Genomic DNA, 55,976 nt, shown 5'->3' with positions numbered 1-55,976 from the left:
CACCGGCACGGTGGCCAGGTCGGCGAGCAGCAGCGACCGGGCCGACTCCGGCAGCACCACCACGGTCCGGCCGAGCGCGATGAGCTGGAACAACTGGGCGTGGTCCCGGACCTCGGGGCCGGGCCCGTCCGGATACGACCCGTCGGCCCGGGGCCAGCGCGGCATGGGCAGGCCCGGCAGCGCCTCCACCTCGGCCATCAGCAGGTGCGGTCGCCGGGCCAGCGGATGCCCGGCCGGCAGGATCGCCACCTGCGGCTCGGTGATCAGCTCTTCGGTGTCCAGCCCGGTCGTCGAGTCGTACGGCAGGTGCAGCAGCGCCACGTCGGCCCGCCCGTCGCGCAGCAGCCGTTCCTGCTCGCCGATGCCGCACAGCAGAACCTCGACCGGGACCGCGTCCGGCTCGGCGGCGTACGCGCCGAGCAGTTTCGGCAGCAGCTCGCTCGACGCCCCGGTCTTGGTCGCCAGCACCAGCCCGGGGCCACCGGTAGCGGCCTGCCCGGCGCGTCGGGTGCGGCGGTCGGCGGCGGCCACGGCGTCGAGTGCGGCCCGGCCCTCCCGCAGCAGCACCGACCCGGCCGCGGTGAGCGCGACGCTGCGGCTGTCCCGCTCCAGCAGAGTCACGCCGAGACGGCGTTCGAGCTGCCGGATCGCTCGCGACAGCGGCGGCTGGGCGATGCCCAGGCGGCGCGCGGCGCGGCCGAAGTGCAGCTCCTCGGCGACCGCCACGAAGTAGCGAAGCTCCCGCGTCTCCATCTCGCCACCGTACCGCCGCATCGATACCTTCCGGGTATCGCGCGCCACCGAAGCGGTGTTGGAGGCCCGCGCGGCCCGCGGACAGGATCGAGGGCATGAGCGAACGGACGATCGCGCTGGTGACCGGCGCGAACAAGGGAATCGGGTACGAGATCGCGGCCGGCCTGGGCGCGCTCGGCTGGCGGGTGGGCGTCGGCGCCCGGGACGAGCGGCGGCTCGCCGAGGCGGTGGCGAAGCTGCGCGCGGGCGGCGTGGACGCGTTCGGCGTACCGCTGGACGTCACCGACGACGCGAGCGTTTCCGCCGCCGCCCGGCTGCTGGAGACGGAGGCCGGCGGTCTGGACGTGCTCGTCAACAACGCGGGCGTGACAGGTGGCGTGCCGCAGCACCCGGGCGACGTCGACCTCGCGACCATCCGGACCGCCGTCGAGGTGAACGTGATCGGGGTGGTCCGGGTGACCGAGGCGATGCTGCCGCTGCTGCGCCGCTCGGCGTCGCCCCGGATCGTCAACATGTCCAGCGGTGTCGGCTCGCTGACCCGGCAGAGCGCCTCCACCGGAGAGGACCAGACCGGGCCGCTGTCGGTGGCTTACTCACCGTCGAAGAGCATGCTCAACGCGGTGACCATCCAGTACGCGCGGGCGCTGGCGGACACCGGCATCCTGATCAACGCCGCCTGCCCGGGCTTCACCGCCACCGACCTCAACAGCTTCCGCGGTGTGCGGACCCCGCAGCAGGGCGCGGCGATCGCGATCCGGCTCGCGACGCTGCCCGACGACGGGCCGACCGGCGGCTACTTCGAGGACGCGGGCACGATCCCGTGGTGACTCCGGTCAGCGTCTAGACGTGACTGAGCGTGACGCTCACGGCGGGACATGTTGCTGTTGAGCGGTATACCTCAGAGTCATAACTATGACTCTGAGGTATACCGCTCTCAGGTGACGTCATCTTTCCCCAGACGACACGCCCGGACATGCGGTGGTCCATCAGAGCGCGGTGCGGACCGGCTGTCGAGGGTGGCCCGTCAGAACCACATCACCGGGTTGCCGGTGGCCACCGACGCCGCGCACAGCCGGCGCAGCGGCTCCACGATGTAGGCGAAGTCGTTGCCCGACCGGCTCCGGGTCCGCACCGCGAGCCGTTCGGGCGGCGGCTCGCCGTGCTCGCCCACGGGTCGCATCGCCAGCACCGTCCGTGTCCCGCCGGCGGTGAGCTCCACCCGGTCGCCGGGCAGCGGCCGCTGGCCGAACCGGACGGCCCGGAACAGCGTGGCGGGCGGGTCGGCGGTGTCGACGACGAAGAAGCCGTCCGGGTCGACCCCGGCCCGGAAGTCCGGGCCGAGCATGAACACCCCGTGGTAGCTCTCGACGTACTGCATCAGCACCCGGCCGGTCGCCTCGTCGATCAGTTCGACCCCGTCGGTGATCCGATCGGTGCGCGCGAACGCGTCCAGCTCGGCGAGCGCCACCGCCGCCCGGTCGGCCGGCAGCGAGCCGCCGTTGAGGTTCGGCAGCGCGGTGGCGAGCGTCGGGAAGCGCTCCGGGCCGGCGGCGCGTAGCGCCTGCTGGAACAGCCGTACGCCGGCCCAGTTGGAAACGTGCTCGCTCGCCTGCTCCATGGCCTTGTGCGGGCACGCCTCCGCCAGCCAGGCGTCGAACGTGCGGTGCGCGGCCTCGTTGCCCTCCCACTGCCGCAACAGCGCGAGACAGCCGTCCTCGTCGATGCCGACCGGTTCGACCGGGCACGGCGTGGTGAGGCCGTCCTGCCAGCACCGGCAGTACACGAACGCGTCGAGTCCCACGCCGGCACGCTACCGGCGCCCGATCGTCGGCGCGTACCCGCTTTCCCCCGGTTCGTTTCCGGCGGCCCACTTCGGGCGCGGGTCACGTGATGGCGAGCAGCATGCCGTCCCCCTGTTCGGCCGCGGCGCGGTAGAAGTCACGCAGCGCGGTGAAGTTCGGCAGCAGGTAGGCGTCGAACTCGTCGGCGCCGTCGTCCCAGATGTGCGGGTAGATCTCGGCCTCCGACAAGGCTGCCGGGTCGAAGCGGGCCCGCAGCGTCGCCTCGTCGATCGCGTCGAGCCCGCCGGCCACAGCGCGGACGGCGTCGGGCATCAGCAGCCGGGCCGGGCCCATCCCCAGGTCCGGCCCGATCGGGTCACCACCCAGGACGGCCGGCCCGGCGTCGCCCCGGATCTCGTACGTGTCGCCGGTCAGTAGGTAGTGCAGCCCGTGCCACGCCTTGTCGAGGTCGAGCTCGTCCGGGCCACCCTGGAACAGGGTGTCGACCTTCTCCGGGTCGGCGAGGACCGCCGCCAGCTCCTCGGCGGACAGCCGGCGTGCGTTGAAGATCATGCCCACGGGGTGCCTCTCGGGGGTGCCGGTCGGAATCGGCGGCAGCGTAGCGTGCGCTTGCGACAGGCATGGCACCATCGGCTCATGGCCACTGACACCCGCCACCTCGCCGTCCACATCGACCGTCCGGTCGCGGAGGTCTACGCCTTCGCCGCCGATCCGGCGAACCTGCCCCGCTGGGCGCCGGGCCTCGGCGGTTCGGTGAACCTCGTCGACGGCCAGTGGTTCGTGGACACACCCGAAGGGCGGGCGCGGCTCACGTTCGCCCCGGCCAACGAGTACGGCGTGCTCGACCACGAGGTGCGGACGCCGTCGGGCGAGACGGTGTACGTGCCGTTGCGCGCCATCGCCGACGGCAACGCCACCGAGGTGGTGTTCAGCCTGCGCCGGATGCCCGGCATGAGCGACACGGACTTCGACCGGGACACCGCGCTGGTCGAGGCGGACCTGGCCCGGCTCAAGGCCGTGCTGGAGAGCGCCGCCGGCTGAGAGGCGCGCGTGGTCAGTCGGCAGTCCGGCCCCGACAGTGGCAAGGAGGGCGCGTCATGCCCCTGCTGCGGATCCACCTCGACAGCGACCCGACCACCGCCCGCCGCGTCCTGCAGACGCATCGCGAGGGCGGCGTGCATCACGAGTCGCGGGAAGCGGCCCGGGAGCAGGTGTGGCGCCAGGGCCGCACCCCGGCCGGTGACCCGGTCTTCGTCGGCATCACCAACGGACGCCGCAACGTGCAACTGCTCTACGACGTCGAGGTCTACTCCGATACCGTCCCGTGAACGCACGCGGCACTCGCGCCCTGAAATGGGAATTGCGCGCCGGGCTCGGCCGGTGATCGTGAGCGGGACGAAATTCGACGCACCTGGGCGCCGAATGCAATTCTTGATTCAGTCGCCGATCGCGTCCCGCATGCGTTCCCTCGTCCAGTATTCGGACGGGTCGGTGGCACCCGGGCTCGGATTGTGGGTCGCGACCACCGGGCCGGGCTGCGCCGGCCGCGCCGCGCCGCCGTCGCGCGCCGCGACGACCACGACGGCCACAGCCACGGCGAGCGCCGCGACGGCGGCCGCGCCGAGCAGTACACGATGTGACATGTCGCCTCCTCCGGACCGGTCGACCGGTGCCGGTCCGCCTGGTGCGCCGGCGGCACACCAGGCGGACCGTCGTTCACCAGGTGTCGTTCGCGTACGTGTTGTAGAGCGTCCCCACCACCGCGGCGGAGAAGTACGGCGAGCCGTTCGTGTTCGTGCCGCTCGAGTAGCTCATCACCCCGTGCACGTCACCGCGCCTGGTGGTGTTGTCATAGCTGTAGTACCACGGGCCGCCGCTCGAACCGCCCCCGAAGCCGCAGTTCATCTCGATCCGGTTGCTGCCCGCGTCCCGCGACGTGCCCGAGCAGACCCACTGGATCTCGCCGCTGTCCTTGTTGCTCGGGTAGCCGAAGACGTCGTAGTGGTACGCGCGCCCACCGCCGGTGAGCAGGCCGTTCGCGCCGACCGCGTCCACGATCGACCGGCTGCCGTAGACGAGCGCGACCGCCACGTCGTACTGCCGCTCGCGGGTGCTGATCCAGCCGCTGGGCACCGCGAGCGTGGACCAGTCCCAGGTGCCGTACGGCTGCGCGCCGTTGCGGTAGGACGGCACGAACATCCAGTTCGCGGTGTGCCAGTCCCGGCCCGGCCCGTCGTGCACGCAGTGTGCGGCGGTGAAGACCATGTTGCGCGCCGGGCTGTTCACCACGCTCGCCGAGCAGTAATGGCCCAGGCCGTCGGTCGAGCTGGTGTAGAAGATCTTCCCCACCGTGATCGACTCGTTGAGCTGGGCGCCGAAGCCGCTGCCGTCCTTCGGCGCCACCGCCTCCGCGAAGCGCCGTACCCGCTCCGCCGTGGGGCTCTGGGTGACCGGGCCGGCGGCCTTCTCCACCTCGTCGGCGGGAGTGGCCGCCGCCATCCGCTCGGCCGTCCAGTATGCCCTGGCCTGCCCGGCCGACGACCCCACCTTGCGCTCGATCGAGGTCACCGCGGCCGGAGCAGCGGTGCCGGAGGTGGTGCCGGTGGTGGCCTGAGCCGGAGTGCCGGCGAGGATCGTCGGCAGGATCAGGATCGGCAATACCAGAAGTCTCATCGACGTTTTCATGAATTCCTTCCCAGTGTTTCGATTCCCGTATCGAAAACTGGAGCGCCCCCGTGGTTCGTCGCGACAACCGAAACGTATCGACGGGCTTCGGCGCATGTCAATGAATCATGGATGTCGATTCTGTGCATTGTCGGATGTGCGATCGGTCGCTGCGGGAATTCCATCCAGTCGCAATTTTTCGGGGTGGATGAGGTACGCAAAAGGGCCGCCCCCCGCCGGAGCGGGAAGCGGCCCTCGGTGAGCCGTACGGGATCAGCTGGCGATCATGCGGCGCAGCACGTACTGCAGGATGCCGCCGTGCCGGTAGTAGTCCGCCTCACCCGGGGTGTCGATGCGGACCACGGCGTCGAACTCCACACCGGTGTCGGTGGTGACCTTGACCGTACGCGGGGTGTCGCCGTCGTTCAGCGCGGTCACGCCGCTGATCGAGAACGTCTCCGTGCCGGTCAGGCCCAGCGACTCGGCGGTCTCCCCGCCCGGGAACTGCAGCGGCAGCACGCCCATGCCGATCAGGTTCGAGCGGTGGATTCGCTCGTACGACTCGGCGATGACCGCCTTCACGCCCAGCAGCATCGTGCCCTTGGCGGCCCAGTCACGCGACGAGCCGGAGCCGTACTCCTTGCCGGCCAGGATGACCAGCGGGACGCCCGCCTCCTGGTACGCCATCGAGGCGTCGTAGATCGAGGTCTGCTCACCGGTCAGGTGGTTGACGGTGAAGCCGCCCTCGACACCCGGGACGAGCTGGTTGCGCAGCCGGATGTTGGCGAACGTGCCCCGGATCATCACCTCGTGGTTGCCTCGGCGGGAGCCGTACGAGTTGAACTCGTGCCGGGCCACGCCGTGCTCGGCCAGGTACTTGCCGGCGGGGGAGTCCGCCTTGATCGAGCCGGCCGGGGAGATGTGGTCGGTGGTCACCGAGTCGCCCAGCTTCGCCAGCACCCGCGCGTCGGCGATGTCCTGCACCGGGGCCGGCTCCTGCTGCATGCCCTCGAAGTACGGGGGCTTGCGCACGTACGTCGACTCGCCGTCCCAGGAGAACGTGTCGCCGGTCGGGGTCGGCAGCGACTGCCAGCGCTCGTCACCGGCGAACACGTCGGCGTACGCGGCGCTGAAGCCGGTCGCGCCGATCGCGGAGGCGATGACGTCCTGGATCTCGGCGCTGTTCGGCCAGATCTCCCGCAGGTACACCGGGTTGCCCTGGGCGTCCTCACCGATCGGCTCGTTGGCCAGGTCGATGTCCATGGTGCCGGCGAGCGCGTACGCGACCACCAGCGGCGGGGACGCCAGGTAGTTCATCTTGACGTCCGGGTTGATCCGGCCCTCGAAGTTGCGGTTGCCGGACAGCACCGACACGACGGCGAGGTCGCCCTCGTTGACGGCGGCGGAGACCTCCTCCGGCAGCGGGCCGGAGTTGCCGATGCAGGTGGTGCAGCCGTAGCCGACCAGGTTGAAGCCGAGCTTCTCCAGGTACGGGGTGAGGCCGGCGCGGTCGTAGTAGTCCATGACGACCTTCGAGCCCGGCGCCAGGGTGGTCTTCACCCACGGCTTGCGGGCCAGGCCCTTCTCCACCGCGTTGCGGGCCAGCAGCGCGGCGCCGATCATGACCTGCGGGTTCGAGGTGTTGGTGCAGGAGGTGATCGCGGCGATCACCACGGCGCCGTGGTCCAGCTCGTACTCGACGCCGTCGGCGCCGGTCACGCGTACCGGATTGCTGGCCCGGCCGCCCGCGCCCACCGCGGCGGTCTCCAGGTCGCGCGGCGCGTCCGCCGGGTCGTTCACGCCGTTGGCGGGGGAGTCGCTGGCCGGGAAGGACTCGGCGGACGCCTCGTCGGCCGGGCCGTCGGCGCCGAACGGCTTCTCCTGCTGCGGCACGCCCGGCTTGCGGCCCGGGTCGCCACCGGTCTCGTCGGCGGCCACGTAGTCGCTGAGCGCGGAGCGGAACAGCGTCTTGGCGCTACCCAGCGGCACCCGGTCCTGCGGGCGCTTCGGGCCGGCCAGCGACGGCTCGATGGTGCTCAGGTCCAGCTCGAGGCGCTCGGAGTACTCCGGCTCGCGCTCCGGGTCGTGCCAGAGGCCCTGCTCCTTGGCGTACGCCTCGACCAGCGCCACCTGCTGTGCGTCGCGGCCGGTCAGCTCCAGGTAGCGGACGGTCTCGGCGTCGATCGGGAAGATCGCCACGGTCGAGCCGTACTCCGGCGACATGTTGCCGATGGTGGCGCGGTTGGCCAGCGGCACGGCGCTGACGCCGGGGCCGTAGAACTCGACGAACTTGCCGACCACGCCGTGCTTGCGCAGCATCTCGGTGATGGTCAGCACCAGGTCGGTGGCGGTGGTGCCGGCCGGCATCTCGCCGGAGAGCTTGAAGCCGACGACGCGGGGGATCAGCATGCTGACCGGCTGGCCGAGCATCGCGGCCTCGGCCTCGATGCCGCCGACGCCCCAGCCCAGCACGCCCAGGCCGTTGACCATGGTGGTGTGCGAGTCGGTGCCGACGACCGTGTCCGGGTACGCCTGGCCGTTGCGCTCCATGATCGTACGGGCCAGGTACTCGATGTTGACCTGGTGCACGATGCCGGTGCCCGGCGGGACGACCTTGAACTCGTTGAACGCGGTCTGACCCCAGCGCAGGAACTGGTAGCGCTCCTTGTTGCGCTCGTACTCCAGCTCGACGTTGCGCTCGAAGGCGTCCTCGCGGCCGAACAGGTCGGCGATGACCGAGTGGTCGATGACCAGCTCGGCCGGAGCGAGGGGGTTGACCTTCGTGGCGTCGCCGCCCAGGTCGCGTACCGCCTCGCGCATGGTGGCCAGGTCGACCACGCAGGGCACGCCGGTGAAGTCCTGCATCAGCACCCGCGCCGGGGTGAACTGGATCTCCACGCTCGGGTCGGCGGTGGCGTCCCACGCGCCGAGCTGCTGGATGTGGTCGGCGGTGATGTTCGCGCCGTCCTCGGTCCGCAGCAGGTTCTCCAGCAGGATCTTCAAGCTGTAGGGCAGTCGCTCGTGGCCCTCCACCTTGTCGATCTTGAAAATCTCGTAGCTCGCGTCTCCGACGCGTAGCTGGGTCTTCGCACCGAAGGTGTCGAGGCTCGCCACGTCGTACTCCTTCATACCAGCGACCGTGAGTAGTCCTGAGCAGTTTGTCGCACCGACCGGAGCGCCGCCGTGCTTAGGCAACACTTACCTGCGTCGGTCTCTACAAAACCGTACGTCCGTCTTGCTATTCACGCAACCTCGTGCCACGCTGCGGGACGAGGAGGTGCCACCATGATCCATCACGTCCTGCTCGCCTGCCCCCGCGGCTCCGAGGATCTCTCCCGCTCCTTCTACGTCGGCCTGCTCGGCCTCACCGAGAAGCCCAAACCCCCGGCCCTCGCCGCCCGCGGTGGTTGCTGGTTCACCGGGTACGACGCCGAGCTGCACCTGGGCGTCGAGGACGACTTCCGCCCCGCCCGCAAGGCCCACCCGGCCCTGATGCGGCCCGACCTGGACGAGCTGGCCGCCCGCCTGGTCGCCGCCGGCCACGCCGTGACCTGGGGCGACGAGGAGATTCCCGGCATGCGGCGGTTCCACACGCACGACCCGCACGGCAACCGGCTGGAGTTCTTGGCCCCCGCCGGGTGACCGGGCGCGGGTAGGGTCGGCGGGGTGGTCGACGTACAGCACTGGCTCGCCGCCCTCCCACCGGGCCTGATCTGCCTGCTCGTGGGCGTGGTGATCGGCGTCGAGAGCATGGGCATCCCGCTGCCCGGCGAGATCGTGCTGGTCAGCGCCGCCCTGCTCGCCGCCACCGGCGCCGTCGGGCCCGAGTGGGTGGCCGCCGCCGCAGCCACCGGCGCGATCCTCGGCGACTCCGTCGGGTACGCCGTCGGCCGCCGCGGTGGCCGTCCCCTCTTGGAGCGGCTCGGTCGGCGCTTCCCGAAACACCTCGGCCCCGCGCACCTGGCCCGCGCCGAGTTGAGCTTCGCCCGGCACGGTGTCTGGGCGGTGTTCTTCGGGCGGTTCGTCGCGCTGCTGCGCATCCTCGCCGGGCCGCTCGCCGGAGCGCTGCGCGTGCCGTACCGCCGGTTCCTGATCGCCAACGCCGCGGGCGGGCTGGTCTGGGCGTTCGGCACCACCTACCTGTTGTTCTATCTGGGGCAGGCCGCCGAGCACTGGCTCAAGGACATCTCCTGGGCCGGGCTGGTGCTGGCCGTGCTGGCCGGCGTGGTGAGCACCGCGTGGCTGCGCCGCCGAGCCAAGCGCCTGCAGCCCCTGGACAGCCCCGACACCCCCGACCCGGTCCCCGCAGCCGACCGCTGACCCACCCCGCCCGCACTCCGGTCCCCGCCCTGGGCCATGGCCCCTGCTCCGGTCCCCGGCCCTGCTCCCGTCTCCGCCTCGCCTAGCTGCCTCCCCCGGGCGCCGCCGCCGAGGTGATCAAGGAGTTTGTGTACGGATTCGGCCCGCCAGAGGACCAAAACTCCTTGATCGTCCGGCGTGGGCGCTGGCTGGTGGGCTGTAGGCCGGGAAAGCGAGAACGGGCGGGGCGAGCGGGGACGGGTGCTCAAGCGCGGGTGCGGGATTCCGGTGCGCCGCCCGCCCCGTTGATCATGAGGTTGGCGGCAGTTTGTGTCTGTTTTGTCCCGGCCAACCTCATGATCAACGAGACGGGGTGAGGGCGTGGGGAGATCTGGTGGTGCGATGGCCGGTGGTCAGGGGGCGGTCAGCAGGTCGAGCAGGGTGTCTCGGGCGGTGCGTACGGCGGCCCGGGACTCCTCGGTGTGGTCCAGCGCGTCGAATCCGTGCTGACCGTTCGGCACGTCCACCACGTGCAGCGGGATGCCGCGCCGCCGGGCGACCACCGTGAACGCCTCGATGGTGGGTGCGACCTCGGGCCGTTCCCGGCCCGCCCTGGTCAGCACCAGCGTCGGCCGAGCCGGCTCGCCCGGCCGCGCGGCGTCGATGCCCGTGTCGCCGGAATCCACGCTGCCCGGCGTCGTGGTGTCGTCCGGCAGCGCCGGGGTGGCGGTGGCGTCGCCGGTGGGGGCGGGCAGGCCGAGCGCGTCGATCGGGCGGAAGCGCGGATCCACCGGGGGCCACCCGGGCAGCGGGGCCAGCAGCGGATAGGTCGCGGCCAGGCCGCGCAGCCAGCGGGGCGGGTCGCGGAGCCAGTCGCCGAGCAGCAGGCCGGCGCCGGAGAAGAACCAGAGGCCGAGCCGGTCGGCGTCGACGCGAGAATCGGCGCGGAGCAGTTCGGCGGCGGCGGCGACCCGCGCGGCGACGGCGTACAGGTCGTCGGGGCCGGCCACGGTGAGCTGGGGAATCGCGGCCAGCACGCCCCGCTCGGCGAGCAGCGCGCCGTAACCGCGGTAGAGCGGCCAGTCGCGCGCGTCCGGCGCGTCGGGCGGGCCCGGCACGCCGTGCACGATCACGACTGCGGGATGCCGGCCGTCGCCGGTGGGGACGTGCAGGTCGACGTCGCCGTGCCGCTCCACCGCGGCGGGCCGGGGGTCGAGGACGAACGGGCTTTCCCAGAAACTGGTTCCCATCACGCCGATGCTAGGAGAACCCGCCCGGCCCCGCCGCCCCGTGACTGTCCGTTCAGGAGGACGACGACGCCTTCGCATGCCGCTCGCGCAGCCGGTCCCGGATCTCCTCCGGGGTGTACGCGCGGCGTCGCCGTTCCGCGCGCGCCACGACCACTCCGGTCGCCGCGACGCCGGCGAGACCCGCGAGTCCGAGTACCTTCCACCACCGCATCCGTTGCCGCATCCGCTTAGGGTAGTCCTCCATGAGCATCAGCCTGGACGAGGCCGTGGAGCTGACCCGCACCGGCGATCTGTGGGTGTTCCGCGGGCGCAGCGTGCCGGACCGCGCCATTCAGCTCACCACCAACAGCCCGGTCAACCATGTGGGCATGGCGGTGGTGCTCGACGACATGCCGCCGCTGATGTGGCACGCCGAGCTGGGCCGTTCGCTGCCGGACATGTGGACCGGCACGCACCAGCGTGGCGTGCAGCTGCACGACCTGCGCGACGCGGTCTGCGTCTGGGCCAACCGGTACGGCCAACGGGGCTGGCTGCGTCAGCTCGAACCGCCGGCCGACCCGGCGATGGAGGAGGCGGTGTTGCGTACCGTGGCCCGTCTCGACGGCACGCCGTTCCCGTCCACCGCGCAACTCGCCTGGCGGTGGGCCCGGGGCCGGGTGCCGCACCCGCGCCGCCTGAGCCTCGACGGCATCAAGGGCCGGATCGGCGGCCGGGGCCGGACCAGGAGCGGAGACGAAAGCACGGACGGCGGGCAGAGCAGCGACAACGCGTTGGAGACGGCGTACTGCGCCGAGGTGGTGGCGGTGACGTACGAGGCGATGGGTCTGCTGCCCGCCGGGCGGCGGCCCAACTGGTACGACCCTGGACGGTTCTGGAGCGGCGACGACCTGGCCCTCAGCGGCGGCGCGCGCCTCGGAGCCGAGATCGAGGTGCGGATCCCGCCGCGCTGAGGAAGGTTTGCCGCCGCGCCGGGCCGGTAATGAGGAGCGTCGTGACGGCTTCCACCGACCTCGACACGCTCACCGACTTCTTCGACCGGTACGGCGTGGCGCTGACCACCGCCGACGTGCCGGCCATCGCCGGCTGCTACGCCCTGCCCGGGCTGGTGGTCGCCGACACCTACAGCTTCTCGTTCACCTCGCCGGCGGCGGTGGCGCTCAGCTTCGTCGGCGCCGCCCCCGACTACCAGGAGCGGGAACTGGTGGCCGCGAACGCGCAGATCGAGGACGTGCAACAGGTCTCGGCGTTGCTCACCGAGGTGGCGGTGCGCTGGGAGTTCCTGGACAGCCAGGGCGGCGCGGTGCCCGGCGAGCGTTACCGCTACCTGCTGCGTACCACCGAGGACGGTCCGGTCATCTGCACTGTCATCCGTACCGCCTGATCGTGGTGGTGCGGCGGCCGGCCACGCGGGCCGGCCGCCGCACCGACGGACGTCAGCGGTGGTGGGCGCCGGCCCAGCGGTCGGCCTCGGGGGCCGGGTGCAGGCCGGGCTCGTGCAGGCCCTCCTCGGTGACCTGGCCGATCCGGCGGTACGTCTCGGGCCGGCTGGTGCGCAGCACCGCGCCCCAGATCAGGCCGAGCACGCCCGCCGCCACCGGAATCGCCGGCAGCAGCCACTTCAGGTAGCTCGCGGTGTCGGGCGCGAGCAGCGCGTCGAAGTTGAACAGCAGCACCAGCAGCACGGCGGTGAGCAGGATCGTGCCGAGCCCCGGGGCGATCGCCCGCTGCCACGCGCTCTCCGGGCCGGGACGGCCCCGGAAGAAGCCCACGACGGAGGCCGAGGTGAGCGTCATCAGCAGCACGACGCCGACCGCCGCCGCGCCGGACAGCCAGGTGAACAGGTCGATGACCGGGTCACGGCCGGTCATCGCGAACGCCAGGAACACCACTACGGCGAGGATGCTCTGCACCAGCGAGCCCGCCACCGGGGCGCCGCTGCGGCTGGAGGTCGCGCCGAGGAAGCCCGGCAGGACCCGCTCGCGGCCCAGCGCGAACAGGTACCGCGCCACGCCGTTGTGGAACGACAGCAGGGCGGCGAGCACGCTGGTGATGAACAGGACGTTGGCGATGTCCGCGACGACCGCGCCGGTGTACTGGTCGAGCGCGCCGAAGATGACGCCGGGCCCCGCCTCGGCGCTGGCCGCCGGCGCGTTCTCCGGGCCGGTCAGCACGGTCAGCGCCCACGCGGAGAAGGCGTAGAACAGGCCGGTGAACGCGACGGCGATGTAGGTGGCCCGGGCCACCGTGCGCCGCGGGTCCTTGACCTCCTCGCTGTAGATGGCGCCGCTCTCGAAGCCGGTGAAGGAGGCGATGGTGAACGCGAGCACCGCGCCGAAGCCGGCGCCGAACAGGTGGCCGGGGCTGATGCCGGCGGTGGTGACGGCGCCGCCGGCCGGGTTCGCGAAGGCGACCAGGTCGAAGATCAGCACGGCGATGCACTCGAGGATGAGCAGCACCGCCAGCACCGTGGCGTTCAGGTCGATGCGCAGGACGCCGAGCGCGCCGATGAAGACCCAGGCCAGCAGCGCCCAGACCCACCAGTCGAGGCTGATGCCGGTCTTGGCGTCCATGAAGTCGCCGAGGATCGCGCCGAGCAGGCCGTAGAGACCGATCTGAATGGCGTTGTACGCGGCCAGCGCGACGGCCGAGCCGGCCACCCCGCCGGCTCGACCGAGGCCGTTGGCGATGTACGCGTAGAACGCGCCCGCGTTGGCGACGTACCGGCTCATCGCGGCGTAGCCGGTGGCGAAGACGGCGAGCACTGCCGCGAGGAGGACGTATCCGAGCGCGGCGCCGATGTTGCCGCTGACCGCGTACATGGTGGTGACGCCACCGCCGAGAACGGTCAGCGGGGCCGACGCGGCGACGGTGAAGAAGACGAGGTGAGCGGTGCCGAGACGACCGCGGCGCAGCCCACCGTCAGAGAAAAACGGATCGGAGGACAAGGCTTCTCCAGGGGAGGGAAGTGAGGGGGTTCAGCTGTCTACTTCGGAACAACCTGAAGCAGGGTATTGGTGATCACTGATCGTCACAACCCCGTCTCGATATCGATTTGGGGGGCTCCTGATCGACCGGAATTGAGCTGTGCGTGGTCATGCCGTACCGTCCCGTGTCGACGTTCACGGCCACCGTTCGAGGATGGACCATGACCTACCCCGGGGCGCAGGCCACCTACCGGCTTGCGGATGCGCTGTTCCTTATCGGACACGACGAGTTCACCGGCAAGCCGCATGTCGCCGTCGACCGGCTTGAGTGCGGGCTGGCCGGCGCCGCGCTCGCCGAATTGATGTTCGAGGGCCGGATCGCCCTCGACGGCGGCGGAATCGCCGCTGTCGATCCGCGACTGTGGCAGGAGCCGCTCACCGATCTGCTCATTACCGAGATTCTGCGTCGGGAGGGCGCGCACCCGGCCCGGCTGTGGATCCGTTATCTGCGGACCCAGCTCAACATCAACGAGCGTGTCGGCACCCGGCTGGTCACCGCCGGCGTGCTCCGCCGGGAGCAGGGCAAGCTGATCGGCCGGACGGTGCGCTGGCCGGCCAACGACCCGAACCAGGCGGCCTCGCCGCGGGTACGGCTGACCGCCATGCTGATGCACTCGTCCCCGGCCGAACTGGACCCGGGCACGCTGCTGCTGGCCAGCCTCGCCGAGGCGGTCGGGCTGGCCGCGAACATCTTCGACCCGCAGGTCGGCGTCCGGATGCGGGACTGCCGGCGGTTCCTGCCGGGGCAGCTCGACGGACTGCTCGCCGCCGTCGTGGGCGCGCTCGACGTCAGCACCACAACGGTACGGCGATGACGTCCCGCCCCGGGTGAGGCCGGGGCGGGACGATCCCGGTCAGGCCGGGTCGCGCCACATCGGGTAGAGGCTGGGCCCGTCCGGCAGGTCGAGCGTGACCGGGCGGCGCCGGAATCCGAGGCGCTCGTAGAGCGCGGCGTTGCGCGGCGAGCTGGCTTCCAGGTACGCGGCGGAGCCGGCCTGATCCAGCTCGGCCAGCTTGTTACGCAGCAGCGCCGACCCGACGCCCTTGCCGTGATGGTCCGGGTGTACCGCGATGAAGGGCAGGTACCAGTGCGGCTCGCTCGGGTGGCGGGCGCCCATCATCTCGTCGAGCATGCCGAACCGCTTCATGGCCTCGGCGCCGATCGCGGCCTCCATCCCGGCGAACTCGTCGCCCTCCTCGGCCTCGTGGCCGTCGCCGGTGGGCAGCCAGAGCGTGGCGCCCAGGCCGTCGCCCGCGAGGTGGACCTCGCCGGTGCGCAGCGCCAGCGCGACGAACGGCCCGAAGAAGGCGGGATGGACCCGCGCGCGGTGGTCGTCGGCCGGGAAGACCCAGCCGCTCACCGGATCCTGCATGAACGCCTCGGCGAGAATCGCGGTCACGACGGCGGCGTCCGCCGTGGACGCCCGCCGGATGTTGCCCTGCCACTCAGTCACTGGCCATCCGTCCTACCGGCTCGACGAGCCATTGTGGTCATTGATCGGCGTGCAAGGTATCAGGAGTCCGCGCCGTGCGGCAGGCCCGATTCCGGCCGCTCGCCGCGGCCCGGTCCCGGTGGCTACGCTGGCCCGGACCCCGACAGGAGGACCATGTCCCACACGCGTCGCTCCGGCCCGCAGCCCGGGGCCGCCATGACCTCGTCCCCCTGGATCCTCGTCGCCGCCGGCGTGGTCGTGATGGTGGTCCTGTTGGCGGTGGCGCTCGGTTCGGTGCGGGGACGGAGCACGTTCCCGGCGGCCGATCCGCCCGATCCGCTGATGCCGCTGCCGCACGTGCCGCCGACCCCCACGGCGGTCAGCGCCAGCGGTCCGTCGCCGGTCTCCGCCACCGCTCCGGTGTTGCCGGGCCTGTCGCCCCGCTCCACGGAGCTGCCCGCCCGGCCGACGCCGGCCGCGTCGACGCCCAGCCCCCGGGGCGTCGCCCGGCCGGTGCCGCCCCCGTCGTCTCCGCCGCCGGTGGCGCCGCCGTCCGCGGTGACCGGCAGGTACAGCGTGCAGAGCGCCTTCGACGGCGGCTTCATCGGCGAGGTGCTGCTCGTCAACACCGCGCGTTCGCACCGGGGCTGGACGGTGCGCGCGGTCTTCCCCGGCGGAAGGCTGGTCACCGCCTGGGTCGAGGGCGCCGAGCAGGGCGTGTTCCGTTTCGACGACGGCGTCTTCACCTACCGCAGCGGATTCGACCTGGCCCCCGGGCAGTCCCTGGCGGTGCGGTTCCACATCGAGCGGGCGGGCACCCGGCCGGCGAGCTGCACCGTCGACGGCACGCCCTGCGTCGCTCGGTAGAACCCGCGCCCCGGGATCGGGGCGACACGCGTGCACTCTCTTGCAAGGTAACTGCTTTGTTGCAGCATGGTTTGCAAGGTATTGCAGAATGTTTCGGCAAGGGCTAGCGTGCGGGCGAATCAGCGACCAGAGAAAGGCCGTCGATGAAACCGCCGCCGATATCCCCCAAGGCGCTGCTCGCCCTGGTCACCTCTCTCGTGCTCGCCGTCGTCGGCGTTCCGGTGGCCCTCCATCAGCTCGGCGACGACGCTCCCGAGCGCGCCGCCACCCCCGACGTCCTCGCCGCCGGCAACGCTCCCCAGTGGAACCACGAGCCCTCGCCCGACGCGCTGCTCGCGGCGAGCCGCAACACCGCCAAGGCCGAGCAGTTCTACTTCGTCCTGCCGGACCGCTTCGCCAACGGCGACAAGCGCAACGACAACGGCGGCCTCACCGGCGGCCGGCTCACCACCGGCCACGACCCGACCGACAAGGGCTTCTACCACGGCGGCGACCTCAAGGGCCTGATCGACCGGATGGACTACATCCAAGGGCTCGGCACCACCGCCATCTGGCTCGCCCCGATCTTCAAGAACCGGCCCGTGCAGGGCACCGGCGCCGACGTCTCGGCCGGCTACCACGGCTACTGGATCACCGACTTCACCCAGGTCGACCCGCACTTCGGCACGAACGCGGAGCTGAAGAAGCTGGTCGACCTCGCCCACCGGCGGGGCATCAAGGTCTACCTCGACATCATCGTGAACCACACCGCCGACGTCATCCGGTACGCCGAGGACAAGTACGGCTACGTGGACAAGAAGACCGCCCCCTACCGCGACGCGCAGGGACGACCCTTCGAGGACCGGAACTACGCCGACGGCACCCGGAAGTTCCCCGCCGTCAACGAGAAGTCGTTCCCGTACACCCCGGTGTTCGCCACCCCCGCCGACGCGAAGGTCAAGGTACCGGCCTGGCTGAACGACCCGACCATGTACCACAACCGCGGTGACTCCACCTTCGCCGGGGAGAACAGCGAGTACGGCGACTTCTCCCGCCTGGACGACCTGTGGACCGAGCGGCCCGAAGTGGTGCGCGGCATGACCGACATCTACGCCGAGTGGATCGGCAAGGCCGGCGTGGACGGGTTCCGCCTCGACACCGTCAAGCACTCGAACCTCGAGTTCTGGCCGCAGTTCGCCCGCGGCATCGACGCCGCCGCGGCGAAGGCCGGCAAGAAGGACTTCTTCATGTTCGGCGAGGTCTACAGCGCCGAACAGGAGATCCAGTCCACCTACGTGCGGCGCGGCGGCCTCCCCGCCACGCTCGACTTCTCGTTCCAGGAGGCGGCACGTGGCTACGCCGCCGCCGACGGCTCGGCCAAGGCGCTCGCCGACGTGTACGCCAAGGACGACCTCTACACCGCGCGGGACACGAACGCCAACCGGCTCACCACGTTCCTCGGCAACCACGACATGGGCCGGATCGGCTCGTTCGTCGCCGCCGGCGGCGGGGACGACGCCGCCCAGCTGACGCGCAGCCGGCTCGCCCACCAGCTCATGTTCCTCACCCGTGGCCAGCCGGTCGTCTACTCCGGCGACGAGCAGGGCTTCACCGGCCCGGGCGGGGACAAGGACGCCCGGCAGGACATGTTCGCCTCCCGGACCGCCGACTACCTCGACGACGACCTGATCGGCACCACCCGCACCCACGCCGTCGACCAGTACGACACCCGCCACCCGCTCTACCGGACCATCGCCGAGCTGGGCGGCCTGCGGGCCGCGCACCCGGCGCTGCGCGACGGCGTCCAGGTCACCCGGCACGCCGCCGACGGTCCCGGCGTCTTCGCGTTCTCCCGCGTCCTGCCCGCCGACCGGATCGAGTACGTGGCGGCGGTGAACAACGCCGCCACCCCGCAAACTGTCACGGTGGACACCTGGTCGGCCGGCGCCCGCTTCACCGGCGTGTACGGCGGCGCCGCAGACGTGACGGCCGCCGCCGACGGCAAGCTGAGCCTCACCGTGCCGGCCATGTCGGCGGTGGTGCTCAAGGCCGACCGGGCCATCCCGCACCCCGGGGCCGCTCCGAAGATCACGATCACCGAGCCGGGTGACGAGCCCGCCCCCGGCAAGGCCACCGTCACCGCCCAGGTCACCGGCGACCCGCTCGCCACCGTCACGTTCGCCGCCCGGGTCGACGGCGGGAAGTGGACGCTGCTGGGCAGCGCGCACCGCGCCCCGTACACCGTGCACCACGACCTCACCGGCCTGCCCGGCGGCACCACTGTCGAGTACAAGGCAGTGGTCCGCGACGGCAAGGGCCGCACCGCCACCGCCCGCGCCACCGGCACCGTCGGCACCCCGGACCGGGGCGAGTCGCGGGACTGGGCGATCGTGCACTACAAGCGCCCGGCCGGCGGGTACGACGACTGGCGGCTCTACGCCTGGGGTGACATCGACCCGGCGTACGTCACCGAGTGGCCCGCCGGGCAGCCGTTCGCCGGCGAGGACTCGTACGGCCGGTTCGCCTGGGTGAAGCTCAAGCCGGGCGCGAAGTCGGTCGGCTTCGTCGTGGTCGACTCCGGCGGCAACAAGGACGTCGCGGCCGACCGCTTCATCGACGTGACCCGGACCGGGGAGGTCTGGGTCAAGCAGGGCGACGCCGAGGTGTACCCGACGCGGCAGGCCGCCACCGGCGAGCCCGACCCGCCGGTGGCGCCGGACACGGCGCTGATCCACTGGCGCAAGGCCGACGGCAACTACGACGGCTGGGGCCTGCACCTGTGGGACGGCGCCGCCAGCCCGACCGACTGGGCCACGCCGCTCAAGCCGGAGAAGATCGACGCCTACGGCGCGGTGTTCCGCGTGCCGCTGAGCGCCGGCGCGACCGGGCTGAGCTACATCGTGCACTCCGGCGACCAGAAGGACCACCCCGAGGACCAGCGGCTCGACTTCGCCACCGCCGGGCGCGAGGTGTGGCTGCTCGCCGGCGTCAAGGGCCGGCTGCTGCCGACCACCACGTCCGGCGCCGCGACCGACATCGACATCACCAGGCAGAAGGCGAACTGGATCGACAGGTCCACAGTCGCCTGGGCCACCGGCCCGACCGACGGCAGGCGGTACGCGCTCGCGGTCGCCCCGGCCGGTGGAATCGGCGTCGCCGACGGCGAGCTGACCGGCACGTACACCGAGTTGCCGCTGCGGGCGCAGCGCAACGGGCTGACCGAGGCGCAACGACAGGCGTACCCCCATCTCTGGGACCGTCGCGCCTTCACGCTCGCGCGCGGCGACCTGGCCAAGGTGCCGGCGGCGCTGCGCGGGCAGCTCGTGGTGACCGAGCGGGACGCCGAGGGCGCCCTGCTCGCCGCCACCGGCGTGCAGATCCCCGGCGTGCTCGACGACGTCTACGCGGCCGCGACCGGCGCGAAACTCGGCCCGACGTTCGCCGGGCGGGTACCCACGCTGGCCGTGTGGGCGCCCACCGCGCAGAAGGTGGCGCTGGAGCTGTTCGACTCGCCCACGGCCGAGCCGACCACTGTGGCGATGCGACGCGACGACCGCACCGGTGTCTGGTCGGTGCGCGGGACGAAGGCGTGGACCGGCCGCTACTACCGCTACCAGGTGCAGGCGTGGCAGCCGGCGACACAGAAGGTGGTCACCGCGTCGGTGACCGACCCGTACTCGGTGGCGCTCGCGCCGAACTCCACGCACAGCCAGATCGTCGACCTGACCGACCCGGCGCTCGCGCCGGCCGGCTGGGCGAACCTGCGCAAGCCGGCCGCCCCGCCGGCGTCGAAGGCCCAGATCACCGAGCTGTCGGTGCGGGACTTCTCCATCGCCGACAACACGGTTCCGGCCGAGCGGCGCGGCACCTACCTGGCGTTCACCGACCCGCAGACGGCGGGCATGAAGCACCTGCGGGCGCTCGGCGACGCCGGGGTCAACTACCTGCACCTGCTGCCCGCGTTCGACTTCGCCACCATCCCGGAGAAGCGGGCCGACCAGGCCCAGCCGGCCTGCGACCTGGCCGCGCTGCCGCCGGACTCCGACCAGCAGCAGAAGTGCGTCGCGGCGGTCGCCGACACCGACGGCTACAACTGGGGGTACGACCCGCTGCACTACACGGTGCCGGAGGGCGGGTACGCCACCGACCCGAACGGCGCCAAGCGCACCACCGAGTTCCGGCAGATGGTCGCCGGGGTGAACAAGGCCGGCCTGCGGGTGGTCATGGACGTGGTCTACAACCACACCTCGGCCGCCGGCGCCGACCCGAAGTCGGTGCTCGACCAGGTGGTGCCGGGCTACTACCACCGGCTGCTCGACGACGGGTCGGTGGCCAACTCGACCTGCTGCGCCAACACCGCCCCGGAGCACGCCATGATGGGCAAGCTCGTGGTGGAGTCGATCGTCACCTGGGCCAAGGCGTACAAGGTCGACGGCTTCCGGTTCGACCTGATGGGTCACCACCCGAAGGCGAACATCCTGGCCGTACGGGCCGCGCTGGACAAGCTCACGCTCGCCCGCGACGGCGTCGACGGCCGGAAGATCCTGCTCTACGGCGAGGGCTGGAACTTCGGCGAGGTCGCCGACGACGCCCGGTTCACCCAGGCCACCCAGATCAACATGGCCGGCACCGGCATCGGCACGTTCAACGACCGGCTCCGCGACGCGGTGCGCGGCGGCGGCCCGTTCGACGCGAACCCGCGCGCGCAGGGCTTCGCCTCCGGCCTCTACACCGACCCGAACGGCGACGAGGTCAACGGCACGGCGGCCGAGCAGCGGGCCCGGCTGCTGCACCAGCACGACCTGATCAAGGTGGGCCTGACCGGTAACCTGCGCGACTACCGGTTCACCGACTCCTCCGGGAAGCGGGTCACCGGCGCGCAGGTCGACTACAAGGGCGCGCCGGCCGGATACACGGCCGCGCCGGGCGAGTCGGTCACCTACGTCGACGCGCACGACAACGAGATCCTGTACGACGCGCTGGCGTACAAGCTGCCGCAGGGGACCTCGGCGCAGGACCGGGCCCGGATGCAGGTGCTCGCGCTGGCGACCACAGCGCTCGGGCAGGGCGCCGGGTTCGTCACCACCGGCTCGGAGCGGCTGCGCTCGAAGTCGCTGGACCGCAACTCGTACAACTCGGGGGACTGGTTCAACCAGATCCGCTGGGACTGCGCCCAGGGCAACGGGTTCGGCGCCGGCCTGCCGCCGGAGGCCGACAACCGCGACAAGTGGTCGTACGCGAAGCCGCTGCTGGCCGACCCGTTGCTGGTGCCGGACTGCGCGGCGGTCGAACTGGCCGACGCCCGGTACGCGGAGCTGCTGCGCGTCCGCCGATCCTCGCCGGTGTTCGGGCTCAGCAGCGCCGAGCAGGTGCAGAAGCGGGTGGCGTTCCCGCTGTCCGGGACGAAGGAGACGCCGGGCGTGCTCACCATGACCCTCGACGCGCGCGGGCTGGACGGGACGTGGAAGTCGGTGACCGTCGTCTTCAACGCCACGCCGGAGACGGCGAAGCAGACGGTCACCGGGCTGCGCGGGGCGAACGTGGCGCTGCATCCGGTGCTGCGGAACTCGGCCGACCCGGCGCTGCGTACCGCCTCGTTCGACCGGGCCGCCGGCACGTTCAACGTGCCCGCGCGCAGCGTGGCGGTGTTCGTCCAGAGCTGACCGGCACGGCCGACCGGCCCCCTGCCACGTCACGTGGCAGGGGGCCGGTCGCGTACCCCGGGACCGTCAGGTCAGTTGAAGCAGTCCTCGACGGTGTTGGCGCAGTTGGTGGGGTCGTTGTTGCTGATGAGGGACTTGTCGTCGAGCTTGACGCGTCCTTCGTTGTTGAGGACGCCGCCGGCGACCCGGTGGAGCTTGCTGGAGTCGGTGGCGGTGTTCTTGGTGACGTGGGTCTTGGTGAGGGTGATCTTGGCCTTGTTGTTGAAGATGCCGCCGCCGTTGAGGGCGGTGTTGGCCTTGATCTCGGTGTCGCGGATGGTGAGGGTGGCGTTGTCGTCCTTGTCGTGCTCGCGGGTGAGGAAGCCGTCCTCGATCTTGATGAGCCACTCACCGTTGTAGATGCCGCCGCCGAAGCGGTTGGCGGTGTTGTCGACGATCTTGCTGTCGGCGATCGTGGCGCTGGCGTGCTCCTTGTCGTTCGGGTAGCCCCAGTGCTTGCCGCCGGTGACCACCACGCCGCCGCCGTTGCCGTCGGCGTGGTTCTTGGCCACGTGCACCTTGTCCAGGTCCAGGTCCGTGTTCTCGGCGTAGACGCCGCCACCGTTCTCGCAGGCGGTGTTGCCCGTGATCGCGGTGAAGGAGACCGTGACGGTGCCGCCGCTGCTGAACAGACCGCCGCCGTTCTTGCCGGCGCGGTTGTCCGACAGGCTGGACTTGATGCCGTCCTTGCCGTGGTCGGAACCGAAGATCTCGACGATCCCGGCCTCGTGGTGCTTCTCCTTCTTGTCGTAGCCCTTCGGCGCGGCCGAGGCCGCCGGGCCGTGCTCGCCGGAGAAGCCGCCACCGTTGGCGATGCCGCCGCCGTTGCCGCCGGCGGTGTTGTCGTCGACGTGGGTTTCCTCGACCTTGAGGATGCCCTCGTTGAAGATGCCGCCGCCGTCGCCCTGGGCGTGGTTGTTGACGACCTTGCTCTCCTTGAGCCAGGTGCGGCCGTAGTTGGCGACGGCGCCACCGTCGCCCTCGGCGTTGTTGTCGACGAGCTTCACATTGTCCAGGTAGGCGCTGCCGCCGCGCTCGACCAGCAGCGCGCCGCCGTCACCCTCGACCCGCTTGTCGTCGTCCTTGCCGTCGTTCATGCCGTCGGCGACGGGCGTGACAGCGGCGGCCGTGGTCGCCGCGGCCGGAGCCGCGACAGCCGGAGCGGCCGGGGCCGCCACCGCCGGGGCGGCCGCCGGAGCAGCGGCCGGCGGCTGGCCGCCGCCACCCGGGTACTTGAACTCGTTGGCGTTGCCGCCCTTGATTGTGAGGTCCTTGAGGGTGAGGTCGCCGCCGTCGCGGACGCGGAAGATGCGGAAGGTGTCTTCGGCGTCGCGCTTGATGGTGGAGCCGTTGCCCTTGATGGTGACGTCCTGCTTGATCTCGGGCAGGGCGGAGCCGAACTTGCGGTCCTTGACGCCGAGTTCGTAGGTGCAGTTCTCGGCGAGCTTGAGGGTGCCGCCGTGGTCGCGGTTGGCGAGTTCGAGGGCGTCGATCAGGGCGTCGTCGTCGCAGGCGACCTCGCGGGTCTTGCCGTGGTCGTCCTTGCCGTCCTTGCCCCAGTCGCCCTTGTCCGGGCCCCACTCGCCGCGGTCGCGGCCTTCCTGGCCACGGTCCTTGCCGTCCTTGCCGTCCTTGTCGTACCCGTCCCGGCCGTACTCGCCCTCGTCGCCGTGGTCGTCGTCGCTGAGCTGCTGCGTGGTCGACCACTTGACGTCGGCGAGCCGGTGCGGGCCGGTGGCCCCGGTGGTCGCGTAGGCCACGCCGGCGAGGCTGACCGCTCCGGTCAGGCCCACGACGCCCGTGGCGAGCCACATCCGGCGACGCCGGAGCGGGGAGATGGTCTTGCTGGTGGCGTCATTGTTATTGCGAAGGTAGTTGGACATCGGAGCTCTCTGCCCTCTCCTTGTACCTGACAAGGTCGCTTCGCCCTGGCGAGGCGGCCTTCGCTACAAATCGGTTGTAGCTGCTGAGAACGACCGTATGAGAACCTTCTTCGCCTCGTGGCCATATACGAAAAAAACCCGCATAAGGGTGCGGGTGGGATGGGCGGGCGCAGTGCGGTCCGGACGCCCCGGTGGGGGACACCACGGCCAGCCGGGCCGCTCCGAGGTCGGGTGCCCTCCTCCCGCCGTCGCGGCGGAAGGAGGGCACCCCGGGTTATGTGGTGGAGCGAATCAGTTGAAGCAGTCCTCGACGGTGTTGGCGCAGTTGGTGGGGTCGTTGTTGCTGATGAGGGACTTGTCGTCGAGCTTGACGCGTCCTTCGTTGTTGAGGACGCCGCCGGCGACCCGGTGGAGCTTGCTGGAGTCGGTGGCGGTGTTCTTGGTGACGTGGGTCTTGGTGAGGGTGATCTTGGCCTTGTTGTTGAAGATGCCGCCGCCGTTGAGGGCGGTGTTGGCCTTGATCTCGGTGTCGCGGATGGTGAGGGTGGCGTTGTCGTCCTTGTCGTGCTCGCGGGTGAGGAAGCCGTCCTCGATCTTGATGAGCCACTCACCGTTGTAGATGCCGCCGCCGAAGCGGCCGGCCGTGTTGTCCACGACCGCGCTGTCGGCGATCGTGGCGCTGCCCGCGAGGCCGTCCTTCTCGGCGCCGTTGCCGGCCCAGTCGCGCCCGCCGGTCGTCACCACGCCGCCGCCGTTGCCGTCGGCGTGGTTACCCGCCACGTGGACCTTCTCCAGGAGCAGGTCGGTGTTCTCGGCGTAGACGCCGCCACCGTTGTCGCAGGCGACGTTGCCGCCGATCGCGGTGAACGAGACGGTGACCCAGCCGCCGCTGCTGAACAGGCCGCCACCGTTGTGGCCCGCCCGGTTGCGGCTCAGGGTGCTCAACGAGGCGTCCTTGCCCTCGTACGCCCCGGTGATCTCGACCGTGCCGGCGCGGTGCTTGCCGTGCTCACCCTTGTCGGCCTTCGCCGCCGAGGCCAGGTCGACCGGCCCGTCGTGGTGCTCACCGCTGCCGTTGGCGATGCCGCCGCCGTTGCCGCCGGCGGTGTTGTCGTCGACGTGGGTTTCCTCGACCTTGAGGATGCCCTCGTTGAAGATGCCGCCGCCGTCGCCCTGGGCGTGGTTGTTGACGACCTTGCTCTCCTTGAGCCAGGTGCGGCCGTAGTTGGCGATGGCGCCGCCGTCGCCCTCGGCGTTGTTGTCGGTCAGCTTCACGTTGTCCAGGTGCGCGCTGCCGCCGCGCTCGACCAGGAGCGCGCCGCCGTCACCCTCGACCCGCTTGGCATCCAGCTCGGCCGGGTCGGCCGCCTTCGGCACGGACGGCCCGGGGTACTTGAACTCGTTGGCGTTGCCGCCCTTGATTGTGAGGTCCTTGAGGGTGAGGTCGCCGCCGTCGCGGACGCGGAAGATGCGGAAGGTGTCTTCGGCGTCGCGCTTGATGGTGGAGCCGTTGCCCTTGATGGTGACGTCCTGCTTGATCTCGGGCAGGGCGGAGCCGAACTTGCGGTCCTTGACGCCGAGTTCGTAGGTGCAGTTCTCGGCGAGCTTGAGGGTGCCGCCGTGGTCGCGGTTGGCGAGTTCGAGGGCGTCGATCAGGGCGTCGTCGTCGCAGGCGACCTCGCGGGTCTTGCCGTGGTCGTCCTTGCCGTCCTTGCCCCAGTCGCCCTTGTCCGGGCCCCACTCGCCGCGGTCACGGCCTTCCTGGCCACGGTCCTTGCCGTCCTTGCCGTCCTTGTCGTACCCGCCGTCGGAGTCGTTGCCGGCGTTCTGGGGAGCGGCGGCGTGGTTGTCCGCCACCGGCTCGGTGCCGGACTTGTCGTCGCGGGCGGCGAGACCGCCCAGCGCCGCCAGCCCGACGACGCCGGTCAGCCCGGCCACGCCGGTGGCGACCCAGAGCGCCCGCCGCTTGCTCGTCCGCGGGGCAGGCGCCATCGGCGCTCCACCGTCGGGTGTCGTTACATCGTTCGACATGAGATGAGAGCCCTTTCGGTTCTTCCCAAACGGGTCGCACCGCCCCAGGCCGGGCGACCAGCTACAAACCGGTTGTAGCCTCTGATCAGCACCGTATGAGAAGGTTCCTCGCGAGGAAGACGTATCCGAAAAAAGCCCGCATTCCTCCCACGATCGGCGGTCGGTGACCAACCACGTGAGCGGACCGCAACTCCCCCAGACGGCGGCGGGCCCCACCACCTGCCGTGAAGGCGCGGTGGTGGGGCCCGCCGGAAGATCGCGGCCCGCAGGACTCAGCCGGGCAGGCGGGGGCCCGCCTCACGCTGCTCGGCCAGCCAGGTCTCCACCTCGTCGGAGCGCCGCGGCAGACCGGCCGACAGGTTCACCGGACCGTCCGCGGTGACCAGGATGTCGTCCTCGATCCGCACGCCGATGCCCCGCAGCTCCTCGGGGACCATCTCGTCCTCCGGCTGGAAGTAGAGCCCCGGCTCGACGGTCAGCACGTACCCCTCGCCGAGCGGACCCTCCCGGTAGTTCTCCTTGCGCGCGTTGGCGCAGTCGTGCACGTCGATGCCGAGCATGTGGCTGGTGCCGTGCAGCGTCCACCGCCGGTAGACCGTGGAGGCCGGGTCCATCGCCTCGTCCACGCTCACCGGCAGCAGCCCGAGATCCTTCAGCGCCTCGGCCAGCACCCGCATCGAGGCCAGGTGCACGTCCCGGAACGCCACGCCCGGCCGGCACATCTCGATGCCGGCCTGCTGGGCGGCGTACACGGCGTCGTAGACCTGGCGCTGCAGCGGCGTGAACCGGCCGTCGACCGGCAGCACCCGGGTGACGTCGGCGGTGTAGAGGTTGCGGTTCTCCACGCCCATGTCCATCAGCAGCAGGTCACCCGGACGGGTGGCGCCGTGGTTGTGCACCCAGTGCAGGACAGTGGCGTGCTCGCCGGCCCCGACGATCGAGCCGTACCCGACGTCGTTGCCGTCGTGCCGGGCACGCAGCGCGAAGACGCCCTCCAGCAGCCGCTCGGAGACGCCGCGGTCGGCCGGCAGCGCCCGTGCCACGTCCTCGAAGCCGCGCACCGTGGCGTCGCACGCCTCCTGGAGCTGCGCGATCTCCCACTCGTCCTTGACCAGCTTCAGCTCGGCGATCGCGATGGCCAGCTCCCGGTCGCGGCCGGGCTGACCGTCGGCGCGCGCGCCGTCGTACTGACGCACCGCCGCGTCCACCCGGGCGTCGAAGCCGCGCAGCACCCGGGTACGCCCCGGCGCCAGCTCGGCCAGCGTCGCGTCCAGCTCGCTCAGGTCGGCCGTCGGCAGGCCCAGCTCGGTGGACTTCTCCCGCAGCGTCGGCCGGCGGCCCACCCACAGCTCACCGTGCCGGCTGCGGAAGAACTCGTCGGTCACCCGCGACGACCGGGGCCGCATGAACAGCGTGGACTCGCCACCCGGGCGCAGCACGAGGACGCTGTCCGGCTCCAGGTCGCCGGTCAGGTACGCGAAGTCGCTGCCCGGACGGAACCGGTGCTCGGTGTCGTTGGCGCGTACCTTCTCGTTGCCCGTGGGGATGACCAGCGTCTCGCCCGGGAAGGCCTCGGCCAGCGCGGCCCGCCGCTTGGCGTGGTTGGGCGCCTCCGGGCGCGGGGCGACCGGCAGTTCGGTGTCCCGCCAGCCCTGGCGCATGAACGACAGGAACGCCTCCGGGAAGTCCGGGTCGTGCGACTCCGTACCGTCCGCCGGTTTGCCCTGTCGCGTCCGCTCCTCGGCCATGATCCGTCCCTCCCTGAGCCTCGTCGCTGGTCCAGACGGTACCGCGCGCACGACAGCGGGAGGTGCCTGCGGTGCCGCGACGGAGGCTTCCGGCGCGTGGAAAGATGGCGGCCATGTGCGGACTCCTGGCCTTCTTCAGCGCGCGCGGCGACGCCGCCGCCCACCGCGACAACATCGCCGGCGCACTGGAGTGCCTGCACCACCGTGGCCCGGACGAGACCGGGGTCGAGGTGGTCGGCGACGCCTCCGGCCGGTACGCGGACGGTGTGTTCGCGCACAAGCGCCTGGCGATCATCGACGTGGCGCTGAGCCACGAGCCCCTGCCGTACGCGGGCGGGCGGTACCTGCTCACCTTCAACGGCGAGATCTACAACTACATCGAGCTGCGCGAGGAGCTGATCCGCGACTACGGCGCCCAGTTCGCCACCAACGGCGACGGCGAGGTGATCGTCGCCGGCTACCACTACTGGGGTGAGCAGGTGCTCACCAAGCTGCGCGGCATGTTCGCGTTCGTCATCTGGGACCGGCAGGAGCGGCGGGCCTTCGGCGCCCGGGACTACTTCGGCATCAAGCCGCTGCACTACCTGGAGACCCAGGACGGCCTCTACCTCGCGTCGGAGAAGAAGGCGCTGCTGCCGTTCGCGCACTCGGCGTACCAGGGCGACGCGGGCATCGACACCGCCAACCTGAGCCACTACCTGACGCTGCAGTACGTGCCGGAGCCGGGCACGCTGCACAAGGGGATCAGCCGGATCGGCTCGGGGGAGTACCTGAACTGGACCCCTGGTGGCCGGATCGAGGTGCGCCGCTGGTACCGCCCGGTGTTCCGGCCGGCCCCGGTCTCCGACGAGCAGCGGCTCTACCACGACATCCGGGAGACGCTGCGGGAGAGCGTCCGGATGCACATGCGCTCGGACGTGCCGGTCGGCTCGTTCCTGTCCAGCGGCATCGACTCCACCGCCGTGGTGGCGCTGGCCCGCGAGTTCAACCCGAACATCCTCACCTTCACCGTCGGCTACGACGTGCCCGGCTACTCCGAGATCGACGTGGCCCAGGACTCGGCCCGGCACCTCGACGTGACCACCATCCCGACCAAGATCGGGCCGCAGGACATGATCGACGCGCTGCCGAAGATCGTCTGGCACCTGGACGACCCGGTCGCCGACCCGGCGCTGGTGCCGCTGTACTTCGTGGCGAAGAAGGCCGCCGAGCACGTCACGGTGGTGCTCTCCGGCGAGGGCGCGGACGAGTTCTTCGGCGGCTACACGATCTACCGGGAGCCGCTGTCGCTCAACTCGGTGAACAGCCTGCCCGACGGCGTGCAGAAGGGCCTGCGCGCGGTGTCCAAGGCGATCCCGCAGGGGGTCAAGGGCAAGAGCTTCCTGGAGCGCGGCACCACCCCGATCGAGCAGCGCTACTACGGCAACGCCCGGATGTTCACCGAGGAGGAGAAGCAGCACCTGCTGCGCCGCTACGACCCCTCGGTGCGCTACACCGACGTGACCGCCCCGATCTACGCCGAGTGCACCGAGCTGGACGACGTCACCAAGATGCAGTACGTCGACCTCTACACCTGGCTGCGCGGCGACATCCTGGTCAAGGCCGACCGGATCTCGATGGCGCACTCACTGGAGGTGCGGGTGCCGTTCCTGGACCGGGAGGTGTTCAACGTCGCCGCCGGCATCCCGGTCGACCTGAAGCTGCCGCCCCGCTCCGAGGCCACCAAGTACGCGATGCGCCAGGCGCTGCAGGGCGTCGTGCCGCCGGCCATCGTCAACCGCAAGAAGCTGGGCTTCCCGACCCCGACCCGGGTCTGGCTGCGCGGCGAGATGTACGAGTGGGCGCGGCACGTGCTGTCCACCTCGGGCGCGGGCGACCTGATCGACCTGTCGTACGCGATGCGCCTGCTGGAGGAGCACAAGCGGGAGGAGGCGGACCATTCCCGCAAGGTGTGGACCGTGCTGATCTTCTGCATCTGGCACGCCATCTTCGTCGCCAAGACGCTCGACCCGGGCATCCAGCGCAACCAGTCCGCGCTGCTCACCAAGCCGGTCGTCGGCAGCATGGTCCGCTGACCCGAGCGTGACGAGGAAGGGCCCCCGGGGTGTTCCCCGGGGGCCCTTCCCGTTACGGGGTCACCTGCCGGTGCAGGTGACCGTCGGCAGGGTGTTGGTGCCGGAGAAGTTCGCGGTGAAGCCGAACGTGGTGGTGCCCTCCGGCGGGACGCTGCCGTTGTAGGCGGCGTTGGAGACGCTCACCGACGCCCCGCTGCCGCTCAACGTGCCGTTCCACACCTGGTTGATGGTCTGGCCGCTGGGCCAGGTCCAGTTCGCGGTCCACCCGGAGTACGTCCGGGTGCTGTGGTTCATGATCGTCACTTCGCCCTGGAAGCCGCCACCCCAGGCGGTGACCACCTTGTACACCGCCATGCAGGAGCCGGCCGGCATGGTCGGGCTGGTCGTCACCGGCGGAGGCGAGGTCGGCGGCGCGGTCGTCGGGGGCGCGGTGGTCGGGGGCGCGGTGGTCGGGGGCGCGGTGGTCGGCGGCGCGGTCGTCGGGGGGTTGCTGCCGCCCGAGCCGATCCCGGTCACCTCGCCGTTACCGCCGTCGAACGTCACGTCCGAGCAGCCGAAGAAGTTCTCCTGGCTGTCCGAGCGGACCCAGCGCGAGTAGATGATGTGCCGGCCGCTCTTGTTCGACGGCAGGTTGCCGGTGAAGTAGTAGTGACCGTCGTTGGTGCCGACCGCGCCGCGCTGCGGCGGGTTGGTCACCTGCAGGAACGGCTGCTCCTCCAGGTCGCTCCAGGCCAGCGGCCGGTTCGGGCTCCAGCTGTCCTTGGTCACGTAGAAGTAGAACGTGCCCGGGTGGTGGGCCCAGTTGCTGTACCGGAACTCCATCGACCGGCCCGCCGTCAGGTGGGTGATCGGCCAGTCGTTGCGCGCCGCGTCGTACCCGCTGAAGCCGGGGTTGCCGCCGCTGCACAGCTTGCCGTCGGGGATGAACCCGACGGTCCGCCCGCCGGCGTCGGAGCGCAGTACGCTGAACCAGTTGTACAGCGAGTTCGCGCCGCTCTCGGCCACCGCCGACGAGCAGGCGGGGTTGTTCGGCCGGATCTCACCGGTCCCGGTGAGGCCGTCCTTCCAGCACAGGTAGGTGCGGGCGCCCGGCGTCATGGCCGCGCCGTGCGCGGCCGCCGGTCCGGAGTTGGTGACCAGGGCGAACGCGCCCAGGGTCAGGGTGGCGGCCGCGGTGAGCAACGCGGCCGTACGGGATCGGGATCGGTGCACGGGGATCTCCTGACTCGCGGAGCGTGGCCCGGTTCGGCCCGCCCCGCTGCGACGAGCGGATGCGACGATCGCGGTGCCCGCGCCCGGTCGGAGTGCGGCCGTGGCCGTCGACGGGCGCGCACCGTCTGCGGTCCGTTGCCCAACGGACCGTGGATGCCCTCGCGTCGGATCGACCCGGCGGCCGGTGACGCGGCAGCCCCCGCGTCGTCACCCGGCACCGCCATCCCACCACGTCCGGGCGCGGCCCGCAATAGGCGCCGTTCGATGCCAGGGTCCCGGCGCGCGGTGGCGCCGGTATGCGCCAGGATCGGGGTAGGACGACGAGGGGAGCCAGGATGGGGTACGCGGTGGTGCTCGGCGAGGCGCTGGTGGACCTGCTCGACGCCGAGCGCGACGGAGAGCCCGTCTACCGGCAGGCGATCGGCGGGGGACCGCTCAACGTGGCGGTGGCGACCGCTCGGCTCGGCGGAGACGCGCGGTTCGTCGGGTCGCTCGGCGACGACGCGCTGGCCGGACGGATCCGCGCCTTCCTCACCGACGCCGGTGTGGACGTGAGCGGGACGGTGACCGTGCCGGCCCCGACCGCGCTCGCGGTGGCCACCTTCGCCGGCCCCGAGCCGGACTTCCGCTTCTACGGCGAGCCCCGCTCGTACGCGCTGCTCGGCCCGGACGACCTGGACGTGGCGCTGGTCGAGGGCGCGGACGTGCTCTACTGCGGCTCGATCGTGCTGCTCGCCCCGCCGGTGCTCGCCGCCGCCCGGCGCGCCTGGTCGATCGCGGGCGCGCTGCGGGTGTTCGACCCGAACGTGCGGCCCCGGCTGCTCACCGCCCCGGACGCGCTGGACGGGCTGCGCGCGGTGGTCGCCGAGTTCGCCGCCGCCGCGCACCTGGTCAAGCTCAGCAGCGCCGACGCGCGGGTGCTCTACCCGCACGAGCCGGTCGAGGGCGTGGCCGCGTACCTGCGGGAACTGGGCGCGAGCACGGTCGTGGTCACGCTCGGCGCGGACGGCGCGCTGGTCGCCGCCGGCGACGACGTGGTGCGCGTGCCCGCGCCGAAGGTGGACGCGGTGGACGCGACCGGCGCGGGGGACTCGGTGATGGGCGCGCTGGTGGCCGAGCTGCTGGCCGCCGGTGAGCCGGCCGACCCGGCCGGGTGGCGGGACCGGGTGGCGTTCGCGCTGCGGGTGGCCGCAGTGGTCTGCGAGTCACCGGGTGGCGCCACCGCCATGCCCACCCGCGCCGAGGTGACCGCCCGCTTCGCGTGAAAGGAAGGGCCCCTTGTTAACGCCTCAGGTAGAGAAGGGGCCCCTTCTTAACGCGCTCAGCGCTCAGCCCGCGTGCGGGTCATCGTCAGGACGGTGACCAGGGTGAGGACGGCGGCGCCGGCCAGGACCGTGGCCATCGGCAGCGCGCTGCCCTCGCCGCCGAGCCCGACCAGGGGCGCGGCCAGCGCGCCGACGACCGACTGGATGCCGCCCATCAGCGCGGCGGCGGTGCCGGCGTGGCGGGCGTGCGCGTCCAGCGCCAGCGCCGTGCTGTTCGGCGTCACCATGCCCAGCGCGCCGACGTACCCGAACAGCGCCACCGCGGTCAGCGCGAGGCCGTCGGTCAGCGCGCCGCTCAGCACGCCGGCCGCGGCGACCAGGCCGACCGCCAGCGCGGTGACCAGCAGCCGGCGTGGCGGGAACCGGTCGAGCAGCCGGGCGTTCAGCTGCCCGACGGCCACCAGGCCGAGCGCGTTGACGCCGAAGATGACGCTGAACACCGCCGCGGAGACGCCGAAGACGTCCTGGAACACGAACGACGACCCCGAGATGTACGCGAACAGCCCGGCGAAGGCGAAGCCCTGGGTCAGCGCGTACCCGAGGTAGACCCGGTCGGCGAGCAGCGACCGCATGGTCCGGGCGGTGGCCCCCAGCCCGCCGGTGCTGCGGCGCTCGGCCGGCAGCGTCTCCGGCAGGCGCAGCGCGACCGCGACGGCCAGCACCGCGCCGATGGCGGCCAGCACCAGGAAGACGGACCGCCAGGAGCCGAACCGGAGCACCAGGCTGCCCACGCCCGGCGCCGCGATCGGCGCGACCCCGAAGACCAGGGTGAGCCGGGAGAAGTACTTCGCGGCGTCCCGGCCCGAGTAGAGGTCGCGGACCACGGCGCGGGCGACCACCACGCCCATGCCGCCGGCCAGGCCCTGGGCGAACCGGACGGCGGCCAGCAGCGGGGCGTTCGGCGCCGCCGCGCACGCCAGCGCCAGCACGGTGTACGCGACCACGCCCACCAGCACCGGGCGGCGGCGCCCCCAGCGGTCGCTGAGCGGCCCGGTGACGAGCTGGCCGAACGCCAGGCCGATCAGGCAGGTGGTCAGCGAGAGCTGGATGCCGGCCTGGTCGGCGCCGAGGTCGCGGGTCATGGCCGGGAACGCGGGCAGGTACATGTCCAGCGAGAGCGGGCCGATCGCGGTGAGCGTGCCGAGCAGCACCAGCAGGCTCGCGCCCCCGGTGGACGCGGTGGCGCCGGCACCGGTCGGGCGGGCGGCGGGCGGCGCGGCTTGACTCACGAGCGGGTACCCCCTGAAATCCGATGTGCTCGGGTACCTTACCTCTGTAGTCAGAACTATTGCGATGTGAGGCGGGTGACCCCGTGTCGACGAACGAGCAGGTCGCGCGGTTCGGCGCGGTCCTCGGGGAGCTGCACCGGCTCGTGCGCCGCCGGTCCACGGCGCGCGCCGGGCGGGACCCGCTGCCCGAAGCTCAGGTGGAACTGCTCCTGCTCGTCCGGGACACGCCGGGCATCAGCGGCAAGGACGTGGCCCGGCGCCTCGGCACGGCGCCCAACACGGTGAGCACGCTGGTCCGCGACCTCACCGACGCCGGGCTGCTGGCCCGCGACCGCGACCCCGCCGACCGCCGCGTGGTCCGGCTGCGCGTCACCGAGGCCGCCCACCGGCGGATGGCCGACCACCAACGGCACCGCACCGCGCTGCTCACCGAGGCGCTGGCCGACCTCGACCCGGCGGCGCGCGACGCGATCCTGGCCGCCGCCCCGCACCTCGACACGCTGCTCACCACGCTGCGGGCACACACCCGCCCGGAACGGGACCCCCGTACGTCCGGAAACCCGGTGGCCGCCGCGCCGCCCGGCACCGGATGATCGCCCGGTGATGCTGCACCAGGACGAGACACCTGTGGACGAGGGGATCGTCCGGGCGCTGCTGACCGACCAGCGCCCCGAGTGGGCCGCGCTGCCGTTGACCCCGGCCGGCGCCGGGACCGACAACACCATGTACCGGCTCGGCGACGACCTGCTCGTCCGGCTGCCCCGCACCGCGGAGAAAGCCGGCGCGCTGCGCAAGGAACAGCTGTGGCTGCCCCGGCTCGCGCCACTGCTGCCGTACCCGGTGCCGGAACCGCTCCACGCCGGGACGCCGACCGCCGCCTTCCCGCTGCCGTGGTCGGTGCAGCGGTGGATCCACGGCGACGAGGTCGGACCCGGCACGGTCCGGGACTGGGCCGCCCTCGGGGCCGACCTGGCGGTGTTCGTGCGTCACCTGCACGCGGCCGACCTGCTCGGCGCGACCCGCGCGGACGCGCTGAGCGGATACCGCGGCGGCAGCCTGCACCCCTGTGACACCTGGGTCAGCGCGGCGCTCGACGACTGCCGGCGCAGGATCGGCGACGAGACCGACGTCGACACCCTGCACCGGCTCTGGCGCGACGCCCTCACCCTGCCCGAACCCACCGGCCGGCACGTCTGGCTGCACAGCGACCTCAAGCCCACCAATGTGCTGGCACGCGACGGCCGGCTGTGCGCGGTGATCGACTTCGGCGGGCTGACCGTCGGGTTCCCGGACGCGGAACACGCGCCGATCTGGGACCTGCCGCCGCCGGCCCGGCACGCCTACCGGGAGGCGCTCGGTGTCGACGACGTGACCTGGGTACGGGCCCGCGCCTGGGCGCTCGGGGTGGCGGCCAGCGGCGTCTCCTACTACTGGCACACGTTCCCGGCGTTCGTCGCCGAGTGCCGCAACCGTCTCCGCGAGATCCTCGCCGACGCCGGCTGAGCCCGGGCCGCCGCTCAGGCGGTGCCGTCGAGTTCGGCGTAGCCGCGGCGGGCGGCGATCAGGCCCGGCCGGGCGCCGAACGGCGACTCGGCCGCCACCCGCTCCGGCGGCGCGCTGCCGGTGTGCCCGGCGCGGATCAGCCACGCCTGCCGCGCGAGCTGCGCGTGCTGCTCGCGGACGAAATCCGCGCCGACCGGCTCGCCGTGGCCCGGCACCACCACCGTCGCGGGCGTGGTCAGCCGCAGCAGGTCGGCCAGCGCGTCCGGCCACCGCAACGGGTACGACTCCTCGAACGCCGGCGGCCCGCTCTGCTCCACCAGATCGCCGGCCACCAGCACGTCCGCATCGGGCACGTGCACCACCAGGTCGGCGTCGGTGTGCCCGTGCCCGGGATGGCGCAGCACCACCCGGCGGCCACCGACGTCGAGCACCGTCTCCTCGACCACCTCGTGCGTCGGCGCCCGCAGCTCGGTACGCGCCAGCTCCTCGGCCAGCGCCGGATCCTCGGCGCGCATCTCCTCGTACGCGGCGCGGCGCAGCGCGTCCGGCCGGTCCCGCAGCGCCGCCACGGCCTGCGGGTGCGCGTAGATCGCGGTGTCCGGCCCGGCCAGCGTGGCGTTGCCGAAACAGTGGTCGAAGTGGTGGTGCGTGTTCACGATCGTCCACGGGTACGGCGTCACCGCCCGCGCCGCCGCCGCCAGTTCCCGCGCCTGCCCGGCCGTGGAGAGCGTGTCGACCAGCAGCGCCGCGCCGTCGCCGACCACGAGCACCACGTTCACCGCCAGCAGCGGCTCACGTCGCACGTGCACACCGGGGGCGACCTCGGTGAAGCCGGCGGTCATGACGGGCCGAGGGCCCGCTCGACGAAGCGCTGCCGGTCGACCAGCGCCCGCTCGACCCGGCCCTGCGCCGCCACCGTCGGACCGTCGGTGACAGTCACCTCGAAGACGAGCCGCTTCCCGTCGACCTTCACCAGCTCGGCGTGGGCGGCCACGGTACGCCCGACCGGGGTGGCCGCGCGGTGCTCCAGCTCCACCCGTACGCCGACGGTGGTCGACCCGGACGGCATCCGGGTCGCGGTGGCGGCCACCGTCGCCGCCTCGGCCAGCGCCAGCACGCGCGGGGTGCCGAGCACCGGCACGTCCCCGGAGCCCACCGCCTGCGCGGTGTCGGCGTCGGTCACTGTCAGCTCGACGCGGGCGGTCAGGCCCGGCGTGAAGGGCGACTCCGGCTGCTCCTGCATGCGGCCGAGCCTAGTGCAGATGAACGGGGGCCGTCCGGCGTCCGAGCCGCCGCGCCCGTGTCGTCCCCGCCCGCCCGCAGGCCCGCCCGTCGCCCGCCGTTAACCTTGTCCGCGATGGCCGAGCAGACACAATCTCCGACCCCCGCCCCCGACGCGACCACCGAGTCGCCCGACGGCGGGCGCCGCCGTGTGATCGCGATGACCATCTGGGGCGTCGCCTTCGTGGCGGGCTGGCTCGTCATCGGCCTGCCCACCGACCCGGCGTACGCGTTCCTGTGGATCTGGGCCGGCACCGTCGCCTGGAACTCGGCCCGCCCGTGGCGCAGCCACCTGCGCTTCGCCCGGGACTGGATCCCGGTGGTGCTGCTGCTCGCCGCGTACAACCTGTCCCGGGGCTTCGCCGACAACGGCGCCACCCCGCACGCGATGGAGCTGATCGTCGCCGACCGGTTCCTCACCGGCTGGCTCACCGGCGGTGAGGTGCCGACGATCTGGCTGCAGGAGCGCCTGTACGACCCGTCCGAGGTGCGCTGGTGGGACGTGCTGGTGAGCTGGATCTACTTCTCGCACTTCGTGGCGACGTTCGCCGCCGCGGCCGTGCTGTGGATGCGCAACCGGCGGCGCTGGATCGCGTACATGTCCCGCTGGGGCTTCCTGTGCGCGGCCGGCCTGGTCACCTACTTCGCCTACCCGGCCGCGCCGCCGTGGTGGGCGGCGCAGAACGGCCTGCTGACCGAGGTCGCGCGGATCTCCACCCGGGGGTGGAAGGAGATCGGCATGCACGGCGCGGGCAATCTGCTCAACGCCGGGCAGATCGCCTCCAACCCGGTGGCCGCGATGCCGTCGCTGCACACCGCGTTCGCGCTGTTCGTGGTGCTGTTCTTCATGCGGTCGGTGCGCAAGCGCTGGTGGCCGCTGATGCTGGCGTATCCGCTGGCCATGACGTTCACGCTGATGTACAGCGGCGAGCACTACCTGATCGACGTGCTGGTCGGCTGGGCGTACGTGGGCATGACGTTCCTGGTGGTCGGCCTGGCCGAGCGCTGGTGGGCGGCGCGGCGGGCCCGGCGTGCCGGTGAGCCCGCCGGCGCGGCCGGCGTGCCGCAGCCCGCCACCGCGGCCGAGGCCGACGCCCCCGCCGACGACCGGGACGCGGTGCCGGCCGAGCGACGCTAGCCCCGCTGGCGGGTCAGCGGCGGTGGTCGGCCCGGCGCGCGGCCCGCGACCGCTCGGTCAGCTCCGCGGCCAGCTCCCAGGCGTCGGCCAGGTCCCGGTCGACCGCCGCCGCCCCGGCCCCGCCCGCGGTGTCCGCGTGCACGGTGGCCAACCGCAGCAACCGCTGCGCCGGCCCCTGCGTGACGCGCACGCTCTGGATCCGGGCGTACGGCACCAGCGTCAGCTGGCGGGTCAGCAGCCCGGACCGGGCCACGAACACCCGCTCGTCGAGGCCGGCGCCGACCACCTTGCGGCTCAGCGGGCGCAGCCAGCGGGCCCGGGACGGGGGCGGCGTGCCGGGCAGCTCGTCCAGCCGCACGCCGGGCAGCACCTCCGCCACCACCATCGCGCCGGTGCCGGCGTCGCCGACCGGCAGCAGCCGGTCCGGGCGGTTGCGGTCGTCCGGCTCACCGGCCGAGTAGCCGGCCACCTCCAGCCGCAGCCGCAGCCAGCCCTTCATCCGCCAGAGCAGCGGCCAGGTCGCCCGCACGGTCTGCACCCGGTGCAGTGGCACCGTCTGCACCCGCGTCTCCAGCAGCCCGTTGTGCACACGCAGCGTGCCGTCGTCCCGGTCGAGCCGGAAACTCCAGTCGTCGAGCACCCGCCGGACCGGTTGCAGCACCACACCCGCCATAGCGGTGAGCGTGCTCGCCACCGCGATGAACGACCACGAGCCCTCGGAGAGGAACTGGGCGCCCACGAACACCACGCCGACCGGCAGCAGGAACGCCTGCGGCGTGAGCAACTGGCTGACCAGCAGGTCCTGGTTGCGGACGACGTGCAGCCGGCGGCCGGCCGGCGCGGACGCGACCGGCGTACCCGGGGCGGCCGGCACGCCCGGCTCGGCCACGGCGGACGGGGCCCGGCCGGCGACAGCGAGCAGCCGCTGCCGCAGCGCGGTGGCCTCGGCCACGCTGAGGTAGGCCAGCGGCGCCTCGGTCTTGCCCCCGCCGACCACCTCGAGCCGCAGCTCGGCCAGGCCGGTGAGCTGGGCCAGCAGCGGCCGGACCACCTCCACCGCCTGCAACCGCTCCAGCGGGATGGCGCGCGTGCGCCGCCACAGCAGGCCCTCGTACACGCGCAGCTCCCGGCCCACCAGGTGGTAACCGGTGTTCCACCAGCTCACCACGGACAGCACGGTGGCCCCGAGCACGAAGACCGTGACCAGCAGGGCGAACCAGCCGAACCCGACCCGCGACAGCGTCGACCAGGACAGACCGGCGATCACGACGACGAGTGACTTCGCGCCGTGCAGCGCGGGGCTCAGCGGATGCAGCCGCTGCCGCGGTTCCTCCCCGTCGGACGAGGGCGCGGCGGCCGGACCCCAGGGTCCCGGGTACGGCGGCGCGGGCGCGGGCCACGGCCCGGGCGTCGCGTCGGCTGCCGTCCCGTATCCGGGCGGGGGCCCGTAACCGGGTGGTGGCGCGTATCCGGGCGGTGGTCCGTAGCCGGGCGGCGCGGCGGACGGCCCGTAACCCGGCCCGGGCGGCTGTTCCGGACCGGCCGGCGGTGGGGGACCGGGCGCCGCCCCGGGCCGGTCGTCGTGGGGCCGCGGCGCGCCGGGATCGCTCCGGTCGCTCACAGGCCCTCCGCCCGGTCCTCGCCCAGCGCGGTGAGCCGGTCGCGCAGCCGGGACGCCTCGGCCGGACGCAGCCCCGGCACCCGGGCGTCGCTGGCGGCCGCCGCCGTGTGCAACTGCACAGTGGCGAGGTCGAAGGCACGCTCCAGCGGACCGGCGCTCACGTCGACGAACTGCATCCGGGAGTACGGCACGATGGAGAGCCGCCGCACCAGCAGACCGTGCCGCACCAGCAGGTCGTCGTCGCGCTCGGCGTACCCCCAGGCGCGGACCGCACGCACGATGGTGATCGCCCGCCAGACGCCGATCAGCAGGGCCACGCCGACGGCGGCGCCGAGCAGCCAGTGCCCGGACAGCGCCCAGGCCACGCCGAGCACCACGAGCGCCACCGCCAGCCCGATGCCGAGCCGGATCAGCTCCACCCAGATCAGGTCGCGGGAGATCGGCCGCCAGTCGACGGTGTCCGGCCAGGGCTCCAGCGCGCTGCGCGACGCGGGCGGGAGGCCGGTGTGGCCGTCACCGCTCACCGGGAGGACCTGCCGTGCTCGCCGGCGGTACGGGCTCGGGTCGTCTGCTCGCTCACGCTTCGAGCGTAGGCGATCAGGGAAGCGGGACCACCTCGCGGAGGAAGCCGCGTGCGTCGAGGAAGTCCCCGAGGGAGTCCCGGTGCGCCGGGCAGGCGAGCCAGGTCTTGCGCCGGTCGGGCGCGTGCAGGCGGGGATTGTGCCAGCGGAGCTGGTAGGCGGCGGGAGCACGACACCCCCGCGCCGAGCAGATCAGCTCGTCTTCGGGGGCGTTGGGAGTCGTCACCGGGGCGAGTCTAGGCGTCGCACGCCGGGAGTTTTAGCGCCGGGCGGCCACGGGGGGAGCCGCCCGGCGACGGGGTGAATCGTACACACTGCGGACCCCTTTTTGTCCACCCGTGTTCAGCGTTTTCGTGCGGCGGTACGGCGTGGCCGGACGGCGCGGCGAAAATCGTGCCTCTCCCACCCTCGGCTCTCAGCGAGGCATGACAGTCTTGATACGCACCACGCCGCGACGACGACCCTGCTGTGGAGGACCGGTGGCCCAGCCGACCACACCCGACGTGCCGAACCCGACCGAGGCGCCGCCGGACGCCCCGCCCCCGGCGGCCACCACCCCGGCGCAGGACGCCACGCTGCTGGAGCGGGCGCTGTTCGAGACCAAGCGGGTGATCGTCGGCCAGGACCGGATGGTCGAGCGGATGTTCGTCGCGCTGCTGGCCCGGGGGCACTGCCTGCTGGAGGGCGTACCGGGCGTGGCCAAGACGCTCGCCGTGGAGACGCTGGCCCGGGTCGTCGGCGGATCGTTCGCCCGGGTCCAGTTCACGCCGGACCTGGTGCCCGCCGACATCATGGGCACCCGGATCTACCGGCAGTCCAGCGAGAAGTTCGACGTCGAGCTGGGCCCGGTCTTCGTCAACTTCCTGCTCGCCGACGAGATCAACCGCGCGCCGGCCAAGGTGCAGTCGGCGCTGCTGGAGGTGATGAGCGAGCGGCAGGTCTCCATCGGTGGCGAGAGTCACCGGGTGCCGGACCCGTTCCTGGTGATGGCCACCCAGAACCCGATCGAGCAGGAGGGCGTCTACCCGCTGCCGGAGGCGCAGCGGGACCGCTTCCTCATGAAGATCGTCGTGGGCTACCCGACCGATGCCGAGGAACGCGAGATCGTCTACCGGATGGGCGTCGCCCCGCCGGAGCCGGCCCGGGTGTTCGACACCCCCGACCTGATCGCCCTGCAGCGCAAGGCCGACCAGGTCTTCGTGCACAACGCGCTCGTCGACTACGCGGTCCGGCTGGTGCTCGCCACCCGGGCGCCGGCCGAGCACGGCATGCCCGACGTCGCCCAGCTCATCCAGTACGGCGCGAGCCCGCGCGCCTCGCTCGGCCTGGTCCGGGCCACCCGCGCGCTGGCGCTGCTGCGCGGGCGCGACTACGCGCTGCCGCAGGACGTGCAGGACATCGCGCCGGACATCCTGCGGCACCGGCTGGTGCTCAGCTACGACGCGCTCGCCGACGACGTGCCGGCCGACCACATCGTGCACCGGGTGATGTCGACCATCCCGCTGCCCGCCGTCGCGCCCCGTCAGCAGGCCGCGCCGCCGCCGGCGGTGCCGCACAACGGATGGCCCGGGCAGCGGCCGTGACCCCGCCCACCCGGCTCGCCACCGGCGACCGCTCCGGAGCCGTGCTGGCCCGGCTCCAGCTCATGGTCACCCGCAAGCTGGACGGGCTGCTCCAGGGCGACTACGCCGGGCTGCTGCCCGGCCCGGGCAGCGAGGCGGGGGAGTCCCGGGAGTACCGGCCCGGCGACGACGTGCGCCGGATGGACTGGCCGGTCACCGCCCGCACCACCATGCCGCACGTGCGGCGTACGGTCGCCGACCGCGAGCTGGAGACCTGGCTGGCTGTGGACATGTCGGCCAGCCTGGACTTCGGCACCGGGCGGTGGCTCAAGCGGGACGTGGCGGTCGCCGCCGTCGCCGCGCTGGCTCACCTCACCGTGCGGGGCGGCAACCGGATCGGCGCCGTCGTCGGCACCGGCGGGGCCGGTGGGCCGGGGACGATGCTGCGGCTGCCCGCCCGGTCCGGCCGCAAGGAGGCCCAGGGGCTGCTGCGGGCGGTGGCCGGCGCCGAGATCCGGCCCGGTCGCAGCGACCTCGGCGCGCTCGTCGACATGCTCAACCGGCCGCCCCGGCGGCGCGGCGTGGCGGTGGTCATCTCCGACTTCCTCGCGCCGCCGCAGCAGTGGGGCCGGCCGCTGCGTAAGCTGCGGGTCCGCCACGACGTGCTGGCCGTGGAGGTGGTCGACCCGCGGGAAATGGAACTGCCCGACGTGGGGGTGCTGCCGGTGGTCGACCCGGAGAGCGGGGAACTGCACGAGGTGCAGACCGCCGACCCGGGACTGCGCCGCCGGTACGCCGAGGCGGCGGCCGCCCAGCGCGGGGCGATCGCCGCCGAGCTGCGCGCCGCGGGCGCGGCCCACCTGCGCCTGCGTACCGACCGAGACTGGCTGCTGGACATGGTGCGTTTCGTCGCCGCGCAGCGGCACGCCCGCACCCGAGGGACGACGCGATGATCCGTTTTCTGCAACCGTGGTGGCTGCTGGCCGTGCTGCCGGTGCTCGCCCTCGCCGCCGCGTACGTCTGGCGGCAACTGCACCGCCGGCAGTACGCGCTGCGGTTCACAAACGTCGACCTGCTGCGTACCGTCGCGCCCAAGGGACTGGGCTGGCGGCGGCACGTGGCGGCCACCGCGTTCCTGCTCTGCCTGCTGGTGCTGGCGACCGGGCTGGCCCGCCCGGCGATCGACACCCGCGAGCCGCTGGAGCGGGCCACCGTCATGCTCGCCATCGACGTGTCGCTGTCGATGCAGGCCGACGACGTGTCGCCGAACCGCCTGGAGGCGGCGCAGGAGGCGGCCAAGCAGTTCGTCGGCGAGCTGCCGGAGAGCTACAACCTGGGGCTCGTGTCGTTCGCGAAGTCCGCGAACGTGCTGGTGCCGCCGACCAAGGACCGGGCGGCGGTGAACACCGCCATCGACGGGCTGGTGCTGGCCGAGGCGACAGCCACCGGCGAGGCGGTCTTCACCTGCCTGGAGGCGATCCGGTCGGTGCCGGCCGACGGCGCCGCGGGCATCCCGCCGGCCCGGATCGTGCTGCTGTCCGACGGCTACCGGACCTCCGGCCGGTCGGTGGAGGAGGCCGCCGCGGCGGCGCAGGCGGCGAACGTGCCGGTGTCCACCATCGCGTTCGGCACCGACTCGGGGCAGGTCGACATCGGCGGGCAGCTCCAGCGGGTGCCGGTGGACCGCACCGCGCTGTCCCAGCTCGCGGAGACCACCCAGGGCTTCTTCTACGAGGCCGCGTCGGCCAGCGAGCTGAAGCAGGTCTACCAGGACATGGGCAGCTCGATCGGCTACCGGACCGAGCCGCGCGAGATCACCCAGTGGTACGCGGGCGTCGCCCTGCTGCTGGCGCTGTGCGCGGGCGGGCTGAGTCTGCTCTGGACGTCCCGGCTGGTCTGAGCCGGGCCCGGCCGGCGGTGGTCAGTGACCGCCGCCGGCCAGCACGAACAGGACCGCCACCCAGACGGCGGCGAGGGTGAAACCCAGGGGGGCGACGTAACGGCTCATGGGTGTGCTCCGTGGCGACAGTCGGCCCGGTGCGGGCCGTGGGGGGTCGGGGCGTACGCGCACGAAGTCGTGACCGGGTGCTCCGCCGCGCGGCAGGGCCGCCCCGGCGTGGGCGCCGGAGAGCGGATGCGGTGCGGAGGGCGGGAAGCGGGTCAGCCGCGTCGACCGAGCCGTGGCTCAGCGGGGCTGACGGTGGGCCCGGCCACGACTGGGAGGATCGCTATCTCGCACAGCGATCACCTCCTACGGTCGGCGGGGCCCGGAACGCGGGCGCAGACCGGCCCGCAGACCCGGTGATCGTACACCGGTGTGTGCGGGTGTCGCGCGCGCGGCCGCCGACCCCGGCGGCGCCGGCGTGTGACCTGCTCGGGTTAGCGCTTACCTACCGGTAACCCCTAGGCTCCGACCGGACCGAGAGATCACTGGAGCAGAGGGGGATCCGTGGCCCGTACGGTGCTGGTGACCGGCGGCAACCGGGGGATCGGCCTGGCCATCGCGCAGGCCTTCGCCAAGCAGGGCGACCGGGTGGCCGTCACGTACCGGAGCGGCGAGGCCCCGGAGGGCCTGTTCGGGGTGCGGTGTGACGTGACCGACGCCGAGTCGGTCGACGCCGCGTTCACCGCGGTCGAGGCCGAGCTGGGCCCGGTGGAGGTGCTCGTCGCCAACGCCGGCATCACCGACGACACGCTGCTCATGCGGATGTCCGAGGAACAGTTCACCCGCGTGCTCGACACCAACCTGAGCGGCTCGTTCCGGGTCGCCAAGCGGGCCTCGACGAAGATGCTCCGGAACCGGTGGGGCCGGATGATCTTCATCTCCTCGGTGGTCGGCCTCTTCGGTGGCGCGGGCCAGGTCAACTACGCGGCCAGCAAGGCCGGCCTGGTCGGTGTGGCCCGCTCGATCACCCGCGAGCTGGGCAGCCGCAACATCACCGCGAACGTGGTGGCGCCCGGCTTCATCGACACCGACATGACCGCCGGGCTGCCCGAGGAACGCAAGGCGGAGCTGCGCAAGGCGATCCCGGCCGGGCGGATGGCCACCCCGGACGAGGTCGCGGGCGTCGTCACCTGGCTCGCCTCGGACGCGGCCGGCTACGTCACCGGCGCCGTCATCCCGGTCGACGGCGGCCTCGGCATGGGTCACTGAGCAGAGCACGGAGGAGACACGCAATGTCCGGACTTCTCGCCGGTAAGCGACTGCTGGTCACCGGCGTCATCACCGACGCCTCGATCGCCTTCTCGGTGGCGAAACTCGCCCAGGAGAACGGCGCCCAGGTCGTGCTCACCGGCTACGGCCGGCTCTCCCTGGTGGAGCGGATCGCCAAGCGGCTGCCCGAACCCGCGCCGGTGATCGAGCTGGACGTCACCAGCGAGGAGCACCTGGCCGGCCTGGCCGACAAGGTACGCGAGCACGTCGACGGCCTGGACGGGGTGGTGCACTCGATCGGGTTCGCCCCGCAGAGCTGCCTCGGCGGCGGCTTCCTCGACGCCCCGTGGGCGGACGTGGCCACCGCGCTCCAGGTCTCCACCTACTCGTACAAGTCCCTGGCCATGGCCGCGCTGCCGCTGATGTCCTCCGGCGGCGCCGTGGTGGGCCTCACCTTCGACGCCACCAAGGCGTGGCCGGTCTACGACTGGATGGGCGTGGCCAAGGCCGGGCTGGAGTCCGCCTCCCGCTACCTGGCGCTGCACCTGGGCAAGCAGGGCATCCGCAGCAACCTGGTCGCGGCCGGCCCGCTGCGCACCATCGCCGCCAAGTCCATCCCCGGCTTCGACCAGTTCGAGGACGCCTGGACCGAGCGGGCCCCGCTGGGCTGGAGCCTCACCGACCAGGAGCCGGCCGCCCGGGCCTGCCTGGCGCTGCTGTCGGACTGGTTCCCGGCCACCACCGGCGAGATCGTCCACGTCGACGGCGGCTACCACGCCATCGGCGCCTGAGATGTAAGGAAGGGCCCCTTCTTAACGCCTCGCGCATAGGAAGGGGCCCTTCTTAACACCCCATGCCCGGGTGGTCACCGTGCCGACCAGGGGGCGTCGCCACACCGTCACGGCGGGCGAGGAAGAATGGACCCCATGGCGTACGACGCGTTGGTGCTGGTCTCCTTCGGCGGCCCGGAGCGGCCCGAGGACGTTCTCCCGTTCCTGCAGAACGTCACCCGGGGGCGGGGGGTGCCGCCGGAGCGGCTGGCCGAGGTCGCCGAGCACTACCTGCACTTCGGCGGGGTGTCGCCGATCAACCAGCAGTGCCGTGACCTGCTCGCGGCGATCCGCGCGGACTTCGCCGCCAACGGCGTCGACCTGCCGGTCTACTGGGGCAACCGCAACTGGGATCCGATGCTCGCCGACACGGTGGCGCGGATGCGCGACGACGGGATCACCCGGGCGCTGGCGTTCGTCACCAGCGCGTACGGCGGCTACTCCTCCTGCCGGCAGTACCAGGAGGACATCGCCTCGGCCCGCGCCGCGGTCGGCCCGGACGCCCCGCTGATCGAGAAGCTGCGCCAGTTCTGGGACCACCCCGGCTTCATCGAGCCGCACGCCGACGCGGTCCGCGCCGCGCTCGCCCAGCTCGACCCCGCGAAGCGGGACAGCACCCGGCTGGTCTTCACCGCGCACTCGGTCCCGATGTCGGCGGCCGCCAGCGCCGGCCCGCACGGCGGCCGGTACACCGCCCAGCTCGAGGAGGTCGCCCGGCTGGTGCACGCCGCGGCCGCGCCGGACCTCGCGTACGACCTGGTCTGGCAGAGCCGGTCCGGCCCGCCGCAGGTGCCGTGGCTGGAGCCGGACGTCAACGACCACCTGGCCACGCTGCCCGAGCAGGGCGTGACGAGCGTCGTGGTCAGCCCGATCGGCTTCGTCTCCGACCACCTGGAGGTGGTGTGGGACCTGGACACCGAGGCGCTGGAGACGGCCAAGCAGCTCGGCCTGGACTTCGTCCGCGCCGGCACCCCGGGCGTCGACCCGCGGTTCGTGGCGATGGTCCGCGAGCTGGTGCTGGAACGCACCGCCCCGGACGGCGAGCGGCTGCGCCGTCGGCTCGGCGAACTGCCGGCCTGGGACACCTGTCCGGCGTTGTGCTGCGTACCCCCGGCCCGCCGGCCCTGAGCCCGACCCGACGACACCCCTGGGGACGACACGATGCTTGACCGCAAGCCGGTGCAGAGCTGGCTCACCGACATGGACGGCGTGCTGGTGCACGAGGGACAGCCGGTGCCGGGCGCGCCGGAGTTCGTCAAGAAGCTGCGTGCCTCCGGCAAGCCGTTCCTGGTGCTGACGAACAACTCCATCTACACCCCGCGTGACCTCCAGGCCCGGCTGGCCCGGATGGGGCTGGACGTGCCGGAGGAGGCGATCTGGTCGTCCGCCCTGGCCACCGCCCAGTTCCTGGCCGACCAGCGGCCGGGCGGGACCGCGTACGTCATCGGTGAGGCCGGGCTGACCACGGCGCTGCACGCGGTGGGGTACGTGCTCAGCGACTTCGCCCCGGACTACGTGGTGCTGGGGGAGACGCGCACCTACAGCTTCGAGGCGATAACCAAGGCGATCCGGCTGATCAACGACGGCGCCCGGTTCATCTGCACCAACCCGGACGCCACCGGCCCGTCGATGGAGGGCGCGCTGCCGGCGGCCGGTTCGGTGGCGGCGATGATCTCCAAGGCGACGGGTGTCGACCCGTACTTCGTCGGCAAGCCCAACCCGATGATGATGCGCTCGGCGCTGAACACCATCGACGCCCACTCCGAGTCGACCGCGATGATCGGCGACCGGATGGACACCGACATCCTGTGCGGCCTGGAGGCCGGCCTGGAGACGATCCTGGTGCTCACCGGCATCAGCAGCCGGGCCGAGGCCGAGCGGTACCCGTACCGTCCGTCGCGGATCGTCGACTCGGTGGCCGACCTGATCGACGAGGTCTGAGCCGGGGTTCTACAGCCGCAGCGGCGCGTTGCAGGCGGCCACCAGGGCCTGCCGGCAGGCGGTGGTCAGCGGCCGCAGCGCCGCGTCGCGCTGCTGCGCCTCGTAGGTGTTCACCGCGCCGCCGGGCGCGCTCTCTCCGGCCAGCGCCAGCACCCGATCGAGTACGGCGGCGCGCGCGAACAGCCGGCGGGCCCGCGGGTCGAAGCCGGGCGGGAGGTCGGTGCCTCCGTCCGGGCGGCGCAACGCGGCGAGCGCACCGGCCAGCTCGGGCCGCCACTGCGCGACGTCGAGGCGGGTCAGCGTGGCTGTCGTCTCGGCGAGCACCGCGGAGAGTTCCGCCTCGGCCTCCGCCGCGCCGGGCGTGGACAGGGACGCCTTCGGCGCGTCCGCCGGCAGCGGGTGGACCCGCCAGAGCACTGTCTCCCAGGTCATCCCCGACCCGGAGGTGTGCGTGCGGACCTCCGGCACCAACCCCATGCCGCTGGCCACCACCGCCTCGCCGGCCACCAGCGCCGCCCCGGCGAACGCGCCCGGGCCGGGCAGGCCGCGCGGGTCGCCCGGCGCGGGCAGCACCAGCCGGATGTCGTCCGGGGAGTGCTTGGCCAGGCTGGGCAGCGCCTCCCGAAGGGACACGTCGGTCCAGGTGCCGGGTGCGTCGGCGACCAGGTGCTCCTCGTCGCCGGCGACCGCGTCGGCCACCTCGTCGAACGGCACCAGGCCGGCTCGCCAGGCACGCACCCAGGCGACGAACCGGCTCGACCGGCGCGGAGCCAGTGTGGCCGCGCCCGCTGCGGGGGAGGACATGCCGAAAGGGTACGTGCTCCGCGCCGCTGCTGTCTCGGCTGCCGCTCCGGTGGCGCGACCTGCCCCCAACTAACCCCTTCGCACCGTTTCGTGCCGACGGATGACGCCCCGGTCGGCGCGTCGGCGAGCGACACGCCGAGGTCGTGGCTAGCGTCTCCGGCATGGCGGGGCGATACGACGGCGACGTGCTGGCCGGCGACTGGCGGCGACGGAAGGTGATCCCCGAGGTCGACGCCGAGCCGGACCTGGTGGTCGAGGACGCCGACTCCGGGTTCTGCGGCGCGGTGGTCGGCTTCGACACCGGCGCGGTGGTGCTGGAGGACCGGCACGGGCGACGGCGAAACTTCCCGCTGCTGCCCGCCGCGTTCCTGCTCGACGGCCGGCCGGTCACGCTGCGGCGGCCGGCCCGCGCCCCGGTGCCTGCCGCGCGCCGCCGTACCGCGTCCGGCTCGATAGCTGTGGACGGCGTACGGGCGCAGGTCGCCAAGGCCAGCCGGATCTGGGTCGAGGGCGTGCACGACGCCGCGCTGGTCGAGCGGATCTGGGGCGACGACCTGCGCATCGAAGGCGTCGTGGTGGAGCCGCTGGACGGCATCGACGCGCTCGCCGACGAGGTACGCGCGTTCGCGCCCGGCCCCGGCCGCCGCCTCGGCGTACTGGTCGACCACCTGGTGCCCGGCTCGAAGGAGAGCCGGATCGTGGCCCGGGTGAACTCGCCGCACGTGCTGGTCACCGGGCACCCGTACGTCGACGTGTGGCAGGCGGTACGCCCGGACGCCCTGGGCATCGCGGCCTGGCCGGTGGTGCCGCCGGGGCAGCCCTGGAAGGAGGGGGTCTGCGCGGCGCTCGGGGTGGCCGAGCCGGCTGACATGTGGCGGCACATCCTGTCCCGGGTGGACAGTTTCGCCGACGTGGAGACGCCGCTGATCAACGCGATGGAGCGGTTGATCGACTTCGTCACCGAGCCTGTCTGAGAGGTCGGTTGCGGTTGAGGGCCGGGGGCGACCGTGCCCGGCTCCGGGCGGTCAGGCTTGATCCCTGCGCGGGTCACGGTCGCCCCCGGCCCCGCCGTGCGCCAGCGCCACCCGCACCCGCCCCGGCCCCTCGCGCCCCTGGCCCCCGCGCCCCGCCCGCCCCCGCCAGGGTGATCAAGGAGTTTGTGGGTGAATTGGAGATCAACGCGGACGCGAACTCCTTGATCACGGGGTGAGCGGTGCGGGTGTGCGCCGATCATGGAGTTGTGGTCCCCGCGGATCGGGCATAGCGGGCGGAATGAGGGCCACAAGTGCAAGATCGGCGGGGCGGGGCGGGGGCGAGGGGCGAGGGGCGGGAGTTACGGGAGCTCGTCGGGGGTTCGGGTCAGGACGAAGGTGGCTATGTCCAGGGCTACCGGGGTGCCTGATTCGTCGCGGATCACCGTCAGGATCTCGCCGTCCTGGGAGCCTGCGCGGCCCCGCCACCGGTCCGGGCCCTCGGGGGTGAAGCGCAGCTGCGGCCTGCCCACCTGGCCGCCGACCAGGTCGCCGGCGGCGTCGACGCGGAACTCGTACTCGCCGCCCATCCACCACCAGCGCCCGGTCAGCGCGGCCACGTCGGCGGCGGGCGGGTCGGCCGGGCGCCAGGGGGCGGGCGCGGCCGGTTCGGCGTCCAGCACCAGTGTGAGCGCCTCCCGGCCGAGCGCGCCGATGTGGTGGCCGCGCAGCCCGTACGAGTTGGCGAAGTTGACCACGGCGGTGCCTGTGGGCCGGTGCACGGCCAGGCCGGCGACGTACCCGGGCATGGAGCCGCCGTGTCCGACGTACACCCGGTCGCCGACCCGGTAGAGCTCGATGCCGAGGCCGTGCCCGCCGGTCCACGAGTCGAGGTCGTTGATGACCATGGGGGCGCACATCTCGGTGAGCGTGGCGGGGGAGAGCAGCGCCGGGTCCGGGTCGGCCAGGAACGTGGCCCAGCGGCCCAGGTCCTCGACCGTGGACCAGAGCTGGCCGGCCGGCGCCATCGCCGCGGTGTCGGTGCGCGGCTCCTCCCGCAGCGTCTCGTGCCACGGGTGGACGACGTAGCCGCGGGCGTACGGCTCGGTGGGGTGGTACGTGGTGCGGCGCATGCCCAGCGGGGCCAGCAGCCGCTCGGTCAGCAGCTCCGCCCAGGGCGTGCCGGTGATCCGTTCCAGCGCGGCGCCGAGCAGCCCGTACGCCAGGTTCGAGTAGTGGTAGACGAAGTGCGGCGGGTAGGCGATCTTGTCCGAGGTCAGCCCGGCGAGCAGGGTGTCCAGGTCCGTGCCCCCGACCCGCTCCCACCAGTCGCCGTCCGGCTCGCGTTGCAGGCCGCTGACGTGGCCGAGGAGCTGGCGCACCGTCACCGAGCCGACCGGGGTGCCGGGCAGGTGGGCGTCCAGCGGGTCGTCCAGTGACAGCCGGCCGGCGTCGCGCTGCTGCATCACCAGCACCGCGGTCATGGTCTTGGTGATCGAGCCGATCCGGTACTGCAGGTCGGCGTCGGGGCGGGGCGTCTCACCGGCGACGGCGAGGTGCGCCAGCCGGCCGTCGCGGACCACGCCGAGGGCGAGGGAGGGGCCCCGCCCCTCGGCCTGAGCCCGGGCGACCAGCAGGTCCACTTGACGCGCGGTCTCGGGCAGCAGGGGCATCTCGTCCTCCTCGTCGGCGGTGGGCGCGGTACGCCGAGCCGAGCCTAGCGATCATGACAGTTCGATGACACGTGCGTTGACGTGTCAGGATTGTTCTCGTGGACGCCGTGTTCTGGATCGTTCTGGGTGTGGTATTGGCGGTCGCCGAGATCTTTACGACGACGCTCTTCCTGATCATGTTCGGGGTCGGGGCGTTCGCCGCGGCCGGCGCTGCGGCGCTCGGTGCGCCGGTGGCGCTGCAGGCGGTGATCTTCGCGGTGGTGTCGGCGTTGTCGGTGGCGGTGGTCCGTCCGGTGGTCCGGCGGCACGCGCGGCCGGCGATCGAGACCGGGGAGCAGCCGTTCGGGGTGGAGGCGCTGGAGGGGGCCACCGCTGTGGTCCTGGAGCCGGTCGACTCCGAGCGCGGGATGATCAAGATCGATGGTGAGCTGTGGACGGCCCGCTCGTACGACGCGACGCGCTCGTACGCCGAGGGTGAGCGGGTGCAGGTGATCAAGGTCCGGGGCGCTACCGCCCTGGTATGGCAGGACGACATTTCTCCCCCGGGCGAGCTGCCCGAAGCGAAAAGGTGAACGGTATGGAGTTTCTGGCGATCCTGATGATCGCGGTGGCGTTGATCGGTGTGGTGACGCTGTTCAAGGCGGTACGGATCGTGCCGCAGCAGCGGCAGGACGTGGTGGAGCGGCTGGGCCGCTACAAGCGCACGCTGAACCCGGGCCTGAACCTGCTGGTGCCGTTCGTCGACGCGGTGCGCACCAAGGTCGACATGCGTGAGCAGGTGGTCAGCTTCCCGCCCCAGCCGGTGATCACCTCCGACAACCTGGTCGTCTCGATCGACACGGTCCTCTACTTCAAGGTGGTCGACTCGGTCCGGGCCACCTACGAGATCTCCAACTTCCTCCAGGCGATCGAGCAGCTCACCGTCACCACGCTGCGTAACGTGATCGGCTCGCTGGACCTGGAGCGCGCGCTGACCAGCCGCGAGGAGATCAACCGGCATCTGTCCGGCGTGCTGGACGAGACCACCGGCCGCTGGGGCATCAAGGTGACCCGGGTCGAGATCAAGGCGATCGAGCCGCCGCCGAGCATCCGCGACTCGATGGAGAAGCAGATGCGCGCCGAGCGGGACCGCCGCGCCGCGATCCTCAACGCCGAGGGCCACAAGCAGTCGCAGATCCTCACCGCCGAGGGTGAGAAGCAGGCCGCGGTGCTGCGCGCCGACGGTGACCGGCAGGCCCGGATCCTCCAGGCGGAGGGCCAGGCCAAGGCGATCCGTACCGTCTTCGACGCGATCCACACCGCCAACCCGAGCCAGAAGGTGCTGGCCTACCAGTACCTCCAGGCGCTGCCGCAGATCGCCAACGGCACTGCCAACAAGGTCTGGATCGTCCCGACCGAGCTGACCAAGGCCCTGGAGGGCATGGGCGGCGCGCTGGGCGGGCTGGCCAACATGGCCGGCGACGTGCCGTCGCCGGAGGCCGCCCGCAGCGCCGGCGAGGTCGAGCGGGAGGCCGCCGAGGCCGCCCAGGCCGCGGCTGTCGCGGCCCAGGAGATCCACAACGAGGTACGGGTGGCCGAGGCGCAGGCCACCGGCGGCAACGCCCCGCAGGGCCTGCCCGCGCCGGAGCCGGTGTCGCCGGCCAGCCTGGTGAACGACCCGGCGGACCAGCGCGAGCGGGGCTGACCGGCAAATCCGAGAAGTCCTCATACGGCGCTCCGGCGACTGCCACCATCGGTCTTGAGGACGGGTGGTGAGCAGGGCCGGAGCGCCGTTGCGTGTCCCGGGCCACCCGCGGCGCGAACGAGGTGACGCATGAAGGACCCGGCGAACCGGCTGTTCTCCCGTACCCCGGTCCCCGGCGCGCACGACCCCGCCGGGCCGATCGGCTCGCGGCGTACCGGAGGGGGGTTCGGGGTCCTGCCGTTCGTCTCCGAGCCCGGCCCGGGCGCGCCCGCCACCGACGCGACCTGGGCCTGGTCGATCCGCCGGTTCGCCCGCGCGGCGGTCTGGCTGCTGCCCGCGTACGCGGTGCTCTACGGCCTGGTGGCGATGGCCAGCGACGGCGGGGTGGGCAACGACCCGTACCCGGCCGACGGCCGGCCGCTCTACCTGGTCGGCTGGGTCGCCTCGGTGTGGCTCGGGCTGCTCGCCCTGCTCGCGCTCACCGGCCTGCTCGCCGCCACCCGCTGCCGCCGCGTCGCGCTGGCCGGGCTGCTCGCCAGCATCGGCGGGATGGTGCTGATGCTGCCGTTCGCCGGGCTGGCCGAGCAGACGCCGGTGTTCGGCGTGACCGCGCGCGGCATCGTGCTGTTCGGCGCCACGCTCTACAGCGTGGGCTGGTTCCTGACCGGCTGGTCGGTGGCCCGGTCCGGGATGTTCTCCTACGGCGACGGGACCATGCTGATGATCGCCGCCCCGCTGCTCGGCCTGGGCGGCGCGCTGATCGGCTCGCTGCAGACGTTCGGCGCGATCTTCGTGCTGGTCTCCGGCATCGGCATCGGCTACCGCAGCGGCCGCCTGGTGCCCGAGACCATCGCCCGGGACGCGGCGGCCGCCAGCGTCGCCGCCGCTCCGGTGCCGCCCGCGTCACCGAAGGGCCCACTCGGCGCCGGTTGACCGGTTCTTCAGCTGGGCGGCCGCCGTGAAGTAACTGACAGTTGCCTGGCGAGGTGGCCGGTAGGCGGCTTTCGTGGCAATCCTTGCCTTCATGCCGTCACCCAGGTCGCCGCTGTCGCGGCTGTTCACCGTGCTGCTGGCCGGCCTGCTCGCCGGGCTCGTCCTCGCGGTCGCCGCGCTTCCCGCCGGACTGCTCGGCGGGTTCGCCGCCCGGGCGGCGCTCGGCGCGTACGCGGACCTGCCCGACGCGCTGCGCACCCCGGCCCAGCCGCAGCGCTCCTACCTCTACGCCAACGACGGCAAGACGCTGATCACCACGTTCTACGACGTGAACCGCACCGACGTGTCGCTGGACGAGATCGCCCCGGTGATGCGGCAGGCGATCATCGCGGCCGAGGACCGGCGGTTCTACTCGCACGGCGGCGCGGACCTGCGCGGCATCGCCCGGGCGCTGGTGGCGAACGTCAAGGGCGGCGGTACCGAGCAGGGCGGCTCCACGCTGACCATGCAGTACGTCCGCAACGTGCTCAAGACCGACCCGAACCGCACGCCGGCGGAGCGGCAGGCCGCCATCGAGCAGACCGTCGGGCGCAAGCTCCAGGAGATCCGGTACGCGAACGCGCTGGAGCAGTCGCTGTCCAAGGACGAGATCCTCAACCGCTACCTCAACATCGCGTACTTCGGCTCCGGCGCGTACGGCGTCGCCGCCGCCAGCCAGCGCTACTTCGGCAAGGCCCCGGCCGACCTGACGCTGGGCGAGGCGGCGCTGCTCGCCGGTCTGGTCCAGTCGCCGGAGGCGTACAGCCCGATCGACGGCGACCTGGACCAGGCGCTGGCCCGCCGGGCGTACGTGCTGGACGCGATGGCCGAGACCGGCGCGATCACCGCCCAGCAGGCCGCGGCGGCGAAGGCGCAGGCGCCCACGCTGCGCCCGACCGCCCAGCCCAACGGCTGCACCGCCACCGCCCAGGGCCACGACGACTGGGGCTTCTTCTGCGACTACCTGCGCCGCTGGTGGCTCACCCAGCCCGCGTTCGGCGCCACCCCCGAGGAGCGCGAGCAGGCGCTGCGCCGGGGCGGCTACCGCGTCGTCACCACGCTGGATGCGAAGATCCAGCAGACCGCGCAGGAGCAGGCCACCAAGGTCTACGGGTACGGCAACAAGCGCGCGCTGCCGATCGCGGCGGTCGAGCCCGGCACCGGCCGGGTGCTCGCCATGGCGGTGAACCGGCACTACAGCCTCGACGCCAACCCGGACGGGCAGGCCAACCACCCGAACACGGTCAACCCGCTGATCTCCGGCGGCGCCAGCGTCGACGGCTACCAGGCCGGCTCGACGTTCAAGATGTTCACCGTGCTGGCGGCGCTGGAGGCCGGCAAGCCGCTGTCCACCGGCTTCGACGCCCCGAGTCGCCTGCCCACCCGGTACGCCTCGGACGACGAGGGCAACTGCGACGGCACCTGGTGCCCGGCGAACGCCAACCCGCAGTGGATGGACGGCTACCGGATGATGTGGGACGGCTTCGGCCGCTCCGTCAACACGTACTTCGTCTGGCTGGCCGAACAGGTCGGCGAGGACAAGGTGGTGGAGATGGCGCAGCGCCTCGGCATCACCTTCCGGGCCGACTCCGACGCCACGTTCGCCCGCGACCACGCCGCCGACTGGGGCGCGTTCACGCTCGGCGTGGCCGCCACCACCCCGCTCGACCTGGCGAACGCGTACGCGACGGTGGCCGCCGAGGGCACGTACTGCACGCCGCTGCCGGTGGTCTCGGTGACCACGCCCGACGGCGGGACCGTCGACGTGGGGCGACCGGAGTGCAAGCGGGTCCTCGACCCGGACGTGGCCCGGGCCGCCACCGACGCGGCCCGCTGCCCGGTCGGCCAGCAGTCGGCGTTCGGGCAGTGCAACGGCGGCACCGCCACCGCCGTCGACTCGATCGTCGGCCGCCCGGTCGCCGGCAAGACCGGCAGCTCGGAGCGGAACGCCACGGAGACGTTCGTCGGGTACACCCCGCAGGTCGCCGTGGCCGGCATCGCCGCCAACCCGGACGACGTCACCGACCTGGTCGGCTCCGCCGTGCAGGCGAAGGTGATCGACGCGGTCGCGCGGACCATCAGGACAGCGGTCACCGGCAAGCCGGTGGCCGACTTCACCGCGCCGAGCCGGGCGCTGGTCGGCGACCCGCAGCGCCCGCAGCCGCCCCGGCGGACCGAGCCGGACCGCCGCGAGCAGCGCGAGGACCGCGAGCTGCCCTCCGACGTGCTGCGCTGGCTGCGCGACCGCGGGTAAGGAAGGGCCCCTTCTTAACGCCTCCGGTAGTAAAGGGGCCCCTTCTTAACGCCGCCTCCCGGCGCGCGGCCACCCGCCGTCTCCGGTCGCCCCGGGCCGCCTTGATCACGTCCTGGCACCAGGTCCACCGGTCCAGCACCGCCACCCGGCCGGTCAGGCGGGCCACCGCCACGGTCCGGGCCATCGCCGCCGCGCGCACCGTCGCCTCCAGCGCCGGATGGACGGTACGGCCGAACAGCGCCAACCCGTCGGCCCGGCCGGGTGCCCGGGCCAGCGGGTTCCACAGTGGCCTCCCACCGGCGTTCTCGAAGTACCGCGCCCGGACACCTCGCCGGCGCAGCCGCTCGGCCAGCGCCTTCGCCTGGTTGGTCCTGCCGGAGCCGTCGACGCCGAGCAACGCGATCATCACAGGTCGGGCCACGCACCCGGATGGTGGCGGCGATCATCAACGGCCGCTGATGATCGACTTGTGATCGACCGGTGACGCCGGGCGACAGGCTTGGGCTCGCCTTCCGGCACCACGGAAGGCGTACCCGAATCGAGGAGGCGTCCATGGAGAAGGCCACGATCGAGCAGGCCGGCAAGAAGAAGCTCTCGCTGAAGGTCCGCAAGCTGGAGCGGCTGGAGACCACCGTCATCCGCGAGAGCAACGGCGCCTGATCCGCGCCGGCACCCCGGTCGCCGCCACCTACCGCGGCGGCCGGGGTGCCGCTTTCCCGTCTTCCGCCGAGCGTTAGTGAGGTTGCGGTCCCATGCTCAAGCCGCGCGTCA

General features: G+C 72.5%; 50 protein-coding genes (2 of these 50 running past the window's edge). 28 read left to right on the top strand and 22 right to left on the bottom strand.

The genetic code is table 11. From position 1 onward, the window contains the following. A protein-coding gene (locus tag DQE82_RS08950) for a LysR family transcriptional regulator (RefSeq protein WP_043329670.1) crosses the window boundary here: on the bottom strand, positions 1-753 show its 5' portion. It extends 96 nt beyond the left edge of the window; the window shows 753 of its 849 coding nt (coding positions 1-753); it begins with the start codon at positions 751-753; its stop codon lies off the left edge, out of view. 95 nt (positions 754-848) lie between these two features. On the opposite strand from DQE82_RS08950, the gene DQE82_RS08945 reads away from it, so the two are divergent. After that, positions 849-1,580, top strand: coding sequence for an SDR family oxidoreductase (locus DQE82_RS08945; RefSeq protein ID WP_113972470.1), 732 nt, complete (start codon positions 849-851; stop codon positions 1,578-1,580). Positions 1,581-1,777: 197 nt separating this feature from the next. Here DQE82_RS08945 and DQE82_RS08940 read toward each other — a convergent pair whose 3' ends face one another. Beyond that, entirely contained in the window at positions 1,778-2,554 is a 777-nt protein-coding gene (locus DQE82_RS08940; RefSeq protein ID WP_113972469.1) for a hypothetical protein, read from the bottom strand. 82 nt (positions 2,555-2,636) lie between these two features. Further along, positions 2,637-3,107, bottom strand: a complete 471-nt coding sequence (locus DQE82_RS08935) for a YfbM family protein (RefSeq protein WP_205797677.1) — start codon at positions 3,105-3,107, stop codon at positions 2,637-2,639. An 84-nt stretch (positions 3,108-3,191) separates the two neighbouring features. Here DQE82_RS08935 and DQE82_RS08930 point away from each other — a divergent pair, with 84 nt between their 5' ends. Next, positions 3,192-3,596 (top strand): SRPBCC family protein, encoded by a 405-nt coding sequence (locus tag DQE82_RS08930; protein WP_113972468.1) that lies wholly within the window; start codon positions 3,192-3,194, stop codon positions 3,594-3,596. 56 nt (positions 3,597-3,652) lie between these two features. Further along, a complete protein-coding gene (locus tag DQE82_RS08925; protein WP_043329678.1) occupies positions 3,653-3,883 on the top strand; it encodes a hypothetical protein in 231 nt (76 codons plus the stop codon). Between the two features lie 108 nt (positions 3,884-3,991). Here the strand turns inward: DQE82_RS08925 and DQE82_RS08920 are convergent, their stop codons facing one another. From DQE82_RS08920 to DQE82_RS08910, 3 genes are all read right to left on the bottom strand, one after another. Further along, a complete protein-coding gene (locus tag DQE82_RS08920; protein ID WP_113972467.1) occupies positions 3,992-4,198 on the bottom strand; it encodes a hypothetical protein in 207 nt (68 codons plus the stop codon). Positions 4,199-4,271: 73 nt separating this feature from the next. Then, on the bottom strand, positions 4,272-5,228 hold the full coding sequence (locus DQE82_RS08915) for a serine protease (RefSeq protein WP_233514620.1): 957 nt from the start codon (positions 5,226-5,228) through the stop codon (positions 4,272-4,274). 264 nt (positions 5,229-5,492) lie between these two features. Next, positions 5,493-8,348 carry an aconitate hydratase gene (locus tag DQE82_RS08910; protein WP_043329693.1) on the bottom strand — a complete coding sequence of 952 codons (2,856 nt, stop codon included), beginning with the start codon at positions 8,346-8,348 and terminating at the stop codon, positions 5,493-5,495. 156 nt (positions 8,349-8,504) lie between these two features. Here DQE82_RS08910 and DQE82_RS08905 point away from each other — a divergent pair, with 156 nt between their 5' ends. Further along, complete coding sequence (locus DQE82_RS08905; protein ID WP_069089107.1) at positions 8,505-8,861, top strand: glyoxalase; 357 nt, start codon at positions 8,505-8,507, stop codon at positions 8,859-8,861. A gap of 24 nt (positions 8,862-8,885) precedes the next feature. Continuing rightward, positions 8,886-9,539 (top strand): DedA family protein, encoded by a 654-nt coding sequence (locus DQE82_RS08900; RefSeq protein ID WP_043329697.1) that lies wholly within the window; start codon positions 8,886-8,888, stop codon positions 9,537-9,539. A gap of 392 nt (positions 9,540-9,931) precedes the next feature. Here DQE82_RS08900 and DQE82_RS08895 read toward each other — a convergent pair whose 3' ends face one another. Next, on the bottom strand, positions 9,932-10,768 hold the full coding sequence (locus DQE82_RS08895; protein ID WP_233514619.1) for a hypothetical protein: 837 nt from the start codon (positions 10,766-10,768) through the stop codon (positions 9,932-9,934). Positions 10,769-10,820: 52 nt separating this feature from the next. Continuing rightward, entirely contained in the window at positions 10,821-11,012 is a 192-nt protein-coding gene (locus DQE82_RS08890) for a hypothetical protein (protein ID WP_036343738.1), read from the bottom strand. On the opposite strand from DQE82_RS08890, the gene DQE82_RS08885 reads away from it, so the two are divergent. Both DQE82_RS08885 and DQE82_RS08880 read left to right on the top strand, forming a co-directional pair. Further along, positions 11,011-11,718, top strand: coding sequence for a hypothetical protein (locus tag DQE82_RS08885; RefSeq protein WP_064445335.1), 708 nt, complete (start codon positions 11,011-11,013; stop codon positions 11,716-11,718). The two genes, DQE82_RS08890 and DQE82_RS08885, sit on opposite strands and share 2 nt — an antisense overlap. 41 nt (positions 11,719-11,759) lie before the next feature. After that, positions 11,760-12,149: a hypothetical protein gene (locus DQE82_RS08880; RefSeq protein ID WP_064445336.1), complete on the top strand. Its 390-nt coding sequence runs from the start codon at positions 11,760-11,762 to the stop codon at positions 12,147-12,149. 52 nt (positions 12,150-12,201) lie between these two features. On the opposite strand, the gene DQE82_RS08875 is transcribed toward DQE82_RS08880, so the two are convergent. Further along, a complete protein-coding gene (locus DQE82_RS08875) occupies positions 12,202-13,713 on the bottom strand; it encodes an APC family permease (protein ID WP_043329703.1) in 1,512 nt (503 codons plus the stop codon). A gap of 200 nt (positions 13,714-13,913) precedes the next feature. On the opposite strand from DQE82_RS08875, the gene DQE82_RS08870 reads away from it, so the two are divergent. Next, positions 13,914-14,567: a GPP34 family phosphoprotein gene (locus tag DQE82_RS08870; RefSeq protein ID WP_030503305.1), complete on the top strand. Its 654-nt coding sequence runs from the start codon at positions 13,914-13,916 to the stop codon at positions 14,565-14,567. Positions 14,568-14,606: 39 nt separating this feature from the next. Here the strand turns inward: DQE82_RS08870 and DQE82_RS08865 are convergent, their stop codons facing one another. After that, on the bottom strand, positions 14,607-15,206 hold the full coding sequence (locus DQE82_RS08865; RefSeq protein ID WP_043329705.1) for a GNAT family N-acetyltransferase: 600 nt from the start codon (positions 15,204-15,206) through the stop codon (positions 14,607-14,609). Between the two features lie 153 nt (positions 15,207-15,359). Here DQE82_RS08865 and DQE82_RS08860 point away from each other — a divergent pair, with 153 nt between their 5' ends. Together DQE82_RS08860 and pulA are read left to right on the top strand one after the other, a co-directional pair. Continuing rightward, positions 15,360-16,052: a cellulose binding domain-containing protein gene (locus DQE82_RS08860; protein WP_064445338.1), complete on the top strand. Its 693-nt coding sequence runs from the start codon at positions 15,360-15,362 to the stop codon at positions 16,050-16,052. Positions 16,053-16,195: 143 nt separating this feature from the next. Next, positions 16,196-21,694, top strand: coding sequence for a pullulanase-type alpha-1,6-glucosidase (gene pulA, locus DQE82_RS08855; RefSeq protein ID WP_113972464.1), 5,499 nt, complete (start codon positions 16,196-16,198; stop codon positions 21,692-21,694). 71 nt (positions 21,695-21,765) lie between these two features. On the opposite strand, the gene DQE82_RS08850 is transcribed toward pulA, so the two are convergent. From DQE82_RS08850 to DQE82_RS08840, 3 genes are all read right to left on the bottom strand, one after another. Next, complete coding sequence (locus tag DQE82_RS08850; protein ID WP_113972463.1) at positions 21,766-23,616, bottom strand: hypothetical protein; 1,851 nt, start codon at positions 23,614-23,616, stop codon at positions 21,766-21,768. A 291-nt stretch (positions 23,617-23,907) separates the two neighbouring features. Then, the gene (locus tag DQE82_RS08845; protein ID WP_233514618.1) at positions 23,908-25,608 is read right to left on the bottom strand and encodes a hypothetical protein; all 1,701 of its coding nucleotides are present in this window, start codon (positions 25,606-25,608) and stop codon (positions 23,908-23,910) included. Positions 25,609-25,919: 311 nt separating this feature from the next. Beyond that, positions 25,920-27,395, bottom strand: a complete 1,476-nt coding sequence (locus tag DQE82_RS08840) for an aminopeptidase P family protein (RefSeq protein WP_030504250.1) — start codon at positions 27,393-27,395, stop codon at positions 25,920-25,922. A gap of 113 nt (positions 27,396-27,508) precedes the next feature. Here DQE82_RS08840 and asnB point away from each other — a divergent pair, with 113 nt between their 5' ends. Next, positions 27,509-29,470: an asparagine synthase (glutamine-hydrolyzing) gene (gene asnB / locus DQE82_RS08835; RefSeq protein WP_043329713.1), complete on the top strand. Its 1,962-nt coding sequence runs from the start codon at positions 27,509-27,511 to the stop codon at positions 29,468-29,470. Between the two features lie 60 nt (positions 29,471-29,530). Here the strand turns inward: asnB and DQE82_RS08830 are convergent, their stop codons facing one another. Next, a complete protein-coding gene (locus DQE82_RS08830; RefSeq protein ID WP_113972461.1) occupies positions 29,531-30,682 on the bottom strand; it encodes a lytic polysaccharide monooxygenase in 1,152 nt (383 codons plus the stop codon). Between the two features lie 335 nt (positions 30,683-31,017). Between DQE82_RS08830 and DQE82_RS08825 the strand changes: the two genes are divergently transcribed. Beyond that, positions 31,018-31,947, top strand: coding sequence for a carbohydrate kinase (locus DQE82_RS08825; RefSeq protein WP_064445343.1), 930 nt, complete (start codon positions 31,018-31,020; stop codon positions 31,945-31,947). 56 nt (positions 31,948-32,003) lie between these two features. On the opposite strand, the gene DQE82_RS08820 is transcribed toward DQE82_RS08825, so the two are convergent. Beyond that, positions 32,004-33,236, bottom strand: a complete 1,233-nt coding sequence (locus DQE82_RS08820) for a multidrug effflux MFS transporter (RefSeq protein ID WP_104115085.1) — start codon at positions 33,234-33,236, stop codon at positions 32,004-32,006. Between the two features lie 83 nt (positions 33,237-33,319). Between DQE82_RS08820 and DQE82_RS08815 the strand changes: the two genes are divergently transcribed. Both DQE82_RS08815 and DQE82_RS08810 read left to right on the top strand, forming a co-directional pair. Continuing rightward, a complete protein-coding gene (locus tag DQE82_RS08815) occupies positions 33,320-33,829 on the top strand; it encodes a MarR family winged helix-turn-helix transcriptional regulator (RefSeq protein WP_043329717.1) in 510 nt (169 codons plus the stop codon). Positions 33,830-33,839: 10 nt separating this feature from the next. Further along, the gene (locus DQE82_RS08810; protein WP_199495984.1) at positions 33,840-34,739 is read left to right on the top strand and encodes an aminoglycoside phosphotransferase family protein; all 900 of its coding nucleotides are present in this window, start codon (positions 33,840-33,842) and stop codon (positions 34,737-34,739) included. Between the two features lie 14 nt (positions 34,740-34,753). Here DQE82_RS08810 and DQE82_RS08805 read toward each other — a convergent pair whose 3' ends face one another. Then, positions 34,754-35,581 carry an MBL fold metallo-hydrolase gene (locus DQE82_RS08805; RefSeq protein ID WP_113972459.1) on the bottom strand — a complete coding sequence of 276 codons (828 nt, stop codon included), beginning with the start codon at positions 35,579-35,581 and terminating at the stop codon, positions 34,754-34,756. Then, complete coding sequence (locus DQE82_RS08800; protein WP_030504258.1) at positions 35,578-35,982, bottom strand: thioesterase family protein; 405 nt, start codon at positions 35,980-35,982, stop codon at positions 35,578-35,580. The genes DQE82_RS08805 and DQE82_RS08800 overlap by 4 nt, the downstream gene beginning before the upstream one ends. 114 nt (positions 35,983-36,096) lie before the next feature. On the opposite strand from DQE82_RS08800, the gene DQE82_RS08795 reads away from it, so the two are divergent. Next, positions 36,097-37,158, top strand: a complete 1,062-nt coding sequence (locus tag DQE82_RS08795) for a phosphatase PAP2 family protein (protein ID WP_113972458.1) — start codon at positions 36,097-36,099, stop codon at positions 37,156-37,158. A 13-nt stretch (positions 37,159-37,171) separates the two neighbouring features. Here the strand turns inward: DQE82_RS08795 and DQE82_RS08790 are convergent, their stop codons facing one another. The 3 genes from DQE82_RS08790 to DQE82_RS08780 all read right to left on the bottom strand — a co-directional run bounded on the left by DQE82_RS08790 (position 37,172) and on the right by DQE82_RS08780 (position 39,586). After that, entirely contained in the window at positions 37,172-38,779 is a 1,608-nt protein-coding gene (locus tag DQE82_RS08790) for a PH domain-containing protein (protein ID WP_370446786.1), read from the bottom strand. Beyond that, a complete protein-coding gene (locus DQE82_RS08785) occupies positions 38,776-39,303 on the bottom strand; it encodes a PH domain-containing protein (protein ID WP_064445350.1) in 528 nt (175 codons plus the stop codon). The genes DQE82_RS08790 and DQE82_RS08785 overlap by 4 nt, the downstream gene beginning before the upstream one ends. Before the next feature lie 73 nt (positions 39,304-39,376). Beyond that, the gene (locus DQE82_RS08780; RefSeq protein ID WP_069087711.1) at positions 39,377-39,586 is read right to left on the bottom strand and encodes a hypothetical protein; all 210 of its coding nucleotides are present in this window, start codon (positions 39,584-39,586) and stop codon (positions 39,377-39,379) included. Positions 39,587-39,839: 253 nt separating this feature from the next. Here DQE82_RS08780 and DQE82_RS08775 point away from each other — a divergent pair, with 253 nt between their 5' ends. The 7 genes from DQE82_RS08775 (at position 39,840) to DQE82_RS08745 (ending at position 46,847) form a co-directional block, all read left to right on the top strand. Continuing rightward, entirely contained in the window at positions 39,840-40,943 is a 1,104-nt protein-coding gene (locus DQE82_RS08775; RefSeq protein WP_043329721.1) for a MoxR family ATPase, read from the top strand. Next, on the top strand, positions 40,922-41,875 hold the full coding sequence (locus DQE82_RS08770; RefSeq protein ID WP_113972457.1) for a DUF58 domain-containing protein: 954 nt from the start codon (positions 40,922-40,924) through the stop codon (positions 41,873-41,875). The genes DQE82_RS08775 and DQE82_RS08770 overlap by 22 nt, the downstream gene beginning before the upstream one ends. Then, positions 41,872-42,822, top strand: a complete 951-nt coding sequence (locus tag DQE82_RS08765) for a VWA domain-containing protein (RefSeq protein WP_064445352.1) — start codon at positions 41,872-41,874, stop codon at positions 42,820-42,822. Before DQE82_RS08770 ends, DQE82_RS08765 begins: the two co-directional genes overlap by 4 nt. Before the next feature lie 549 nt (positions 42,823-43,371). After that, positions 43,372-44,076 carry a beta-ketoacyl-ACP reductase gene (gene fabG, locus DQE82_RS08760; RefSeq protein WP_043329724.1) on the top strand — a complete coding sequence of 235 codons (705 nt, stop codon included), beginning with the start codon at positions 43,372-43,374 and terminating at the stop codon, positions 44,074-44,076. 23 nt (positions 44,077-44,099) lie between these two features. Next, positions 44,100-44,867, top strand: a complete 768-nt coding sequence (fabI, locus tag DQE82_RS08755; protein WP_043329725.1) for an enoyl-ACP reductase FabI — start codon at positions 44,100-44,102, stop codon at positions 44,865-44,867. A gap of 135 nt (positions 44,868-45,002) precedes the next feature. After that, the gene (locus tag DQE82_RS08750) at positions 45,003-46,034 is read left to right on the top strand and encodes a ferrochelatase (RefSeq protein ID WP_064445353.1); all 1,032 of its coding nucleotides are present in this window, start codon (positions 45,003-45,005) and stop codon (positions 46,032-46,034) included. 33 nt (positions 46,035-46,067) lie between these two features. Continuing rightward, the gene (locus tag DQE82_RS08745) at positions 46,068-46,847 is read left to right on the top strand and encodes an HAD-IIA family hydrolase (protein WP_043329726.1); all 780 of its coding nucleotides are present in this window, start codon (positions 46,068-46,070) and stop codon (positions 46,845-46,847) included. A gap of 9 nt (positions 46,848-46,856) precedes the next feature. Here DQE82_RS08745 and DQE82_RS08740 read toward each other — a convergent pair whose 3' ends face one another. After that, complete coding sequence (locus DQE82_RS08740; RefSeq protein ID WP_030504270.1) at positions 46,857-47,651, bottom strand: hypothetical protein; 795 nt, start codon at positions 47,649-47,651, stop codon at positions 46,857-46,859. A 161-nt stretch (positions 47,652-47,812) separates the two neighbouring features. On the opposite strand from DQE82_RS08740, the gene DQE82_RS08735 reads away from it, so the two are divergent. Further along, the gene (locus tag DQE82_RS08735) at positions 47,813-48,625 is read left to right on the top strand and encodes a DUF3097 domain-containing protein (RefSeq protein WP_113972456.1); all 813 of its coding nucleotides are present in this window, start codon (positions 47,813-47,815) and stop codon (positions 48,623-48,625) included. Between the two features lie 359 nt (positions 48,626-48,984). On the opposite strand, the gene DQE82_RS08730 is transcribed toward DQE82_RS08735, so the two are convergent. Then, the gene (locus DQE82_RS08730; RefSeq protein WP_113972455.1) at positions 48,985-50,295 is read right to left on the bottom strand and encodes a serine hydrolase; all 1,311 of its coding nucleotides are present in this window, start codon (positions 50,293-50,295) and stop codon (positions 48,985-48,987) included. Positions 50,296-50,393: 98 nt separating this feature from the next. On the opposite strand from DQE82_RS08730, the gene DQE82_RS08725 reads away from it, so the two are divergent. The 5 genes from DQE82_RS08725 to DQE82_RS08700 all read left to right on the top strand — a co-directional run. After that, complete coding sequence (locus tag DQE82_RS08725; protein WP_104114608.1) at positions 50,394-50,867, top strand: NfeD family protein; 474 nt, start codon at positions 50,394-50,396, stop codon at positions 50,865-50,867. Between the two features lie 5 nt (positions 50,868-50,872). After that, the gene (locus DQE82_RS08720; RefSeq protein ID WP_043329729.1) at positions 50,873-51,979 is read left to right on the top strand and encodes an SPFH domain-containing protein; all 1,107 of its coding nucleotides are present in this window, start codon (positions 50,873-50,875) and stop codon (positions 51,977-51,979) included. Positions 51,980-52,108: 129 nt separating this feature from the next. Continuing rightward, positions 52,109-52,912: a hypothetical protein gene (locus DQE82_RS08715; RefSeq protein WP_113972454.1), complete on the top strand. Its 804-nt coding sequence runs from the start codon at positions 52,109-52,111 to the stop codon at positions 52,910-52,912. A gap of 91 nt (positions 52,913-53,003) precedes the next feature. Further along, positions 53,004-55,205, top strand: coding sequence for a transglycosylase domain-containing protein (locus DQE82_RS08710; RefSeq protein ID WP_233514617.1), 2,202 nt, complete (start codon positions 53,004-53,006; stop codon positions 55,203-55,205). A 752-nt stretch (positions 55,206-55,957) separates the two neighbouring features. Beyond that, positions 55,958-55,976, top strand: the 5' end (the start) of a protein-coding gene (locus tag DQE82_RS08700) for a TOMM precursor leader peptide-binding protein (RefSeq protein ID WP_113972452.1). Its footprint extends 1,079 nt past the window's final position; only the first 19 of its 1,098 coding nucleotides appear in the window; the start codon lies at positions 55,958-55,960; its stop codon lies off the right edge, out of view.

It is taken from the genome of Micromonospora sp. LHW51205 (genome assembly GCF_003315815.1).
GTDB classification, from domain to species: domain Bacteria; phylum Actinomycetota; class Actinomycetes; order Mycobacteriales; family Micromonosporaceae; genus Micromonospora; species Micromonospora chalcea.
This window is presented reverse-complemented; position numbering and strand designations above follow the sequence as displayed.

Excerpts from the sequence above, each read along its gene's own strand:
- DQE82_RS08825 (WP_064445343.1), top strand. The coding sequence starts at position 31,018 with ATGGGGTACGCGGTGGTGCTCGGCGAGGCGCTGGTGGACCTGCTCGAC.
- DQE82_RS08800 (WP_030504258.1), bottom strand. The coding sequence starts at position 35,982 with ATGCAGGAGCAGCCGGAGTCGCCCTTCACGCCGGGCCTGACCGCCCGC.
- DQE82_RS08715 (WP_113972454.1), top strand. The coding sequence starts at position 52,109 with ATGAAGGACCCGGCGAACCGGCTGTTCTCCCGTACCCCGGTCCCCGGC.
- DQE82_RS08805 (WP_113972459.1), bottom strand. The coding sequence starts at position 35,581 with ATGACCGCCGGCTTCACCGAGGTCGCCCCCGGTGTGCACGTGCGACGT.
- DQE82_RS08735 (WP_113972456.1), top strand. The coding sequence starts at position 47,813 with ATGGCGGGGCGATACGACGGCGACGTGCTGGCCGGCGACTGGCGGCGA.
- fabI (WP_043329725.1), top strand. The coding sequence starts at position 44,100 with ATGTCCGGACTTCTCGCCGGTAAGCGACTGCTGGTCACCGGCGTCATC.
- DQE82_RS08935 (WP_205797677.1), bottom strand. The coding sequence starts at position 3,107 with ATGATCTTCAACGCACGCCGGCTGTCCGCCGAGGAGCTGGCGGCGGTC.
- DQE82_RS08890 (WP_036343738.1), bottom strand. The coding sequence starts at position 11,012 with ATGGAGGACTACCCTAAGCGGATGCGGCAACGGATGCGGTGGTGGAAG.
- DQE82_RS08910 (WP_043329693.1), bottom strand. The coding sequence starts at position 8,348 with ATGAAGGAGTACGACGTGGCGAGCCTCGACACCTTCGGTGCGAAGACC.
- DQE82_RS08810 (WP_199495984.1), top strand. The coding sequence starts at position 33,840 with ATGCTGCACCAGGACGAGACACCTGTGGACGAGGGGATCGTCCGGGCG.
- DQE82_RS08885 (WP_064445335.1), top strand. The coding sequence starts at position 11,011 with ATGAGCATCAGCCTGGACGAGGCCGTGGAGCTGACCCGCACCGGCGAT.
- pulA (WP_113972464.1), top strand. The coding sequence starts at position 16,196 with ATGAAACCGCCGCCGATATCCCCCAAGGCGCTGCTCGCCCTGGTCACC.
- DQE82_RS08765 (WP_064445352.1), top strand. The coding sequence starts at position 41,872 with ATGATCCGTTTTCTGCAACCGTGGTGGCTGCTGGCCGTGCTGCCGGTG.
- DQE82_RS08925 (WP_043329678.1), top strand. The coding sequence starts at position 3,653 with ATGCCCCTGCTGCGGATCCACCTCGACAGCGACCCGACCACCGCCCGC.
- DQE82_RS08740 (WP_030504270.1), bottom strand. The coding sequence starts at position 47,651 with ATGTCCTCCCCCGCAGCGGGCGCGGCCACACTGGCTCCGCGCCGGTCG.
- DQE82_RS08730 (WP_113972455.1), bottom strand. The coding sequence starts at position 50,295 with ATGCCCCTGCTGCCCGAGACCGCGCGTCAAGTGGACCTGCTGGTCGCC.
- asnB (WP_043329713.1), top strand. The coding sequence starts at position 27,509 with ATGTGCGGACTCCTGGCCTTCTTCAGCGCGCGCGGCGACGCCGCCGCC.
- DQE82_RS08905 (WP_069089107.1), top strand. The coding sequence starts at position 8,505 with ATGATCCATCACGTCCTGCTCGCCTGCCCCCGCGGCTCCGAGGATCTC.
- DQE82_RS08710 (WP_233514617.1), top strand. The coding sequence starts at position 53,004 with ATGCCGTCACCCAGGTCGCCGCTGTCGCGGCTGTTCACCGTGCTGCTG.
- DQE82_RS08930 (WP_113972468.1), top strand. The coding sequence starts at position 3,192 with ATGGCCACTGACACCCGCCACCTCGCCGTCCACATCGACCGTCCGGTC.
- DQE82_RS08915 (WP_233514620.1), bottom strand. The coding sequence starts at position 5,228 with ATGAGACTTCTGGTATTGCCGATCCTGATCCTGCCGACGATCCTCGCC.
- DQE82_RS08720 (WP_043329729.1), top strand. The coding sequence starts at position 50,873 with ATGGAGTTTCTGGCGATCCTGATGATCGCGGTGGCGTTGATCGGTGTG.
- DQE82_RS08845 (WP_233514618.1), bottom strand. The coding sequence starts at position 25,608 with ATGGCGCCTGCCCCGCGGACGAGCAAGCGGCGGGCGCTCTGGGTCGCC.
- DQE82_RS08840 (WP_030504250.1), bottom strand. The coding sequence starts at position 27,395 with ATGGCCGAGGAGCGGACGCGACAGGGCAAACCGGCGGACGGTACGGAG.
- DQE82_RS08795 (WP_113972458.1), top strand. The coding sequence starts at position 36,097 with ATGGCCGAGCAGACACAATCTCCGACCCCCGCCCCCGACGCGACCACC.
- DQE82_RS08870 (WP_030503305.1), top strand. The coding sequence starts at position 13,914 with ATGACCTACCCCGGGGCGCAGGCCACCTACCGGCTTGCGGATGCGCTG.
- DQE82_RS08750 (WP_064445353.1), top strand. The coding sequence starts at position 45,003 with ATGGCGTACGACGCGTTGGTGCTGGTCTCCTTCGGCGGCCCGGAGCGG.
- DQE82_RS08895 (WP_233514619.1), bottom strand. The coding sequence starts at position 10,768 with ATGGGAACCAGTTTCTGGGAAAGCCCGTTCGTCCTCGACCCCCGGCCC.
- DQE82_RS08860 (WP_064445338.1), top strand. The coding sequence starts at position 15,360 with ATGTCCCACACGCGTCGCTCCGGCCCGCAGCCCGGGGCCGCCATGACC.
- DQE82_RS08945 (WP_113972470.1), top strand. The coding sequence starts at position 849 with ATGAGCGAACGGACGATCGCGCTGGTGACCGGCGCGAACAAGGGAATC.
- DQE82_RS08920 (WP_113972467.1), bottom strand. The coding sequence starts at position 4,198 with ATGTCACATCGTGTACTGCTCGGCGCGGCCGCCGTCGCGGCGCTCGCC.
- DQE82_RS08850 (WP_113972463.1), bottom strand. The coding sequence starts at position 23,616 with ATGTCCAACTACCTTCGCAATAACAATGACGCCACCAGCAAGACCATC.
- DQE82_RS08745 (WP_043329726.1), top strand. The coding sequence starts at position 46,068 with ATGCTTGACCGCAAGCCGGTGCAGAGCTGGCTCACCGACATGGACGGC.
- DQE82_RS08770 (WP_113972457.1), top strand. The coding sequence starts at position 40,922 with ATGGCCCGGGCAGCGGCCGTGACCCCGCCCACCCGGCTCGCCACCGGC.